At 68.5% G+C, this 56,737-nt stretch carries 46 protein-coding genes (1 of these 46 cut by a window edge); 13 read left to right on the plus strand and 33 right to left on the minus strand.

The features are described 5' to 3' along the window. Window positions 1-237 precede the first annotated feature (237 nt). The 6 genes from LGR54_RS16910 to LGR54_RS16935 all read right to left on the minus strand — a co-directional run bounded on the left by LGR54_RS16910 (window position 238) and on the right by LGR54_RS16935 (window position 9,485). The gene (locus LGR54_RS16910) at window positions 238-1,809 is read right to left on the minus strand and encodes a 2-isopropylmalate synthase (RefSeq protein WP_230363142.1); all 1,572 of its coding nucleotides are present in this window, start codon (window positions 1,807-1,809) and stop codon (window positions 238-240) included. Between the two features lie 335 nt (window positions 1,810-2,144). Then, window positions 2,145-4,703, minus strand: coding sequence for an HWE histidine kinase domain-containing protein (locus tag LGR54_RS16915; protein WP_230363143.1), 2,559 nt, complete (start codon window positions 4,701-4,703; stop codon window positions 2,145-2,147). Continuing rightward, a complete protein-coding gene (locus LGR54_RS16920) occupies window positions 4,690-5,244 on the minus strand; it encodes a biliverdin-producing heme oxygenase (protein ID WP_230363144.1) in 555 nt (184 codons plus the stop codon). The genes LGR54_RS16915 and LGR54_RS16920 overlap by 14 nt, the downstream gene beginning before the upstream one ends. Window positions 5,245-5,333: 89 nt before the next feature. Beyond that, complete coding sequence (locus LGR54_RS16925) at window positions 5,334-6,557, minus strand: cyclopropane-fatty-acyl-phospholipid synthase family protein (RefSeq protein WP_230363145.1); 1,224 nt, start codon at window positions 6,555-6,557, stop codon at window positions 5,334-5,336. Between the two features lie 101 nt (window positions 6,558-6,658). After that, window positions 6,659-8,041 carry a malonyl-CoA decarboxylase gene (locus LGR54_RS16930; protein ID WP_230363146.1) on the minus strand — a complete coding sequence of 461 codons (1,383 nt, stop codon included), beginning with the start codon at window positions 8,039-8,041 and terminating at the stop codon, window positions 6,659-6,661. A gap of 109 nt (window positions 8,042-8,150) precedes the next feature. After that, window positions 8,151-9,485, minus strand: a complete 1,335-nt coding sequence (locus tag LGR54_RS16935; RefSeq protein ID WP_230363147.1) for an Nramp family divalent metal transporter — start codon at window positions 9,483-9,485, stop codon at window positions 8,151-8,153. A 164-nt stretch (window positions 9,486-9,649) separates the two neighbouring features. Between LGR54_RS16935 and LGR54_RS16940 the strand changes: the two genes are divergently transcribed. Continuing rightward, window positions 9,650-10,396 carry a DUF3750 domain-containing protein gene (locus LGR54_RS16940; RefSeq protein ID WP_230363148.1) on the plus strand — a complete coding sequence of 249 codons (747 nt, stop codon included), beginning with the start codon at window positions 9,650-9,652 and terminating at the stop codon, window positions 10,394-10,396. Window positions 10,397-10,464: 68 nt separating this feature from the next. Here the strand turns inward: LGR54_RS16940 and LGR54_RS16945 are convergent, their stop codons facing one another. Continuing rightward, window positions 10,465-10,806, minus strand: a complete 342-nt coding sequence (locus LGR54_RS16945; RefSeq protein WP_230363149.1) for a hypothetical protein — start codon at window positions 10,804-10,806, stop codon at window positions 10,465-10,467. Window positions 10,807-10,989: 183 nt separating this feature from the next. On the opposite strand from LGR54_RS16945, the gene LGR54_RS16950 reads away from it, so the two are divergent. Next, entirely contained in the window at window positions 10,990-11,595 is a 606-nt protein-coding gene (locus tag LGR54_RS16950) for a nucleotidyltransferase domain-containing protein (protein WP_230363150.1), read from the plus strand. A gap of 182 nt (window positions 11,596-11,777) precedes the next feature. On the opposite strand, the gene glpX is transcribed toward LGR54_RS16950, so the two are convergent. The 4 genes from glpX to LGR54_RS16970 all read right to left on the minus strand — a co-directional run bounded on the left by glpX (window position 11,778) and on the right by LGR54_RS16970 (window position 15,872). Beyond that, a complete protein-coding gene (glpX, locus tag LGR54_RS16955; RefSeq protein WP_230363151.1) occupies window positions 11,778-12,776 on the minus strand; it encodes a class II fructose-bisphosphatase in 999 nt (332 codons plus the stop codon). 11 nt (window positions 12,777-12,787) lie between these two features. Further along, on the minus strand, window positions 12,788-14,107 hold the full coding sequence (locus tag LGR54_RS16960; RefSeq protein ID WP_230363152.1) for a homoserine dehydrogenase: 1,320 nt from the start codon (window positions 14,105-14,107) through the stop codon (window positions 12,788-12,790). Between the two features lie 56 nt (window positions 14,108-14,163). Continuing rightward, entirely contained in the window at window positions 14,164-15,381 is a 1,218-nt protein-coding gene (locus LGR54_RS16965; protein ID WP_230363153.1) for an LL-diaminopimelate aminotransferase, read from the minus strand. A 191-nt stretch (window positions 15,382-15,572) separates the two neighbouring features. Next, entirely contained in the window at window positions 15,573-15,872 is a 300-nt protein-coding gene (locus tag LGR54_RS16970; protein WP_230363154.1) for a hypothetical protein, read from the minus strand. Window positions 15,873-16,803: 931 nt separating this feature from the next. Here LGR54_RS16970 and phaC point away from each other — a divergent pair. Next, window positions 16,804-18,507, plus strand: coding sequence for a class I poly(R)-hydroxyalkanoic acid synthase (gene phaC, locus LGR54_RS16975; protein ID WP_230363155.1), 1,704 nt, complete (start codon window positions 16,804-16,806; stop codon window positions 18,505-18,507). Then, window positions 18,504-19,328, plus strand: coding sequence for a lysozyme inhibitor LprI family protein (locus LGR54_RS16980; protein WP_230363156.1), 825 nt, complete (start codon window positions 18,504-18,506; stop codon window positions 19,326-19,328). Before phaC ends, LGR54_RS16980 begins: the two co-directional genes overlap by 4 nt. A 7-nt stretch (window positions 19,329-19,335) precedes the next feature. Here the strand turns inward: LGR54_RS16980 and LGR54_RS16985 are convergent, their stop codons facing one another. Continuing rightward, window positions 19,336-20,046: a carbonic anhydrase gene (locus LGR54_RS16985; RefSeq protein ID WP_230363157.1), complete on the minus strand. Its 711-nt coding sequence runs from the start codon at window positions 20,044-20,046 to the stop codon at window positions 19,336-19,338. Window positions 20,047-20,152: 106 nt separating this feature from the next. Beyond that, complete coding sequence (gene argC / locus LGR54_RS16990; RefSeq protein ID WP_230363158.1) at window positions 20,153-21,208, minus strand: N-acetyl-gamma-glutamyl-phosphate reductase; 1,056 nt, start codon at window positions 21,206-21,208, stop codon at window positions 20,153-20,155. Window positions 21,209-21,431: 223 nt separating this feature from the next. On the opposite strand from argC, the gene LGR54_RS16995 reads away from it, so the two are divergent. Together LGR54_RS16995 and parE are read left to right on the plus strand one after the other, a co-directional pair. Further along, the gene (locus tag LGR54_RS16995) at window positions 21,432-21,716 is read left to right on the plus strand and encodes a hypothetical protein (RefSeq protein WP_230363159.1); all 285 of its coding nucleotides are present in this window, start codon (window positions 21,432-21,434) and stop codon (window positions 21,714-21,716) included. 115 nt (window positions 21,717-21,831) lie between these two features. Beyond that, window positions 21,832-23,871 (plus strand): DNA topoisomerase IV subunit B, encoded by a 2,040-nt coding sequence (parE, locus tag LGR54_RS17000; RefSeq protein WP_230363160.1) that lies wholly within the window; start codon window positions 21,832-21,834, stop codon window positions 23,869-23,871. A 31-nt stretch (window positions 23,872-23,902) separates the two neighbouring features. Here the strand turns inward: parE and LGR54_RS17005 are convergent, their stop codons facing one another. Together LGR54_RS17005 and greA are read right to left on the minus strand one after the other, a co-directional pair. Next, window positions 23,903-24,532, minus strand: a complete 630-nt coding sequence (locus LGR54_RS17005) for a LysE family translocator (protein WP_230363161.1) — start codon at window positions 24,530-24,532, stop codon at window positions 23,903-23,905. A gap of 8 nt (window positions 24,533-24,540) precedes the next feature. After that, entirely contained in the window at window positions 24,541-25,017 is a 477-nt protein-coding gene (gene greA, locus LGR54_RS17010) for a transcription elongation factor GreA (protein ID WP_230363162.1), read from the minus strand. Window positions 25,018-25,355: 338 nt separating this feature from the next. On the opposite strand from greA, the gene LGR54_RS17015 reads away from it, so the two are divergent. Then, window positions 25,356-26,888 (plus strand): DEAD/DEAH box helicase, encoded by a 1,533-nt coding sequence (locus tag LGR54_RS17015; RefSeq protein WP_230363163.1) that lies wholly within the window; start codon window positions 25,356-25,358, stop codon window positions 26,886-26,888. A gap of 11 nt (window positions 26,889-26,899) precedes the next feature. Here LGR54_RS17015 and LGR54_RS17020 read toward each other — a convergent pair whose 3' ends face one another. From LGR54_RS17020 to LGR54_RS17065, 10 genes are all read right to left on the minus strand, one after another. Then, the gene (locus LGR54_RS17020; protein WP_230363164.1) at window positions 26,900-27,673 is read right to left on the minus strand and encodes a mechanosensitive ion channel family protein; all 774 of its coding nucleotides are present in this window, start codon (window positions 27,671-27,673) and stop codon (window positions 26,900-26,902) included. Between the two features lie 67 nt (window positions 27,674-27,740). Then, window positions 27,741-28,097: a TfoX/Sxy family protein gene (locus tag LGR54_RS17025; protein WP_230363165.1), complete on the minus strand. Its 357-nt coding sequence runs from the start codon at window positions 28,095-28,097 to the stop codon at window positions 27,741-27,743. 8 nt (window positions 28,098-28,105) lie between these two features. After that, window positions 28,106-28,507 (minus strand): Fe-S cluster assembly scaffold SufA, encoded by a 402-nt coding sequence (gene sufA / locus LGR54_RS17030; RefSeq protein ID WP_230363166.1) that lies wholly within the window; start codon window positions 28,505-28,507, stop codon window positions 28,106-28,108. Window positions 28,508-28,641: 134 nt separating this feature from the next. Beyond that, on the minus strand, window positions 28,642-29,085 hold the full coding sequence (locus LGR54_RS17035) for a VOC family protein (protein ID WP_230363167.1): 444 nt from the start codon (window positions 29,083-29,085) through the stop codon (window positions 28,642-28,644). A 21-nt stretch (window positions 29,086-29,106) separates the two neighbouring features. Further along, window positions 29,107-29,481 carry an SUF system Fe-S cluster assembly protein gene (locus LGR54_RS17040; protein WP_230363168.1) on the minus strand — a complete coding sequence of 125 codons (375 nt, stop codon included), beginning with the start codon at window positions 29,479-29,481 and terminating at the stop codon, window positions 29,107-29,109. Then, window positions 29,478-30,734, minus strand: coding sequence for a cysteine desulfurase (locus tag LGR54_RS17045; protein WP_230363169.1), 1,257 nt, complete (start codon window positions 30,732-30,734; stop codon window positions 29,478-29,480). Before LGR54_RS17045 ends, LGR54_RS17040 begins: the two co-directional genes overlap by 4 nt. Before the next feature lie 143 nt (window positions 30,735-30,877). Then, window positions 30,878-32,191 carry a Fe-S cluster assembly protein SufD gene (gene sufD / locus LGR54_RS17050; RefSeq protein WP_230363170.1) on the minus strand — a complete coding sequence of 438 codons (1,314 nt, stop codon included), beginning with the start codon at window positions 32,189-32,191 and terminating at the stop codon, window positions 30,878-30,880. 10 nt (window positions 32,192-32,201) lie between these two features. Then, window positions 32,202-32,960, minus strand: coding sequence for a Fe-S cluster assembly ATPase SufC (gene sufC / locus LGR54_RS17055; protein ID WP_230363214.1), 759 nt, complete (start codon window positions 32,958-32,960; stop codon window positions 32,202-32,204). Between the two features lie 113 nt (window positions 32,961-33,073). Further along, window positions 33,074-34,552 (minus strand): Fe-S cluster assembly protein SufB, encoded by a 1,479-nt coding sequence (sufB, locus tag LGR54_RS17060; protein ID WP_230363171.1) that lies wholly within the window; start codon window positions 34,550-34,552, stop codon window positions 33,074-33,076. Between the two features lie 136 nt (window positions 34,553-34,688). Next, the gene (locus LGR54_RS17065; RefSeq protein WP_230363172.1) at window positions 34,689-35,858 is read right to left on the minus strand and encodes a cysteine desulfurase family protein; all 1,170 of its coding nucleotides are present in this window, start codon (window positions 35,856-35,858) and stop codon (window positions 34,689-34,691) included. 343 nt (window positions 35,859-36,201) lie between these two features. On the opposite strand from LGR54_RS17065, the gene LGR54_RS17070 reads away from it, so the two are divergent. Next, the gene (locus LGR54_RS17070; protein WP_214010501.1) at window positions 36,202-36,867 is read left to right on the plus strand and encodes an alpha/beta hydrolase; all 666 of its coding nucleotides are present in this window, start codon (window positions 36,202-36,204) and stop codon (window positions 36,865-36,867) included. 90 nt (window positions 36,868-36,957) lie between these two features. Here the strand turns inward: LGR54_RS17070 and LGR54_RS17075 are convergent, their stop codons facing one another. Further along, window positions 36,958-37,323, minus strand: coding sequence for a hypothetical protein (locus LGR54_RS17075; RefSeq protein ID WP_230363173.1), 366 nt, complete (start codon window positions 37,321-37,323; stop codon window positions 36,958-36,960). A 226-nt stretch (window positions 37,324-37,549) separates the two neighbouring features. Continuing rightward, window positions 37,550-38,692 (minus strand): anhydro-N-acetylmuramic acid kinase, encoded by a 1,143-nt coding sequence (locus LGR54_RS17080; RefSeq protein WP_230363174.1) that lies wholly within the window; start codon window positions 38,690-38,692, stop codon window positions 37,550-37,552. A 98-nt stretch (window positions 38,693-38,790) separates the two neighbouring features. Between LGR54_RS17080 and tyrS the strand changes: the two genes are divergently transcribed. Beyond that, complete coding sequence (gene tyrS, locus LGR54_RS17085; protein WP_230363175.1) at window positions 38,791-40,047, plus strand: tyrosine--tRNA ligase; 1,257 nt, start codon at window positions 38,791-38,793, stop codon at window positions 40,045-40,047. A gap of 70 nt (window positions 40,048-40,117) precedes the next feature. On the opposite strand, the gene LGR54_RS17090 is transcribed toward tyrS, so the two are convergent. After that, complete coding sequence (locus tag LGR54_RS17090) at window positions 40,118-43,543, minus strand: DUF3971 domain-containing protein (protein ID WP_230363176.1); 3,426 nt, start codon at window positions 43,541-43,543, stop codon at window positions 40,118-40,120. Between the two features lie 303 nt (window positions 43,544-43,846). Between LGR54_RS17090 and bcp the strand changes: the two genes are divergently transcribed. Beyond that, window positions 43,847-44,314: a thioredoxin-dependent thiol peroxidase gene (gene bcp, locus LGR54_RS17095; protein ID WP_370638221.1), complete on the plus strand. Its 468-nt coding sequence runs from the start codon at window positions 43,847-43,849 to the stop codon at window positions 44,312-44,314. A gap of 36 nt (window positions 44,315-44,350) precedes the next feature. Here the strand turns inward: bcp and prfB are convergent, their stop codons facing one another. Then, entirely contained in the window at window positions 44,351-45,481 is a 1,131-nt protein-coding gene (gene prfB / locus LGR54_RS17100; RefSeq protein WP_230363177.1) for a peptide chain release factor 2, read from the minus strand. Window positions 45,482-45,641: 160 nt separating this feature from the next. Continuing rightward, on the minus strand, window positions 45,642-46,163 hold the full coding sequence (locus LGR54_RS17105; protein ID WP_230363178.1) for an Lrp/AsnC family transcriptional regulator: 522 nt from the start codon (window positions 46,161-46,163) through the stop codon (window positions 45,642-45,644). Between the two features lie 151 nt (window positions 46,164-46,314). Here LGR54_RS17105 and LGR54_RS17110 point away from each other — a divergent pair, with 151 nt between their 5' ends. Then, window positions 46,315-46,929 carry a glutathione S-transferase family protein gene (locus LGR54_RS17110; RefSeq protein WP_230363179.1) on the plus strand — a complete coding sequence of 205 codons (615 nt, stop codon included), beginning with the start codon at window positions 46,315-46,317 and terminating at the stop codon, window positions 46,927-46,929. Window positions 46,930-47,024: 95 nt separating this feature from the next. Here the strand turns inward: LGR54_RS17110 and LGR54_RS17115 are convergent, their stop codons facing one another. Both LGR54_RS17115 and LGR54_RS17120 read right to left on the minus strand, forming a co-directional pair. Then, the gene (locus LGR54_RS17115) at window positions 47,025-49,463 is read right to left on the minus strand and encodes a penicillin-binding protein 1A (RefSeq protein ID WP_230363180.1); all 2,439 of its coding nucleotides are present in this window, start codon (window positions 49,461-49,463) and stop codon (window positions 47,025-47,027) included. Window positions 49,464-49,554: 91 nt separating this feature from the next. Then, window positions 49,555-50,880 (minus strand): N-acetylmuramoyl-L-alanine amidase, encoded by a 1,326-nt coding sequence (locus tag LGR54_RS17120; RefSeq protein WP_230363181.1) that lies wholly within the window; start codon window positions 50,878-50,880, stop codon window positions 49,555-49,557. A gap of 750 nt (window positions 50,881-51,630) precedes the next feature. Between LGR54_RS17120 and LGR54_RS17125 the strand changes: the two genes are divergently transcribed. Then, a complete protein-coding gene (locus tag LGR54_RS17125; protein ID WP_230363182.1) occupies window positions 51,631-54,459 on the plus strand; it encodes a ribonuclease E/G in 2,829 nt (942 codons plus the stop codon). 130 nt (window positions 54,460-54,589) lie between these two features. Here LGR54_RS17125 and LGR54_RS17130 read toward each other — a convergent pair whose 3' ends face one another. Further along, entirely contained in the window at window positions 54,590-55,798 is a 1,209-nt protein-coding gene (locus LGR54_RS17130) for a pyridoxal phosphate-dependent aminotransferase (RefSeq protein ID WP_230363183.1), read from the minus strand. A gap of 144 nt (window positions 55,799-55,942) precedes the next feature. Here LGR54_RS17130 and LGR54_RS17135 point away from each other — a divergent pair, with 144 nt between their 5' ends. Continuing rightward, a protein-coding gene (locus LGR54_RS17135; protein ID WP_230363184.1) for a M48 family metalloprotease crosses the window boundary here: on the plus strand, window positions 55,943-56,737 show its 5' portion. 693 nt of this gene lie beyond the right edge of the window; only the first 795 of its 1,488 coding nucleotides appear in the window; it begins with the start codon at window positions 55,943-55,945; the stop codon falls past the right edge of the window.

Raw genomic sequence — 56,737 nt, forward strand, 5'->3', positions numbered from 1 at the left:
GCAGCGGCGTCAGCAGGGCGACCAGCAGCGCCAGCAGCAGGACCAGCGGCGCGGACCGCCGCCGCAGCAGGGCGGCGGCAATGACGGCGGCGGGGGTGGTCGGCCGAGGCCGCTGCCGCCCCAGAAGCAGGACCAGTAGGCGGCGGCGCGCGGCGCAATCGCCCCAACGGAACCCTGCGCAAACAAAAACCCCGGCCCTCGCGGGCCGGGGTTTCGTTTATCGGTGAGGCCGGAGGCTCACTCCGCCGCCGGGCTCGCCTGCGCGTTGAGGCTCTGGCGCTTCGCCTGCAGCTTGTTGAGCGCGATGATATAGGCCTGCGCCGAGGCGACCAGCGTGTCGGGATCCGAACCGCGGCCGGTGACGGCCTTGTCGTCCTCCTCCAGCCGTACCGACACTTCGGCTTGCGCGTCGGTGCCCTCGGTCACCGCGTGGACCTGATACAACGCCAGCTTCGCCGCATGCGGCACGATGGCCTTGATGCAGTTGAACACCGCATCCACCGGGCCGTTGCCCTCTTCCTCGACGGTGAAGCGGACGCCGTCGACCTCCATCTTCATGGTGGAGCGCTGCGGGCCGTGGCTGCCGGCGATCACCGACAGCGACACCAGCTTCATGCGGTCATGCGCCACCGCGATGCCCTGATCGACCAGCGCCTCGATGTCCTCGTCGTAGACGACCTTCTTGCGGTCGGCGAGGTCCTTGAAGCGGGTGAAGGCGTCGTTCAGCGCGTTCTCGCCCAACTCGTAGCCGAGCGCCTTCAGCTTGTCGCGGAAGGCGGCGCGGCCGGAATGCTTGCCCATCACCAGCGAGGTCTTGGTCACGCCGACGCTCTCGGGCGTCATGATCTCGTAGGTAGTGTTGTTCTTCAGCATGCCGTCCTGGTGGATGCCGCTCTCATGCGCGAAGGCGTTCCGGCCGACGATCGCCTTGTTGTACTGCACCGGGAACGAGGTCACCGCCGACACCATCTTGGAAGCGCGCGTCAGCATGCCGGCCTCGATGCCGGTGGCGAAGGGCAGCACGTCCGCACGGGTGCGGATCGCCATGACGATCTCTTCCAGCGCCGCATTGCCGGCGCGCTCGCCGAGGCCGTTGATGGTGCATTCGATCTGCCGCGCGCCGCCGGCCAAAGCCGCCAGCGAATTGGCGACCGCCAGGCCGAGGTCGTCATGGCAATGGGCGGAGAACACGATCTTGTCGCCGTTCGGCACCCGGTCCATCAGATAGGCGCGCACCTGGCGGAACATCGCCTCATATTCCGACGGCGTGGCATAGCCGACGGTGTCGGGCAGGTTGATGGTGGTGGCGCCGGCCTTCACCGCCGTCTCGACGCAGCGCGACAGATAGTCGATCGGGGTGCGGGTGGCGTCCATCGCCGACCACTCGACGTCGGCGACGAGGTTGCGGGCCTGCGTCACCGTCGCGGTGATGATGTCGATCACCTGCTCCTGCGTCTTGCGCATCTGGTGTTCCAGATGGATCGGCGAGGTGGAGACGAAAGTGTGGATGCGTCCACGGCGCGCGTGCCGGACAGCCTCGCCGGCGCGGGCAATGTCGCCGGGAATGGCGCGGGCGAGACCCGCGACCACCGCACGCTCGGTGCGCCGCGCGATCTCGGCGACGCTCTCGAAATCGCCATTGGAGGCGATCGGGAAGCCGGCCTCGATGACGTCGACGCCCATCGTGTCGAGCAGCTCGGCGACGTCCAGCTTCTCCTCGAAGGTCATCGAGGCGCCGGGGCACTGCTCGCCATCGCGCAAGGTGGTGTCGAAGATCACCACGCGATCGTGGGCGATATCGTTGGACATTGGCGTTCTTCCTTCTGTCACGCAGCCGGCGCCCCGCTCGGGGTCTCTCATCGGCTCGGATCTGGGTATCTGAAGCGGTGCGGGCGTCATCCCCTGAGCGCCCAGGCACGCAGCCCGGCCGGCCCTCAGGGGCGGCTAAGAAGAAGCAGGCCGGACAGAAGGAGAGCGTTCCCCGCAAACCGCTTGGCGGTCGGGGTCGCGGAAGTGCAGCGGGCGGACGAATTCGTCACGGCTCGGCTCTCGCGAGGTTGCTCTCTGGGCTTCGTCATAATGGAAACAGGCCGGGGCTGGCAAGCCCTATGGAAAACAGGCTCGCGAAAACGCTCGCCGGCGGATCAGCCGGCCGCCGGCAGCGGGCGCACGCCATAGAGCTCGCGCAGCGCCGCGATCAGCACGTCACGGTCATAGGGCTTGGCGAGCACGCGGACATGGCCGCTATCGGCCGGGATCATCGAGCGGTCGCCATAGCCGGTGGCGAAGACGAAGGGCACGCCGCGACGGTTCAGCTCCTCCGCCACCGGTGCCGAGGTACCGGAGCCGAGATTGACGTCCAGCACCGCGATGTCCGGCGTGTAGCCGGTCAGCTTGCGCAGCGCGTCGGCCGCCGAGGCGGCGGTGGTGATGCGGGAGATGCCGGCCTCGCCCATCATGAACTCGACGTCCATGGCGATGATCATCTGGTCCTCGACCAGCAGCACCGAGGCTTCGGTAAGCGACACCGGCTCCGTCGACGCGGCACTGGGACCGCCCGCCCCGTCCTCCTCGCCGGCATCGCCGGTGGCGATGTGGCGGGCCGGCAGCCGCAGCCGGGCGGAGAACCCTTCCGGCTCGTAGCGCATCTCGCTGTCGCCGCCGAGATCGTAGGGAATGCTGCGCTCGATCAGCGCGGTGCCGAAGCCGCTGCGTCCCGGCCGGCGCACCGGCGGGCCGCCGCGCTCGCGCCAGAATATCTCGGCGTCGCCGCCGGGATCGACGCTCCAGTGCACCTCGACCTGGCCGCCCGGCCGCGACAGCGCGCCGTATTTGGCGGCGTTGGTGGCGAGCTCGTGCAGCACCAGCGCCATCACCGAGAAGGCGCGCGCGTCGAGCCACAGCGCCGGCCCGCGCAGGCTGGTGCGCGCGGTGCCGCCGCCATAGGGCGACAGCTCGGCGCGCAGGAGGTCGATCAGCGTCCCGCCGCCGGCGCCGCGCACCACCTGGTCATGGGCCAGCGCCAGCGCCTGGATGCGCCCGCGCAGCGAGGCGACGTAGTCCTCGACGGTGCGCCCATCCTGCGCGGAATGCTCGACCAGCGACTTGATCACCGCCAGGATGTTCTTCACCCGGTGGTTCAGCTCCTCGTTGAGCAGGCGCTGGCGGGTGTCGGCCTGCTCGCGCTCCTCCGCCATGATCTCATTGTGGCGCAGCACGATCTCGACCAGCGCGGAGCGCGCCGCCTCGGCGATCTCGCGGTCGGCGTCGGTCCACGGGCTGGCGCGGCGGCGCACCGTCTCCTTCCAGATCGCGAAGCTCTTGCGCGGGGTGAGCCGGTCGCCATGCGGCCCGGTCTCGTAGTGCTTTTCCGGCCGCCCGGCCCAGGCCAGCGTCTGCACGATCTCGCGGCGGAAGAACAGCAGGTAGTCGCGCGGCAACTGCGACAGCGGCAAAGCGAGCACGCCGGCGGCCGATTCCCAGAACGCCTCGGCGGCCGGCCACTTTTCGGCCAGCGAATCCACCGACCAGACCCGGCCCTGCGCCTGCGTGCCGATGAACGCCGCCAGCTCCGGTATCGCCGAGGCCGGCGGGGTGACGCCATGCGCGGTCCACTGGCCGCCGAGCCACAGGCCGACGCCGTCGCACGGCATCAGGCTGGCGAACTCCTCGATATTGCCGCGCAGCAGCTCGCCGACATCGGCGTGGTGCGAGGCGCGGCGCAGGAAGCGATCGAGGCTGGCGCGGGCGGCGGTGGCGACCTCCAGCGTGCGCTTCTGCTTCAGCGCGTGCAGGTGCAGCGAGAAGAACGCGCCGAACATCTCCACCGCCGCGCGCTGCGCCATCGGCAGCGCGCGCGGCGAATAATGGTGGCAGGCGATCAGCCCCCACAGCACCCCGTCGACCAGGACCGAGATCGACATGGAGGCGGCCACCCCCATGTTCTTCAGATATTCGAGGTGGATCGGCGAGACCGCGCGCAGATGCGCATGCGACAGGTCGAGCGGCCGGCCGGAATCGTCGAGCTCCGGCACGAGGCCGCAGCGCTCGCCGCGCGCATCGCCGATGACGCGGATGATGTTGCGGATGTAGAGCTCGCGGGCCTGCCGAGGGATGTCGCCGGCGGGAAACCATTGACCGATGAAGCTCTCCAACTCCGGGAGCTTGTCCTCGCCGACCACCTGCCCGGCGCCGTCCTGCGCGAAGCGGTAGACCATCACCCGGTCGTAGCCGAGCGCCTCGCGCACCACGCGCGGGGTTTGGGTGAGCAGCTCGTCGACCGAGATTTCCCGGGCGATGCGGGCGATCATGGTGCGGGCGATGTCGAGCGCCGGCCCGTGCTCGTCGCAGTGCGGCTCGAACTCGACGATGCCGGCCCCGCCGGAGCGGTGCACGGCGACGTCGAAGCGGGCGCCCGATTCGGCGGCGACGCCGAAGATCAGCCGCGGCGGCATGCCCTCCTGTGTGTCGGCCAGCACGGTGCCGATGCGGGCCGCCGCCTTGGCGCCGACGAGATCGGCCAGGCTGCGCCCCTGCATCGCCTCGTCGGAGGCGAGGAAGGCCGGCGCGTTGGACGACCAGCGCAAGAGCCGGCCGTCCTCGAGGGCGCTGACCAGCAGGCAGCCATGGGGCTGGGTACTGCCGGGAATGTGGATCGGCTCGCGGTCGCAATTGGTGAGGTCGACGACCTCAGCCGACGGCATCGACCGGCCTTTCGAACGCCGCTCCCGCGGCGGCGAAAGTGGCGAGCGCGGCCCCGACCGTGCGGTCCATGTCGAACGGCTCGGCGGCTTCGAGCTGGGCGAGGAAGGTCGGCCAGCTGTCGCGATCCCCCGCCTGCACGGCGAGGTGGCGGGCGCCGGTCGCTTCGTCGAAGCCGATCTCGGCGGCGCGGCGATGCAGCACGCGAGCACCGAGGCCCGAGCCCTCCAGCACATAGAGCACGCCGAGGAGGTCGGCCGGCGCGATGTCGAGGGCCTGCGGGGCGGGCGGCAGCTCGACGTCGAGATCCTCGAGATCGGCGCGCAGCAGCGCGGTCAGCGGCTTCGGCCGCCAGTCGCCGAACGCGGCCGGCCACGTCACCCGGTCGAGCCCGGCTTCCGCCGCATGGCGGAACACATATTGCCCCTTGAGGTAGCGGACATAGTCGAGCCGGCTGTCAAAGCCGCCGACACTGGCGTCGAGTTCGGCGTGAGCGTCTTTCGTCAGGGCGCGCAGGGCATGGCGCCGGGAATCGTGGTGCATCGGCAGACACAAATTGGGGCCGCCGGAACCGCCCGGCGTGGAATACCCGTGAAAACGATCTAGCCGCTGAAGCGTTCCTCGACCACCAACTAAATTTCCGATTTGGCCAGCGCGCGCTCGTCATCGGTGATGAAGTCGCGGATCACCGGCACCGCGTCGCGCTCATTGGCCAGCAGCAGCTGGTAGACCATGTTCGAGCCGTGCAGGAAGCCGAGCTCGACGGCGACGAGGTAGAACTCCCACATGCGGGCGAAGCGCTCGCCCATCATGGCGACCACCTCCGGGCGCTTCGCCTCGAAGTTCAGCCGCCAGTGGCGGATCGTCCAGTAATAGTGCAGGCGCAGCATCTCGCAGTCGCCCACCCACATGCCGGTGCGTTCCAGCGAGGCGAACACCTCCGACATCGCCGGCACATAGCCGCCGGGGAAGATGTATTTGCGGATGAACGGCGCGGTGGAGCCGGGCGGCGACATGCGGCCGATGGCGTGGATCATCGCCCAGCCGCCGGGCACCAGCAGACGCTTGATGGTGTTGAAATAGTCGTCGAAATGATTGACGCCGACATGCTCCATCATGCCGACCGACACCACGCGGTCGAAGGTGCCGGTGAGCTCGCGATAGTCGCGCTCGAAGAAGGTGATGCGGTCGAGCACGCCCGCCTCGGCGGCGCGCTTCTTCGATTCGGCGAGCTGCTCGGTGGCGACGTTGATGGCGGTGACATGGGCGCCCTGCTTCGCCAGATAGATGGCGAGCGCGCCCCAGCCGGAGCCGATCTCCGCCACCCGCATGCCGGGCTTCAACTGCAGCTTGGCGGCGATGTGGCGCAGCTTGGCCCATTGCGCCTCCTCCAGCGACGCCTCGGGCGTCGGGAAATAGGCGCAGGAATAGATCATCTGGCTGTCGAGCCAGAGCCGGTAGAAATCCGGCGGATTGTCGTAATGGCTCTGGGCGTTCTTCGCCGCCTTGCCGAGAGCATTGGCCTGGTGCCAGCGCTTCAGCGACCGCCAGGAGCGGCGCAGCGCCTGCTGTACCGGGTGCGAGGCCAGCCCCTTGCGGTTGATCGAGAACAGATAGAGGAAATCATAGACCGTCGAGCCGTTCTCGAAGGTGAGCCGGCCATCCATATAGGCCTCGGCCATCACCAGCTCGGGATTGAGGAACAGCTCGCGATCGAGCTTGCCGTCATGCAGCCGCATGGTGACGCTCGGCCCGTCCTTCCCCGAGCCGAAAGCGTGTTCCTTGCCCGCCTCGTCGATAACGACGAGCCGACCCTTGTCGACGAAACGCTTGAGGAGATGCGGAAGGAGGAACATGCGCGAGACGACCCGGACCCGATAAAACCGGCGGCATCGGGCATGGCAGGACCCGCTCTGTCAAGCGAACCGCTTCGGGTGGTCGCCGGAAACGCCCGACGCTAGCTCGCCGCGCCGACCACCAGCGCCTTCTGCTGGCTCTCGGCGCGCAGCAGCCGGCGCACCGCCGGGCTGGCCACCACCTGCGCCTTGTCGAAGAAGGCCTCGTGATTGGCCTCGATGTCCTCGGTGATGTAGCGGTAGTTCACCATCAGCCCGGCCGCCTGCTTCAGCCCCTTGGCCGAGAGGTCGCCGAACGGATCGATGCGCTCCAGCCGCGCCCCGTTGCCGAGATGGAAACGCGCCACCGGATCGAGCGGGCGCCCCTTCGGCGAGCGGGCGATCAGGAAATAATGCGTGGCGAGCGCCGTCAGCACCGGCCGCAGCACCGCCTGGCGCGCCTCGTCCTCGGCGAGGCCGGGGGCGTCGAGCGCCGCCAGCGCCGTCCGGTCCTCGGCGGTGAGCACGGCGGAATGTTCCGCCGCGCGCTCGGCCTCCAGCCAGCCGCGGAAGGTCGGCACCGGCGAGAGGGTGACGAAGGTCTTGAGATTGGGCAGCTCGCGCGAGATTTCCTCCACCACCTGCTTGATGAGGAAATTGCCGAAGCTCACCCCGCCGAGCCCGGTCTGGGTGTTGGAGATGGAGTAGAACACCGCCACGTTGGCCTTGGCGGGATCGAGATGCGCGCGCTTCTCGGCCAGCACCGGCGCGATCGCCCCCGGGATGTCCTTCATCAGCGCCACCTCGACGAAGATCAGCGGCTCGTCGACCAGCGTGGGATGGAAGAAGGCGTAGCAGCGCCGGTCCGGGCTGTCGACGCGGGCGCGCAGATCGTTCCAGTCGCGGATCTCGTGCACCGCCTCGTAGCGGATGATCTTTTCGAGGACGTTGGCGGGTGTCGACCAGTCGATCCGGCGCAGCACGAGAAACCCCCGATTGAACCAGGATGCGAAGAGATGGGTGAAGTCGCGGTCGACTTCGGCGAGATCGCGGCGGCGCGGCAGGCTGGCGAGAAGGTCGGCCCGCATGCCGACGAGGCGCGCCGTGGCGCCGGGCGCGAGGTTGAGCCGGCGGATCAGCTCCTGCCGGCGCGGCTCGCTCGCCCGGTGCAGCTCGCTCGCCGCGGCGGCGGACGGCTTGGCGGCATAGGCGGCCGCGGCCTTGTCGAGCCGGGCGAGGTCCGGCCCGAACGTGCCGAGCAGCGCCTCGAAGAAGGCGATCCGCTCCGCGCTCTTCAGCGCGCCATAGGCGAGGAGGATCTCGCTGGCCAGCGCCACGCCCGACGCCTCGCCGCGCCCCGACAGCAATTGCTCGCACAAGGCGACGAGGCTCGCGGCCTTTATCGCGCCGGCCGGGCGGCGCTCGCGCCCGAGATCGAGCAGAGCCCGCCCGCGCTCGGCAATGGTGCCAAGCAGGTCGCCGAAGAAGCTCGTCGTATCGCTCATGACCGCCCCCCGCCACCTCCCGCCCCGACCGGGGACGGGACCGGCAAATCACTGGATATGAGACGCCCTCGTCACGACGGACGCAAGACGGCCCTTTGCCGAGACGCCATCACGAGCCCGTCACGAAGTCGAAGACCAGCTTCATGTTGAGCGTGATGATCAGCGCCGCCGCCAGCGCCGCCAGCACGGTCTGCCAGCGCGGCGCCACCAGCGTGCCCATCTTGCGTTTGTCCGCCGTGAACATGATCAGCGGCACCACCGCGAAGGGCAGTTGCAGGCTGAGGATGACCTGGCTGAGGATGAGCAGCGAGCCGGCGCCCTGCTCGCCATAGGCGATGGTGACGGCCGAGGCCGGCACGATGGCGATGGCGCGGGTGATCAGCCGCCGCAGCCATGGCGCGAGGCGGAAATTGAGGAAGCCCTCCATCACCGCCTGTCCGGCGATGGTCGCCGTCACCGTCGAGTTGAGACCGCAGCACAAGAGCGCGACCGCAAACAGCGTCGGGGCGAGCGCGCTGCCGAGCAGCGGGTTGAGCAGCTCATGCGCCTTGCCGAGGTCTGCTACCTCCCCCACGCCGCCGGTGTGGAAGGCGGAAGCGGCGAGGATCAGGATCGAGGCGTTGATGGTGAGCGCGAACATCAGCGCGAAGGTGGAATCCCAGGTGGCGTATTTGATTGCCTCGCGCTTGCCCTCCAGAGTGTTGTCGTGCCGCCGGGTCTGCACGATGGCCGAGTGCAGGTAGAGATTGTGCGGCATCACCGTCGCGCCGAGGATGCCGAGCGCGAGATAGAGCATGTCTGGATTGGTGACGATCTGCGTGGTCGGCGCGAAACCGCGGATCACCTCGCCCCAGTTCGGATCGGCGAGCGCGATCTGCACGCCGAAGCAGGTGGCGATCACCGCCAGCAGGCCGATCACCATCGCCTCCACCCAGCGGAAGCCGAGGGTCTGCAGCCACAGGATCAGGAACACGTCGAGCGCGGTGAGGACGACGCCGATCTCCAGCGGCAGGCCGAACAGCAGGTTGAGGCCGATGGCGGTGCCGATCACCTCGGCGAGGTCGGTGGCGCAGATCGCCGCTTCCGCCAGCAGCCACAGGACGAAGGACACCGGGCAGGGAAAGGCGTCGCGGCAGGCCTGGGCGAGGTCACGCCCCGAGGCGACGCCGAGCCGCGAGCACAGCGCCTGCAACAGGATGGCGATCATGTTGGACAGGAGCGCGACGGTGAGCAGCGCGTAGCCGAACTTGGAGCCACCGGCGAGCGAGGTCGCCCAGTTGCCCGGGTCCATGTAGCCGGTCGCCACCAGATAGCCCGGCCCGATGAAGGCAAGGAAGCGCCGGATGCCGGTGCGCTTGGGCACGGCGATGGATCCGTGCACCTCGGAGAGAGCGGGGTCCCCACGCGTCCGCCGCCATCCGCCCGAGGAGATGCTGTCCAACATGATTTCGTCCGCGCCCTATCCGCTCTTGCAACTCAGTCGCAAGAAAGATGCGATCCATTCGCAACTATGTCAACGGGGCTGCATCATCTCGCCGTGCGAACACGATTTCGCCAGCCGGGCCGCCGGCGCTGGATTTGCGGCGGCGGGGCAGACATTCTGCGCCGATGCTGCGCGCCACCCGTCTCGTCCGCCTCGGCCTGCTCTTCTTCTTCGGCCTGCCGCTCGCCGCCCACGCGCTGGTGACCTGGCAGACCAGCGACCTCTCGATGAACTGGCGCTCGGCCGACTGGTCGAGCACCGGCACCCTGCCCGCCGCCGCGCAGGTGCCGGAAGCGATAGTGCATATCTACTGCGCCCCCGTCGGCGGCTGGCGCAGCATCTTCGCGGTGCATTGCTGGGTGGTGTACAAGGAGGCCGGCGCGAGCGCCTATGAGCGCTACGACGTGATGGGCTATTCCGGCGCGCCGATCCGCCACAACCGCTTCCCGCCCGACGGCAAATGGTATGGCAACACGCCGGAACTGGTCGCCGAGGCGACCGGGGCCGATGCAGCGGCGATGATTCCGAAGGTGAAGGCGGCGATCGCCGGCTATCCCTATGCGGAGGCGGGCGACTACGTGATCTGGCCGGGGCCGAACTCCAACACCTTCATCGCCCATGTGGTGCGGCAGGTGCCGGAACTGGAGGCCGCCCTGCCCTCGACCGCCATCGGCAAGGACTACCCGGTCGACGGGAACTGGCTGGACTGGACGCCGTCGCGCACCGGCGTGACGCTGAGCCTCGACGGCTATGCCGGGCTGACGCTGGCCTGGGTGGAGGGCGTGGAGATCAACGTGCTGGGCGCGGTGGCCGGCCTCGATCTGCGCCGGCCGGGCATCAAGCTGCCGGGCTTCGGACGCATCGGGCTGTAGCGCCGCCCCTCAACCGGGCGGGCGGCAGGAAGACGGGCGCCGACGAGGCCGGCGCCCGCAAAGCAGGATCAGGCGACCTTCTTCACCGTCTTGGCGACCTCGGCCACCTCGGCGTCATACTTGCCGGCGAGCGCGGCGAAGGCATCGGGGCCCTCCGACAGCGAGCGCTTCAGGTCTTCCGCCCAGGTGGTGTGGCGCAGAGTGAAAGTCGACGTCGCCGAGGAACCGTACTTCTTCGACAGGCGGACGTTCACCTTGAAGGGAAGCGGCTCGGAGGCGAGGTAGCGGGTGGTCGGGTGCTCCTTCACGAAGGCGGCGAATGCTTCGGCGACGTCCTGGTACTTGTCGGCGTCGATGAGAGCGGTGACCTTCGTCAGGAAGGCGGGGAGCGCGGAATGGGGGGCGGACATGGGTGTTTCCCTTTGCGAACGTCTTTGCATCCTCGTGGGATGCTGGTCTGCGGCATCTGGTATACAGCACACCGAGCCAGTTCCAAAGCGCCAGATTTCCCGATTGCCGGGACAAGGCGTATGGCGAATGAAAAACGCCGGGGCATCGCGACGATCGCTGCCGCCTCCTCGCAGGAAGACCCCATGTCCGCCTTAGCCGCCATCGACGAAGACAGCTGGTCGGCCTGGTCGCCGCAGCAACTGGCTGAGCACCTCGCGGATGTGGCGGCACCCTGGTGCGTGGCAGGCGGCTGGGCGCTCGACCTGTGGCTGGGCATGCAGACCCGCGACCACGAGGACATCGAGTTCACCGTGCTGGCGGAGGACCTGCCGGCGTTCCGGCACGCGCTCGGGGCGATGGAGCTCTACACCGCCCATGCCGGGGTGCTGTCACATCTGCCTGGTGATGCCGAGCCGCCGGCGCATGTCGCCCAGCTGTGGTGCCGCGACGTCGCGGCCGGTTGCTGGCGGGCCGATATGATGATCGAGCGCGGCACCCCGTCGCGCTGGGTCTACAAGCGCGACCCGTCCATCCATTGCCCGCGCGCCGAGGCGGTCGATACGACGCCGACGGGCATCCCCTATCTGAAGCCGGCTATCGTTCTGCTGTTCAAGGCCCGGCACCGGCGGCCGAAGGACGAGGCCGACTTCGCCCGCGCGGTGCCGCGCCTGACGGCAGAGGAGCGGCGGCGCCTGAAGGGCTGGCTGGCCTATGCGCATCCCGGCCACGACTGGGCCGGGGCGCTGTAGAGCAATTCCCGCAAAAGTGCGCAGCGGTTTTGCGAAAAGAATTGCGTAGAAACAGAGAGCTAGAGCGTTTCCGGTGAACCGGATCTCACCGGGAACGTTCTAGCGGCAAAAGCAAAGGGGCGCGTTGCCGCGCCCCTCGCTGAAACGTCCGATGCGCCGAGGGCGATCAGCCGAGATGGAACTCAACCGAGATGGAACTTGGCGAGGTTGCGGTGCTCGGCCTCGATCCAGCGCACCGTGCCGGTGGCCGAGCGCATCACCACCGTATGGGTGGTGACGATGTCGTCGCGGCGATACTTCACGCCCTTCAGCAGGTTGCCGGTGGTCACGCCGGTGGCGGCGAACAGGCAGTCGCCCTGCACCATGTCGTGGATGGTGTAGATCTTCTTCGGGTCGGAGACGCCCATCTTCTTGGCGCGTTCGCGCTTCTCCTCGGTGTCGAGGATCAGGCGGGTATACATCTCGCCGCCGATGCAGCGCAGCGCCGCCGCCGCCAGCACGCCCTCCGGCGCGCCGCCGGTGCCGATATAGATGTCGACGCCGGTTTCGTCCGGATCGGTGGTGTGGATCACGCCGGCGACGTCGCCGTCGGTGATCAGCTGCACCGAGGCGCCGGTGGAGCGCGCCGCCTCGATGATCGCCGCATGGCGCGGACGGTCGAGGATCAGCGTGGTGATCTCGTGCGGCTTCACACCCTTGGCCTTGGCCAGCGAGTGGATGTTGTCGGCCACCGAGGCGTCGATGTCGATCGTGCCCTTGGGATAGCCCGGGCCGATGGCGATCTTGTCCATGTAGACGTCGGGCGCGTAGAGCATGGTGCCGCCCTCGGCCATCGCCATCACCGCGATGGAGCCGGGCATGTTCTTGGCGCACAGAGTGGTGCCCTCGAGCGGGTCGACGGCGATGTCGACCGCCGGGCCCTTGCCGGTGCCGAGCTCCTCGCCGATGAACAGCATCGGCGCCTCGTCGCGCTCGCCCTCGCCGATGACGATGCGGCCGGCGATCGGCAGGCGATTGAGCTCGCGCCGCATGGCGTCCACCGCCGCCTTGTCAGCCGCCTTCTCGTCGCCGCGCCCACGCAGGCTCGCGGAGGCGACCGCCGCCCGCTCGGTGACCCGCACCAGTTCCAGCGTCAGGATGCGCTCCAGCAACTGATCAGGTTTGACCGTGATTTCCGCCATCGTCCCAGCCCTCAATCCTTCTCGATCCGAATAACCTGCGGCGGCGACGTGATAACGCCATCGGCTTCGATGGCGTCGATCGCGCGGCGCACCGCCTCTTCCGTCGTCGCATAGGTGATCAGCACCACCGGCGCAGGCCCCCCCGCACTGTCGGCCCGGTCGCCGCCATGCGGACGCCCCCGCCGATGCTGCATTATGGACTCGAGCGAGATGTTGCGCTCGGCCATATGGCGGGCAATCGCTGCCGCCGTTCCGGGCCGATCGACGGCGGCGAGGCGGATATAGTAGCCGCCTTCGTGACGCTGGATCGCCGGCTTGCCGGCCGGGCGCAGCCGCGCCGCCGGCCAGCCGAACGGCCGGCAATCGCGCGAAGCCGCGAGATCACACAGATCGCCGACCACCGCCGAGGCGGTCGCGTCGCCGCCGGCGCCGGGCCCGACCAGCGTCAGGGCCACCGCGTCGCCGTCCACCGCCACCGCGTTGGTGACGCCGGAGACCTGGGCGATCGGCCAATGTTTAGGCACCATGGTCGGGTGGACCCGCAATTCGACGTCCTCGCCCGCACGGGCGGCGACGCCGAGCAGCTTCACCCGGTAGCCGAGTTCGTCGGCGGCATCGAGGTCGGCCAGCGTGATCGAGCGGATGCCCTCGACATGGATGGCGCCGGGATCGGGCTGCACGCCGAAGGCCAGCGTCGCCAGCAAAGCGAGCTTATGAGCCGTGTCGAAGCCGTCGACGTCGAAGGTCGGGTCGGCTTCGGCATAGCCGAGCTGCTGGGCCTCCTCGAGACAGGTCTCGAAGGAAAGGCCCTCCTCCCGCATCTTGGTGAGGATGTAGTTGCAGGTGCCGTTGAGGATGCCGGAGACGCGGGCCATGCGGTTGCCCAGCAGCGCCTCGCGCAGCGTCTTGACGATCGGGATGCCGCCGGCGACCGCCGCCTCGAAATGGATGCCCGCGCCCTTCTCCTCCGCCAGCGCCGCCAGGGCGACGCCGTGATGGGCAAGCAGCGCCTTGTTGGCGGTGACGACCGGCTTGCCGGCCTCCAGCGCCGCGGCCACCGCCTCGCGAGCGGCACCGTCCGAGCCACCGATCAACTCGACGAACACGTCAATACCAGGATCGCGGGCCAGCGCGACCGGGCTTTCCGCCCAGCGCACCGAGGAAAGATCGCAATCGCGGTTGCGTGAGCGGTCACGCGCGCTGACCGCCACGACCTCGACCGCGCGCCCGGTGCGGGCGGCGATCTCGTCGTTGCGGCGGGCAAGCATGCGCATGACGCCCGCTCCGACCGTTCCCAGGCCGGCGATGCCAATTTTGAGCGGCGGCGCCATCAAACTATCCGAACATCAGAACAAAAGAACGGCGCCGGCCCGCAATCGACGGACACTCAACGCGCCGCAGCGAGCGGCACGACGTTGTGCAATGTTTCCGCGCCCGTTTCAAGAAAGCGCCGGACATTGCGCGCCGCCTGGCGGATGCGCTGCTCGTTCTCCACAAGCGCGATGCGGACATAATCGTCGCCGTGCTCGCCGAAGCCGACGCCCGGCGCCACCGCGACATCCGCCTTTTCGATCAGCAGCTTGGAGAACTCCAGGCTGCCGAGGTGGCGGAACTTCTCGGGGATCGGCGCCCAGGCGAACATCGAGGCCGACGGCGAGGGGATCTCCCAGCCGGCCTTGCCGAAGCTGTCGACCAGCGCGTCGCGGCGCTTCCTGTAGACCGAGCGCATGTCGGCGATGCAGTCCTGCGGCCCGTTGAGCGCGGCGGTGGCGGCGACCTGGATCGGCGTATAGGCGCCGTAGTCGAGATAGGACTTCACGCGGGCGAGCGCGGCGATGAGGCGCTCATTGCCGACCGCGAAGCCCATGCGCCAGCCGGCCATGGAGAAGGTCTTCGACATGGAGGTGAACTCCACCGTCACGTCGACGGCGCCCGGCACCTGCAGCACCGAGGGCGGCGGGTTGTCGTCGAAATACACCTCGGAATAGGCGAGGTCGGAGAGCACGATGAGATCGTGCTTCTTCGCGAAGGCCACCACGTCGCGGTAGAAATCGAGATCGGCGACCTGCGCCGTCGGGTTCGACGGGTAGCAGAGCACCAGCGCCAGCGGCGAGGGAATGGAATGGGCGACCGCGCGTTCCAGCGCGTGGAAGAATTCCGGCCCCGGCTCGCAGGGCACCGAGCGGATCGCCGCCCCCGCCATCAGGAAGCCGAAGGCGTGGATCGGGTAGGACGGGTTCGGCACCAGGATCACGTCGCCGGGGGCGGTGATCGCCTGCGCCATGTTGGCGAAGCCTTCCTTGGAGCCGAGCGTGGCGACCACCTGGGTATCGGGGTTCACCTTCACGCCGAAGCGGCGCTCATAATAGGCCGCCTGCGCGCGACGCAGGCCGGGAATGCCCTTGGAGGCGGAATAGCGGTCGGTGCGCGGACGGCCGATGGTGTCCTTCAGCTTGTCGACCACATGGGCGGGAGCGTCGAGATCCGGATTACCCATGCCGAGGTCCACGATGTCGGCGCCACCGTTGCGGGCGGTGGCCTTCACGCGGTTGACCTGCTCGAACACATAGGGCGGCAGCCGGCGGATACGGTGGAAGTCGGTCATCGGTCTCAAGCTCCAAGCCGGCCGTTTTCCTCATACGGCGCGGCGCATCGGGCGTTTCTATCATTTTCACCACGCCCACCCCAGAAGGCATGACAAGCGATGGTGGCGCAAGCGTGGTGAATCAATCGGTAACAGGCCTCCGGAACGAGGCTCTTGCACGGGACTCCTGGCGGCCCCTGTCGACGATTTCGCTACTGGCCGGACTGGAGATCGCCGCCCTGGTTGATCTGCTGCTCCATCTGGCCGGCGCGGTTGCGGGCCATGCCCTCGAGGCTGGCCTGCGTCTGCGCCTGGGCCGTGGCGTCCATCACCGGGCGGGTGCCGATCTGCGCCGGGGCGCCGAAGCTCGGGTAGGCCAATTTCTGGTCCGGCACGGCGGTCTTCGGCAGGCTGGGATTGGTGCAGCCGACAAGGCCAAGGCCGAGCGCCGCACAGGCGAACAGGCGCGCCGGCGCGGGCAAGTGGGACGAAATGGCGATACGGCGCGTCATGACCCTGTTTCCCGAACTGTCATCGACTCCGCGCTAGGCTCTCGCTCGAACCGGGCGTCGTGTCTATGATGCCCTCACCTATGAACGCACGCACCCGCGGGGACAAGCGGTGAATAATCGAAACGTCGACCGTTCCACCCGCCGGCGCCGCGCCGCCGAGCGCACGCTCACTTCAGCCGAAACCGCGACGCCCGAGGCCACGACCGCCGCCTCCCCGACCACCGGCGCGGAGACCGGCGCCCCGTCGGTGACAGAGGGCGGAGGCAAAGCCGCGCGTCGCAGTGGCAAGGCCGCCGCGGCGAAGGCGGCGGCGGCTGAAACGGCCGCGCGCACGTCCACCCCGGCCGCAGCGACGCCTGTCGAGGCGGCGCCAGCCAAGGCGGCGCGGACGGGTTCGAAGGCGCGCGGCGCGGCGGCGTCGAAGGGTGCGGCGGCCGAACGCCCCGCGCCCAAGGGCTCGGCATCCAAAAGCGTCGAAGCCAAGGGCCCCACAGCCAAGAGCCCCGCATCCAAGAATTCGGCGCCTAAGTCCGCCACACCCAAGCCCGCTGCGACCAAGTCTGCTGCGGCCAAGCCGGCCGCACCCAAATCCGCTGCACCCAAATCCACTGCGACCAAGTCGCGCGCCTCCGGCCCGGCCGCCGGCAAGACCTTGGCCGAGGCCGTCGCGCCGGTCGCGCCCGTCCCCCTCCCCCGGCCGCGCCGAGTGTCGCAGACCCGCCCATCCTTGAGCCATGCGCGCTTCGCTCGCTCCCCGGAACCCGAGAGCCTCGCCCGAGCGCCCGAGCCGCCGCAGCCCGCTCCGCCTCCGGCACCCCCGGCGGCTCCGCCACGTGCGGCGGATCGTCCGGAGCCGCCCGCGCCTGGCCCGGTCGACTTCGAGGCCTTCGCCGGCAACCTCGCCCGCCTCGTCGAGGAGGGCGGCAAGGCCATGGCGGCCTATCTGCGCCCGCGCGAGGAAGGCCGGGTGAAGGACGACATCGCCGAGGAGGTCGCCGACGTCATGAAGACGCTCGGCCATGTCGCCGAATACTGGCTGACCGACCCGAAGCGCACCGTCGACGTGCAGTCGCGGCTGATCGGCGGCTATCTGGCGCTGTGGTCCTCGACGCTCAAGCGGCTGTCCGGCGAGGAAGTCGTCCCCATCGCCCGGCCGCCGGCGCGCGACGGGCGCTTCGTCGACCCGGAATGGACCACCAACCCGTTCTTCGACGCGCTGAAGCAGACCTACCTGCTCACCGCCAACTGGGCGGAAAAGCTGGTCGAGGACGCCGAGATCGACACGCACACCAAGCACAAGGCCGAGTTCTACGTACGACAGATCGCCAGCGCGGTGTCGCCGTCGAACTTCGTCTTCACCAATCCCGAGCTGCTGCGCGCCACCTTCGCCTCCAATGGCGAGAATCTGGTGCGCGGCATGAAGATGCTGGCCGAGGACATCGAGGCCGGCGACGGCGAACTGAAGATCCGCCAGACCGACGCCTCGAAGTTCAAGGTGGGCGAGAACCTCGCCGTCACCCCCGGCAAGGTGATCTTCCAGAACGAGCTGATGCAGCTCATCCAGTACAGCCCGACCACCGAGACGGTGCTGAAGGTGCCGGTGGTGATCGTGCCGCCCTGGATCAACAAGTTCTACGTGCTGGACCTCAACCCGGAGAAATCCTTCGTTCGCTGGGCGGTGGACCAGGGGCTGACGGTGTTCATCGTCTCCTGGATCAACCCGTCGCCGGCGCTCGCCGACAAGGGGTTCGAGGACTACATGCATTCCGGCGTGCTGTCGGCGATCGAGGTCGCCAAGCAGGCGGCCGACGTCGAGGAGGTGCATGCCGTCGGCTATTGCGTCGGCGGCACCATGCTCGCCATGACGCTGGCCTGGCTCGCCGCCGCCGGCCGCGATGTCGGCGTGCGCTCCGCTACCTACTTCACCACCCAGGTGGACTTCGCCCAGGCTGGCGACCTCAAGGTGTTCATCGACGAGGAACAGGTGGCGGTGCTGGAACGGCGGATGCTGGAATCCGGCATCATGGACGGCCGGGTGATGGCCAACGCCTTCAACATGCTGCGCGCCAACGACCTGATCTGGCCCTATGTGGTGAACAACTACCTCAAGGGGCAGGCGCCCTTCCCGTTCGACATCCTGTACTGGAATTCGGATTCCACCCGGCTGCCGCGGGCGAACCACTCCTTCTATCTGCGCAATTGCTACCTCGACAACAAGTTCGCCGCCGGCCAACTGACGCTGGCCGGCCATCGGCTCGACCTCGGCAAGGTGTCGATCCCGACCTACAGCCTGGCGACGCGCGAGGACCACATCGCCCCGGCGATCTCGGTGTTCAACGGGCTGCAGCTGTTCGGCACGCCGGCGCGCTTCGTGCTGGCGGGATCGGGGCACATCGCCGGGGTGATCAACCCGCCGGCCCGCGCCAAGTACCAGTACTGGACCGGCGACGCGCCGGCCGGCAGCCTGGAGGACTGGATCGCCACCGCCGAGATGCATCCCGGCTCCTGGTGGCCGGACTGGCTCGCCTGGCTGGAGACGCAGGATGCCGAGCGGGTGCCGGCGCGTCCGCCGGGCGGCGACGTGTTCGACCCGGTCGAGGACGCGCCGGGCAGCTATGTGAAGGTGAAGTCGTGAAGCGGACCGCCCTCGGCTGCGGGTTCGGGCTGCTGGCGGGGCTCCTCATGGGCCTCCTCCTGGGGCTCGGCGCCGCGCCGGCCAGAGCGGCCAGCTTCGATTGCGGCAAGGCACAGACGCCGGACGAACGGGCCGTCTGCGCCGACCCCACCCTGTCGTCCCTCGACAGCGAGATGGGCGGCCTGTGGTTCAGCTATAGCCGCTTGCAGCTGATGATGGGCGCCAATGGCGACCGGCGCGATGCCGCCCGCGCCTTCCTCGACGCGCGAGCGAAATGCGGCGGAGCCGTCGCCTGCCTCGTCCCGCTGTACCGCGAGCGCAATGCCGTCCTGAGGCAGCAGATCGCCGCCACTCTCGCCGACCTCACCCAGCAGGCGAATGCCGCCCCGGTCGCCGACGCCCCACCGATACCCGAGCCGGTGATGAACGAAGCCAGCGCCTTTCTGGCGCAGTGCCGCGACTTCGGCGGCGTACTGCAGGGCAATGCCGCGCCGGAGACGATGAGCGCCGACCTCGACCATGACGGCCGGCCGGACTACGTGCTCAACGCGCAGAACCTGCGCTGCGACGGCGCCGCCACCGCCTATTGCGCCAATGACGGCTGCGACATCTCGGTCAGCCTGTCGAGCGCCGGTTACGCTCCGCTGAAGCTGCGCGGTGTCCGCCCGACGCTGGTGCAGGGTACGGACCTGACCACGCTCGACCTCTGGGTCGACCGCAGCCAGTGCGCCGGCGCCGCCCCAAATGCCGCCTGCTGGGCCAGTTGGCGGTGGGACGGCGCGGCCCTGGTGCCGAGCTATGCGGTGCGCCCGGCACCCTGAGCGGCGCTCAGGCGAGGAAATCGACCTTGCCGCTCGCCAGATCGTAGACGCTGCCGACCACGCGCACCTTGTTCGCGCCAATGGCCTGCGCCACCACCTCGCTGGCAGTGGTGATGTGCCGGGCCACCTCGGCGACATTGGCGCGTATCGCGTCGGCCAGCTCCATATGGCCGGCCTTACGGGCACGCAGCACGGCCGGCACGATCGGCTGCACCATGTCGCCGATGAAGCCCGGGAACTGCGCCCCGCTGGAGGCCACGTCGCCCGCCGCCTCGACCGCGCCGCACTGGCTGTGGCCCATCACCACGACCAGCGGCGCGCCGAGCACCGCCACCGCATATTCGATGGAGCCGATGGCGGTGACGTCGGCCGTGTTGCCGGCGACGCGGATGATGAACAATTCGCCCAGCCCTGTGGTGAAGACATGCTCCGGCGGGGTGCGCGAATCCGAGCAGCCGAGCACCACGGCGAAGGGCGCCTGGCCGGCGCTGAGCGTGCTGATCGGCACCGGCCCGCCGGCCGGGGTGCAGGCACCGCCGGCGACGAAGGCGGCATTGCCGGCCTTCAGCTTGGCCAGCGCCTCCTCGGCGGACAGGCTGGTCTTGGTGACGGGAGATGCCGCCCGGGCTGGCGACGATCCGAGCCCGGTCGCGGCGACGCAGCCGCAGGCCAACGTTCCGAACAACTTACGGCGAGACACGACAGACGAAATGGTCATGACGGACCCCATGGGCTGAAAGCCGCCCATGGAGCACACCATTATACCAAAGTTGCAATCGGTAGTATTCCGATCCCCCAAGAACGCCGGAAGAGTTCTTGACGGCTCAGGGGAATAGCGGCAGCTGCTCCAGCCCCAGCGTCTCGGGGAAGCCGAGCACCAGGTTCATGTTCTGCACCGCCTGGCCCGACGCGCCCTTGACGAGGTTGTCGGTGGTGGAGATCAGGATCACCCGGCCGGGCTGGCGGTCGGCGATCACGCCCATGACGATCAGGTTCGAGCCCTTGACGAAGCGCGTCTGCGGCACCTGGCCGAGCGGCAGCACATGCACGAAGGGCTCATTCGCGTAGAACTCCGACAGCACGCGGTGCACGTCGGCCGCGCCGACGCCAGCGCCGGTGGTGGCATAGATCGTCGCGTAGATGCCGCGGCTCATCGGGATGAGATGCGGGGTGAAGCTGGGCACGATCGAGCGGCCGGCGGCCTTGGAATATTCCTGGTCGAGCTCTGCCATGTGCCGGTGATGGCCGACGCCATAGGCGTGCATGCCATCGGTCACCTCGGTGAACAGCAGGTTCTCCTTGGCCGAGCGGCCGGCGCCGGTGACGCCGCTCTTGGCGTCGACGACGAGGCCTTCCGGCTCGATGGCCCCCGCCTCGATCAGCGGCACCACCGGCAGGATGGCGGTGGTGGTGTAGCAGCCGGGATTGGCGATCAGCCGCGCCTTGCGGATGTCGTCGCGATAGAGCTCGACGAGGCCGTACACCGCCTCCTGCTGCAGCTCCAGCGCCTGATGCGCGTGGCCGTACCACTGCTCATAGGCCCCGGGATCGCGCAGGCGGAAATCCGCCGACAGGTCGACCATCTTGATGTGCGGCGCGGCGTCGAACACCCGCTTGATCACCTGCTGCGTGGTGCCGTGCGGCAGGGCGCAGAAGGCGAGATCGACGTTCGACCACGCCACCTCGTCGATGGTGACCAGCTTGGGCAGAGCCAACTTACCGAATTGCGGGAAGACGTCGGCCATCGACTGCCCGGCCTTGCGGTCGGCGGTGAGGGCGACGATCTCGACGCGCGGATGGCGGGCGAGCAGGCGCACCAGTTCCGAGCCGGTGTAGCCCGAGGCCCCGAGTATGGCGATCCGCGCCTTCGTCTCCGTCATCGTCCGTCTCCCTGAAGAGGGTGCAAGCTTTTGTTAAGCGTGTATCGGCGACCATGCGCCGAGCCCGCGCACTTACACCCGTTGCGCGACGGACGGAAGACGGCGGCACCCGGCGCAGCCGCCGCGTTTGCGCAGGGCTGCCGTGCGCCATATGACGGGAACGAAGGCGCCGATCTCGGTATTGCCTTCCCGCTGCCCGTCACGGGCCAGAAGGAGCCCCGCCATGACGTACCCTTTCGCCCTCCTCTCGCTCGGCATGAACATGGCCCGGCTCGGCCTCGACGCGCAGGTCGTCGTCGCCGAACGCCTGCATCTGCTGGCGAAGGGCGATCTCACGGCCGGTGTCGAGGCGACGAGGATGGTGGCCGAGAAGATGCTGGCGATGGGCGAGGCCAATGCCCGGCTGGCCCATGCCGCCGCCTCGGGCCGGCTCGACCGGGTGGGGCCGGAAATCGTGAAGCTCTATAGCCGCAAGGTGCGCGCCAATCGGCGGCGGCTCGGCAAATAAGTCACGCCCGGCGGGTTTTCGTTCACGAAACGTTCACGGCTGTGACTCACACTCGCATAATGTGGTGTAATGGAGCGATCCAGGATTGCCCGCCAGCGAAAGCCTCACCCGTCCTATGTCCGATCCGAAGCCGTCCCTGTTCGATGCGATGCCCGAGGCGCCGCGCCCCGCCGCCGCCAAGCCGGCCCGGGCCGCCGCCCAGCCGAGCAGCGCGGAGAGCGCCTACACCGCCGCGCATATCGAGGTGTTGGAAGGGCTGGAGCCGGTACGCCGCCGGCCGGGCATGTACATCGGCGGCACCGACGAGAAAGCGCTGCACCACCTCTTCGCCGAGGTGATCGACAATTCGATGGACGAGGCGGTGGCCGGTCATGCCAGCTTCATCGATGTCGAAATGACCGCCGACGGCTTCCTGACCGTCACCGACAATGGCCGCGGCATCCCGATCGAGAATCACCCGAAATTCCCCGGCAAGTCGGCGCTGGAGGTGATCCTCACCACGCTGCACGCCGGCGGCAAGTTCGATTCGAAGGTCTACGAGACCTCCGGCGGCCTGCACGGCGTCGGCGTCTCGGTGGTGAACGCGCTCTCCGACGTGCTGGAGATCGAGGTGGCGCGCGGCCAGACGTTGTACCGCCAGACCTATTCGCGCGGCCTGCCGCAGGGCCCGCTCGCCGAGGTCGGCCGGGTGCTGAACCGCCGCGGCACGCGGGTGCGCTTCCATCCCGATCCGCAGATCTTCGGCCCCGAGGCGAAGTTCAAGCCCGCGCGCGTGTTCAAGATGGCCCGTTCCAAGGCCTATCTGTTCGGCGGCGTCGAGATCCGCTGGAACTGCGATGCCGCGCTCGTCGCCGGCACCGATGTGCCGGCCGAGGCGGTGTTCCGTTTTCCGGGCGGGCTGAAGGACTATCTCGCCGCCGACATCGCCGGCAACACGTTGGTGCATCCGGAGATCTTCTCCGGCAAGACCTCGCGGCCCGGCGGCCACGGTTCGGCGGAATGGGCGGTGGCCTGGCTGGCCGACGCCGACGGCGCGGTCTCCTCCTATTGCAACACCATTCCCACCGCCGAGGGCGGCACCCACGAGGCCGGCTTCCGCTCCGCCCTGCTGCGCGGCCTGCGCGACCACGCCGAGCGCACCGGCAGCGCCAAGCGGGCGAGTTCCATCACCTCCGACGACATCATGGCCGGCTGCGCGGCGATGCTGTCGGTGTTCGTGCGCGAGCCGGAATTCCAGGGCCAGACCAAGGAGAAGCTCGCCACCGCCGAGGCCTCGCGCATCGTCGAGCAGGCGATCCGCGACCCGTTCGACCACTGGCTCGGCGGCAACCCGGTGCAGGCGAACCGGCTGCTCGACTTCGTGATCGAGCGCGCCGAGGAACGGCTGCGCCGCCGGCAGGAAAAGGAAATCTCCCGCAAGAGCGCGGTGCGCAAATTGCGCCTGCCCGGCAAGCTCGCCGACTGCTCCAACAATTCGGCGGCGGGTTCCGAACTGTTCATCGTCGAGGGCGATTCGGCCGGCGGCTCCGCCAAGCAGGCGCGTGAGCGCCAGACCCAGGCGGTGCTGCCGCTACGTGGCAAGATCCTCAATGTCGCCAGCGCCGGCCGCGACAAGCTCGCCCAGAATCAGCAGATCGCCGACCTGATCCAGGCGCTGGGCTGCGGCACCGGCACCCAGTACCGCGAGGAAGATCTGCGCTATGAGCGCGTGGTCATCATGACCGACGCCGATGTCGACGGCGCGCATATCGCCTCGCTGCTGGTCACCTTCTTCTTCCGGCAGATGCCGAAGATGATCGAGAACGGCCACCTGTTCCTCGCCGTGCCGCCGCTCTACCGCATCACCCAGGGCGCCAAGACGCTCTATGCCCGCGACGAGGCGCACCGCAACGAACTGCTCGCCAAGGAGTTCTCCGGCCGCGGCAAGGTGGAGATCGGCCGCTTCAAGGGCCTCGGCGAGATGATGCCGGCGCAGCTGAAGGAAACCACGATGAGCCGGAAGACGCGCACGCTGCTGCGCGTCACCGTCGACGACGCCGAGCGCGCCGACACCGCCGACGCCATCGAGCGGCTGATGGGCAACAAGCCGGAAAGCCGCTTCACCTTCATTTCCGAGCGCGCCGCCTTCGCCAGCGAGGCATTGCTGGACATCTGAACGGCGCGGGGCGCGGCGGACCGAAGGAGGGTCACCGCCGCTCGAAGGCGATCCGCGCGGCGAGGCCGAGGAAGATCACGCCGGTGGCGCGCTGGAACCAGCGCGTGAAGCCGGCACGGCCCGACAGCCAGCGGCCGACAGCGCCGGCAAAGCCACCGACCAGGCCGTTCACGATCATGCCGCCGACATTGAGGATCGTCCCCAGCAGCAGGAACTGCAGGAAAGGCGAGCCGCGCGACGGATCGACGAATTGCGGCAGGAAGGCCAGCACGAAGACGACGATCTTCGGGTTGGCGAGGTTGACCAGCACCGCCTGCCGGAACGCCGCCCCGGCGCTGCCGCGCCGCGCGTTCGCCGCGCCGGTGAGCGGGCCCGCCGCGGTGAAAGCCTTGAAAGCCAGCCAGACCAGATAGGCGACGCCGGCCCAGCGTATCGCCTCGAAAGCGGCAGGATGCGCCGCCAGCAGCGCCGCCAGCCCCAGTGCAGCGGCGATGGTATGGATGAAGCCACCGACAGTGATGCCGAGACTGGCGGAGAGCCCGGCGGCCGGGCCGGATTTCATGCCTTGCCCGAGGCAGAACAGCATGTCGTTGCCCGGTGTCAGGTTCAGCATCAGCGCGGCGGGCGCGAAGACCAGCAGGGTTTCCGGCGGAATCAGCATGTCAGCCCCTAAAGAACTTCCGGCATCTTATCGACGGCGACGATGCCCATGGTGCCCGCCGGCATCTCGATCTCGTCGCCGATCCATTTGCCCATGAGTGCCCGCGCCACCGGCGAAATCCAGGCGATGCGGCCCTCCCGCGGCTCCGCCTCGTCCTCACCGACGATGCGGAAGGTCCGTCGCCGGCCGTCCTCGTCCTCCAGCGTCACCGCCATGCCGAAGGTGATCGCCTCGCCCTGTGCCGGCGGTTCGGCCGGCTCGGCATTGGCCCGCCGTGCGCTCCAATAGCGCAGCTCGCGCGAGGCCCGCGCGGCGGCATCGCGGTCACCTCCCGCCCCGGCGGCGGCGAGCGCCGCGCGATGACGGGAGATCTCGGCCTCGATCAGGGCGAGGCCGCGCCGGGTGACGAGGTTGCGATGGGGACTGATCGGACGGTCGGGCAGCGTCTCGGCGCCGCTATCCTCCTTGACGAAGGCGCGGCTCATGGCGCCCTCCGCCACGTGCCGTGCCGGCTTCCCGACACGACGGAATTCCACCCCCTCGACGTTTCGCGACGCGGCGGCATCAAGCAACTCCGTCAGCTCAAATCATGAAGGGCGACGTGATCATCTATGCGCCCCTATCACACAAATGCGCCTTCTGTCGCCTCAACTCCTTGAAGAGGCTGAAAAGCATTGACTTCCGGACCATTATGCCTATGTTGCGCTGCATCGTCTGACCCAATCCGACCGATGCGCTCCGCGCGATGACGATGCAGCCCGTCCCCGGTTACGGCTCGGGGGATGCTAGGGTGAGCGGTGCGCTGCCGCAGAATTGACCCTCGATGCCTTTCAACGAACTGGGCCTGAGCGACAAGGTGCTCTCGGCCGTCGCCGATACGGGTTACACGGAACCGACGCCGATTCAGGCGCAGGCCATTCCTCATGTGCTCGCCCGCCGCGATGTGCTGGGCCTCGCCCAGACGGGCACCGGCAAGACCGCGGCCTTCACCCTGCCGATGCTGACCATGCTGGAGCAGGGCCGGGCTCGGGCGCGCATGCCCCGCACGCTGATCCTCGAGCCGACGCGCGAACTCGCCGCGCAGGTCGAGGAGAACTTCACGCGCTACGGCAAGAACCACAAGCTGAACGTCGCGCTGCTGATCGGCGGCGTCTCCTTCGGCGACCAGGACGCCAAGCTGGTGCGCGGCGTCGACGTGCTGATCGCCACGCCGGGCCGGCTGCTCGACCATGTCGAGCGCGGGCGGCTGCTGCTGTCGGGCATCGAGATCCTCGTCATCGACGAGGCCGACCGCATGCTCGACATGGGCTTCATCCCGGACATCGAGCGCGTCTGCAAGCTGGTGCCGTTCACCCGACAGACGCTGTTCTTCTCGGCGACCATGCCGCCGGAGATCCAGCGCCTCGTCGCGCAGTTCCTCTCCAATCCCGTGCAGGTGGAAGCCTCGCGGCCGTCCTCCACCGCCTCGACCATCACCCAGATGCTGGTGGCGAGCAGCAAGGAAGACTACGAGAAGCGCGATACGCTGCGGCGTCTCATCGACAACGCCGAAAACCTGCAGAACGCCATCATCTTCTGCAACCGCAAGAGCGAAGTCGCGGTGGTGCACAAGTCGCTGCTGAAGCACGGCTACAAGGCGGTCTGCCTGCATGGCGACATGGACCAGCGCTCGCGCATGCAGGCGCTCGACCAGTTCCGCACCGGTGAGGCCAACCTCCTGGTCGCCTCCGATGTCGCCGCCCGCGGCCTCGACATCCCCGCCGTGAGCCACGTGTTCAACTACGACACGCCGCACCACGCCGAGGACTATGTGCACCGCATCGGCCGCACCGGCCGCGCCGGCCGTACCGGTGCCGCCTTCACCATCGTCACCCATGCCGATGAGAAGTCGCTCGCCGCGATCGAAAAGCTGATCGGTCGCTCGATCGATTGGCAAGGCGACAAGCTCGGCGAGGCCCCGCCGCGCGAGAAGCGTTCCGCCTCGGGACGCGGCGAACGTGGCGGCCGCGATGGAGAGCGTGGCGGCGAGCGCCGTACCGAACGTGGCGAGGAACGCGGCGGCGAGCGTCGTGGCGCCCGCCCGGCCCGGCGTCGCGACGGTGCCGCTCCGGCGCCCGAAGCCGAAACCGCCGAGGAGGCGCCCGCACCGGTCGCCGCCCGTCCGGCGCCGCAGAAGTCCGCCGATCGGTCGCCGGCCGGGCGCTCGCCCGAGCCCAAGGCCCCGGCCCGCGCGCCGGTCACCCCGACTTCGGTGCGCCGTGGCGAGGACCGCCGTCCGTCCTATCAGGACGAGCCGGCCGACACCTCGCATCTGCCGGCCTTCCTGCTGCGCCCGGTGCGCATCAAGGCAAGCTGACGCGCCTGCCCTCAGGCGGCGGAGGCTTCCGCCGCCAATCTCGCCCGCAACTGCCGGATCAGCGCGGCTTTCACCGCGCCCTCCTCGCCGGTATTGGTCCAGGCCGAGACGGTGATCTCCACCCGGTCGAGCAACAGCTTCGACACCGCCGCCGACGGGCCGGGGCTGGACAAGACCCGCGTATCCTCCTTCAGCATCTCCACCGCCGTCGCCATCGCCGCCTCGGCATCGGTGGCGCCCGGTAGTTCCAGCGTCAGCGCCAGCTGGCGCTGGGCATAGGCCGAGTTGTTGACGATGTTCGAGCCCCACACCTTGGCGTTGGGGATCAGCACCTGGACATTGGTGCCCGAGGCCAGCTCGGTGGTGAACAGCGACAATCCCTTCACCGTGCCGGCGACGCCCGCTACCTCGACGCTGTCGCCGAGCTTGAACGGGCGGAACAGCAGCAGCATCACCCCGGCGGCCAGATTGGACAGCGTGCCCTGCAGGGCAAGGCCGATGGCGAGCGAGGTCGCGCCCAGCACCGCGATGATGCTGGTGGTCTGGATGCCAAAGCGCTGCAGCACGGCGACGCCGACGAAGACCAGCACGGTATAGCGGGCGATGCTGCCGAGAAAGCCGGCCACCGTGGGATCCACCCGCCGGGTGACGCCGACCGCCCGCAACACCAGCCGTTCGACGAAGGTGGCGAGCCACCAGCCGACGACGATCAGGCCGAGCGCGTAGAGGATGTTCAGTCCGTAGAGGACGAAGAGATTGCCGAGGTTTTCGAGGTCGAGATCCATGCCGTTGTCCCTGTCAATGTCACAGGGGTAACGGGCAACGGCGCCGAGGGTTCACTACTGGCCGCTATCAATTGGTCGCAGCTGCCGGCCGCTTCGTCCGCGCTTTCCTCGCCGGCGCCCGGCGCGCCACCGCGAGGGCGGCACGCGCGATCCGCGCCAGCTCCTCGCCATCGTCGAGGGCGGCTTCCGGCGCCGACCAGTAGCCGAGCGCCACCTGCCGGCCACGCCGATCATAGGTGAAGGGCGCGGAACCCTGCTCCGCCAGGCTCTCAGCGAGAGCGTCATCCGCCTTGAAATAGAGGGTGCCGTCGATGACGATGGCGATCATCAGCCCGTCGGCGAACACGCCGAGTCCGCTGAACATGCGCTTGAGGCGCACGGGATCGAAGGACGCCAGCAGATCCTCGACGGTCTCGGCGTCCATCGACGATCTCAGGCGCCGGCGGAAGCCGATCCGGAAAGCCCCGCCTCGGACGTGGCCGGGGTGATGGCGACGGATTCGCCGCAGCCGCAGGCCGAGGTCTGGTTCGGGTTGTTGAATACGAACTGCGCCGACATCTTGTCGGTCTTGTAGTCCATCTCGGTGCCGAGCAGGTACAGGATCGCCTTCGGGTCGATGAGCACCCGCGCGCCCTTGTCCTCGATGACCTCATCGAAGCGGCCGGCCTCCTCGGCGAACTCCATCGTGTATTCCATGCCGGCGCAGCCGCCATTCTTGATGCCGACGCGCAGGCCGGCCCCCTTGCTGTCCGAACGCTCCATGAGCGAACGCACGCGGGCGGCGGCGGCCTCGGTGAGGCGCATGACGGGAGGGCGGGAACGGATGTCGGCCATAATGTCGTCTCCAACTCGACGCCGGTTCAAGGCCGGCGGATCGGCACAGTGAAGATGGGATATCGCGCCGCGACAGGCAAGCCCATCCGCCTGCACGCCCGCCATGTGCGACATGCGTGGCCCGCCGCGCACCCTCAGTAGTTCGGCCACAGGCCCGGAGTCGCCAATTCGACGAGATGGCGGTCCGGGTCGCGGAAATAGAGGCTCACGCCGCCGTTCTTCCAGTCGACGCGACCCTCGACCGGCACCCCTGCCCGCTCCAGATGCCCGATCCAGGCCTCCAGCGCCGTGCCGGGAATGGCGAGGGCGTAATGCAGCGGCCCCTGCCCGTCATGCGGCGGGATGGTGCCGCCGGGCACCTCGACCGGCGTGCGCGTATAGCCGCGCTTGAACAGCAGCAGCACGCTCGCCGGCCCAGCATTGTAGGCGCAGAAGCGTTCGTCGGCGACAATCGGCTTCAGGCCGAGCACGCCCTCGTAGAAGGCGCGCGCCCGCGCCATGTCGTCGACATAGAGGCCGGTCTCCAGCACGCCGGAGAGCGGCGGTGCGGCGCCGTCTACGACCGCCTCGGCCGGCATGGCCTCACTCCCGTGCGGCGCTCACCACAGATTGAGGGCGAGCCGCGCCTCTTCCGACATCCGGCCCTGGTCCCAGGGCGGATCGAAGGTGAGATTGACGTTGACGCCGGAGACGCCGCCGACGCTCGCCACCGCGCCTTCCACCATGCCGGGAAGCTCGGCGGCGGAGGGGCAATTCGGCGTGGTCAGCGTCATCTCTACCGCCACCTGGCGGTCGTCGGCGATATCGACCTTGTAGATCAGGCCGAGCTCGTAGATGTCGACCGGGATTTCGGGATCGTAGACCGTCTTCAGCGCCGCGACGATGTCGTCGGTCAGCCGGTCCAGCTCCTCCTGCGGGATCGTCGATTCGATGGCCGGCATGTTCGGCGCGTCGGTGGATACAGTGTCGCTCATGCGAACAGGTCCTGAGCCTTGATGAGGGCGTCGGCCAGACGGTCGACTTCCTCATGGGTGTTGTACAGCGCGAACGACGCCCGGCACGTCGCCGTCACACCATATCGCCCCAGAAGCGGCATTGCGCAATGGGTGCCGGCGCGCACGGCGACGCCGGCGCGGTCGATGATGGTGGCGATGTCGTGCGGGTGCGCGCCCTTCACGTCGAAGGCGAAGATCGCTCCCTTGCCCGGCGCGTCGCCATAGATCTGCACCGAGTTGATCGCCGAGAGCCGCTGCCGGGCATAGGCGCCGAGCGAGGCCTCGTGCGCGGCGATGCGCTCGCGGCCGAGGCTCTCCATGTAGACCAGCGCCTCGCCGAGGCCGATGGCCTGCACGATCGGCGGCGTGCCGGCCTCGAAGCGGTGCGGCGGCTCGCCATAGGTGACGCCGTCCTCGGTGACGGTGCGGATCATCTCGCCGCCGCCCTCATAGGGGGGCAGCTTGTCGAGAAGCGCCCGCTTGCCGTAGAGCACGCCGATGCCGGTCGGCCCGTAGAGCTTGTGGCCGGTGATGCCGTAAAAATCGACGCCGAGATCCTGCACGTCGACCGGCATGTGCACCGCCGCCTGCGCGCCGTCGACCACCACCACCGCGCCGGCCTCATGGGCAAGGCGGGCGATCTCCTTGATCGGCGTCACCGTGCCCAGCACGTTCGACATGTGGGTGACGGCGACGATCTTCGTCCGCTCGGTGATGAGGCCCTTGAACGCCTCGAGGTCGAAGGCGCCGTCTTCCAGCACCGGCACCCACTTGATCACCGCGCCCTTGCGCTCGCGCAGATAGTTCCACGGCACGATGTTCGAGTGGTGCTCCATAATGGAGAGCACGATCTCGTCGCCTTCCCGGATCGACTGGCCAAGCGAGGAAGCGACGAGGTTGATGGCGCCGGTGACGGAGCGGGTGAAGATCACCTCCTCCAGCGTCGGCGCGTTGAGGAAGGCGCGGCAGCGCTCGCGCGCCTGCTCATAAGCCTCGGTCATCGCATTGGCGAGATAGTGCAGGCCGCGATGGACGTTGGAATATTCGTTCTCATAGGCGTAGCGCATGCGGTCCAGCACCTGGACCGGCTTCTGCGCCGAGGCCGCGTTGTCGAGATAGACCAGCGGCTTGCCATAGACCTGCTTGGACAGGATCGGGAAATCCTGCCGCACGCGCGCGACGTCATAGCTGCCGTTGGCGACGGCGGGGTGGGATGCGACCGGCTCGGTCATGTTGCGGCCCCTCCAGAGGGCGTCATCCCGCCCGCCTGTCGCGGGATCCGGGATCGCGGGCCGATGATCGGCCCTTCACGGAAGACCGATCCCGGATCGCGGCTCACCGCGTCCGGGACGACGATGTCGGGCATGCGGCGGGATCAGGCCCGCGCCTTCAGCCACGCCTCGGCGCGCTCGACCAGCGCGTCGCGCAGCTCGTCATTGGCGACCGTCTCGATGGCCTCGCCGACGAAGGCCTGCACCAGCAGGCTCTGCGCTTCCTTCAGCGGAATGCCGCGGGCGCGCAGGTAGAACAGGAGGTCGTCGTCGATCGCGCCGCAGGTGGCACCATGGCCGCAGGCGACGTCGTCGGCGAAGATTTCCAGCTCCGGCTTGTTGTCCATCTCGGCGTCGTCGCCGAGCAGCAGCGCGCGGCTCATCATCCGGCCGTCGGTCTTCTGGGCCGGCTGCCGCACCACGATCTTGCCCTGGAACACGCCGCGCGAACTGTCGTCCAGCACGTGCTTGAACAGCTCGCGGCTCTCGCAACCCGTGGTCTGGTGATCGACGAACAGCGTCGAATCCGCGTGCTGGCGGTCCTTGAGCAGGATGGCACCATTGAACGACACCGCGCTGTCGGCCCCGTTCAGGCGGGCATAGAGCGAGGTGCGCGTCACCGCCGCGCCGGAGGTGAAGGTGAAGGCGTTCAGCTTCACCGCCTTGCCGACCTCGAACAGCAGCGTCGACAGATGGAGCGCGTTGGCACCCTCCTCCTGCACGCGCACCAGATCGAGGCTCGCCTCGTCGGCGACCACGAACTCGGTGGCGCTGTTCACCTGGTAGGCGACGCCTTCCGGGCCCTCGAAGCTCTCGGCATAGGTGAGGCTGGCGCCCGCGCCGAGCACGACGAGGTTGCGCGCGAAGCTCGCCGCCGCCTTGCCCGAGAACACATGCGCGACATGGATCGGCCGCTCGATGACGGCGCCCGGCGCGACGGAGATCGCCACGCCGTCAGCCGCCAGCGCGGTGTTGAGCGCGAGCGCCGCGTCGTAGCGGCCGGGTTCCAGCGTGCCGAGCCGGGCGATAAGGTCGCCGCCGGCCGCCAGCGCGGTGGCCAGCGGCTGGATGGTCAGCCCCGACTCCAGATCGGCGAGGTCGGACAGCTCCGGCACCACCGCGCCATTGGCGATGACGAGGCGGCGCGCGCCGGTGTCGATGAGCAGGCGCGCATGCGCTTCCACCTGCGCCGACTGCGCCGGCGAGGAGACCGGCAGCGCCTCGCGCATCAGCGTGCGCAGATCGGTGTACTTCCACTCCTCCACCCGGCGGTGGGGAAGGCCGTTGTCGTTGAAGGCCTTGGCGGCCGCCTCGCGCAGCGCGACGATGCGCGCGCCGCCGCTCGACGGCAGGTTCTTGAGCTCACCCGACAGGCCCTGCTCGGCCGGGGTGCGGATCGGACGGATTTCGGCGTTCATCTCGATCCCCTCACGCCGCGTCCTGCTGGTACTCGGCATAGCCATTGGCTTCGAGTTCCAGCGCCAGCTCCTTGCCGCCCGAGCGCACGATGCGGCCCTTGTGCATGACATGCACGAAGTCCGGCACGATGTGGTTCAGCAGGCGCTGGTAGTGGGTGATGACGATCATGCCGCGCTCCGGCGAGCGCAGCGCGTTGACGCCCTCGGAGACGATCTTCAGCGCGTCGATGTCGAGGCCGGAATCGGTCTCGTCGAGAATGGCGATCTTCGGCTCGAGGATGGCCATCTGCAGGATCTCGGCGCGCTTCTTCTCGCCGCCGGAGAAGCCGACATTGACGCCGCGCTTCAGCATATCCTGCGAGATGCCGAGGCCAGCGGCCTTCTCCCTGACGAGGCGCAGGAAGTCCGGGGTGGAGATTTCCTCCTCGCCGCGCTTCTTGCGCTGGGCGTTCAGCGCAGAGCGCAGGAAGGTCATGGTGGCGACGCCGGGCACCTCGATCGGGTACTGGAAGGCGAGGAACACGCCCTTGGCGGCGCGCTCATCGATTTCCATGTCGAGGAGGTCCTCGCCGTTGAGCGTCACCGTGCCCTCGGTGACCTCATAATCGTCCTTGCCGGCGAGGATGTAGGACAGCGTCGACTTGCCCGAGCCGTTCGGGCCCATGATGGCGTGGACCTCGCCGGGGTTCACCTTCAGCGACAGGCCCTTGAGGATTTCCTTGCCGTCCTCGCCCTCGATCTTGGCGTGGAGGTTGTCGATGTCGAGCATGGCCATTTCAATCGTTCCGTTCATTTGGGCGCGGCGTCCTGCGCCGTGCGGCCGGGCGCGCCGAGTGTGCGAATGGGGCGAAGCGTCCCGGCGGTCCGGGACGCCAGAGGGCGTCAGCCCACCGAGCCTTCAAGGCTCACCGAGATCAGCTTCTGCGCCTCGACCGCGAACTCCATCGGGAGCTGCTGCAGCACGTCCTTGACGAAGCCGTTGACGATCAGCGCGGTGGCTTCCTCGGGATCGAGGCCGCGCTGGCGGCAATAGAACAGCTGGTCCTCGGAGATCTTCGAGGTGGTCGCCTCGTGCTCGAAATGCGCCGACGCGTTCTTGCTCTCGATATAGGGCACGGTGTGCGCGCCGCACTGGTCGCCGATCAGCAGCGAGTCACAGTTCGTGAAGTTCCGCGCGTTGGTCGCCTTACGGTGCGCCGAGACGAGGCCGCGATAGGTGTTGTCCGAGCGGCCGGCGGCGATGCCCTTGGAGATGATGCGGCTCGACGTGTTCTTGCCGAGATGGATCATCTTGGTGCCGCTATCGACCTGCTGGCGACCGTTGGAGATGGCGATCGAGTAGAACTCGCCCTGGCTCTCGTCGCCGCGCAGGATGCAGCTCGGATATTTCCAGGTGATCGCCGAGCCGGTCTCCACCTGCGTCCAGGAGATCTTGGAGCGGTCGCCGCGGCAGTCGCCGCGCTTCGTCACGAAGTTGAAGATACCGCCCTTGCCCTCGCTGTCGCCCGGATACCAGTTCTGGACGGTGGAGTACTTGATCTCGGCATCGGCCAGAGCGACCAGCTCGACCACGGCGGCGTGCAGCTGGTTCTCGTCGCGCATCGGCGCGGTGCAGCCTTCGAGATAGCTCACATAGGAGCCCTCGTCGGCGATGATCAGCGTGCGCTCGAACTGGCCGGTGTTGCGCTCGTTGATGCGGAAATAGGTCGACAGCTCCATCGGGCAGCGCACGCCCTTCGGGATGTAGACGAAGGAGCCGTCGGAGAACACCGCCGAATTGAGCGTCGCGAAGAAGTTGTCGGTCACGGGAACGACCGAGCCGAGATACTTCTTCACCAGCTCGGGATGCTCGCGCACCGCCTCGGAGATCGGCATGAAGATCACGCCGGCCTTGGCGAGCTCTTCCTTGAAGGTGGTCGCCACCGACACCGAATCGAACACCGCGTCCACCGCGACTTTCGAGCCGCCGGTCGACTCGATGCCGAGCAGCGCGTCGCGCTCGCGCAGGGGAATGCCGAGCTTCTCATAGGTGGCGAGGATTTCCGGGTCGATCTCGTCGATCGACTTCGGGCCGGCCTTCTGCTTGGGCGCGGCGTAATAATAGAGCTCCTGGTAGGGGATCGGCGGATAGTCGACCCGCGCCCACTTGGGCTCCGGCATGGTCTGCCAGCGGCGGAAGGCGTCGAGACGCCACTCCAGCAGCCATTCGGGCTCGCCCTTCTTGGCCGAGATGAAGCGGACGGTGTCCTCGTCCAGTCCTTTCGGCGCCTTCTCCGACTCGATGTCGGTGAAGAACCCGTATTTGTACTGATCGACGTCGATGGAGCGGACCTGCTCCACTGTCTCCTGTACGGCCGGCATCGTCTCATCTCCTCTCCGCGCGGGGTCAAGGCCCGCGGGTTCAGGTCACCACGTCACGTCTCGCATCGGGTGGTGCCGCATGGGCGCCACCAAATCGTCCGGCCGGCGGCCCAAGGGCGCCGCGGCCGATCTCCCCTCATGCCGCCCTTGTGCGGCGCGAAAGGTTCGGGACCACCCGGCGAAACACGCCGAGTGCCCGGTCGACATCCTCTTCCCGGCTCGACCAGCCGAAGGACAGCCGGAACGCCGAACGGGCAATGCGCTCGGGCACGCCCATGGCGGCAAGCACATGCGACGGCCCGATCTTGCCCGACGAACAGGCGGCACCGGCGCTCACCGACAATCCGGCGAGATCGAGCGCGATCACCGCCGTCTCGGCCGGCACCCCCGGCAGGGCGAAGCACGAGGTGTTGGGCAGGCGATCGACATCGCCGACCAGCAGCACCAGCTCCGGGAACTCGCACCTTAGAGCGTCTTCAAGCCTTTCGCGCAAGCCGCCAATGCGACTGATTTCACCGTCGAGCGCCAGCTGCGCGCTTTTCGCCGCCACACCGAAAGCGGCGATGGCGGGGGCGTTCTCGCTGCCGGCCCGCCGGCCGCGCTCCTGTCCGCCGCCGGCGAACACCGGCGCGGGACGCAGATCCGGGTCGGCAAGTACCAGCGCACCGGAGCCGGGCGCGCCGCCGATCTTGTGGGCCGACACCGAAATCGCGTCGACGCCGAGCTCGGCGATATCGATGCGGATGCGACCGGCCGCCTGCACGGCATCGGTATGGACGAGCCCTCCATGGGCATGGACGCGCCGCGCGGCTTCCGCCACCGGCTGGATCACCCCGGTCTCGTTATTGGCCAGCATCAGGGACAGCAGCACCCGGCGCCCCGCTTCCGCATGGACGGCGAGCGCCGCGTCGAGCGCGTCGAGCCGCAATCGGCCGCGCGCGTCCACCGGCAGGTGCTCCACCTTGTCGGCGGCGAAGCGGTGGCCGCGCAGCACCGCGGCATGCTCGACCGCGCTGGTCAGCAGCACGTCGCAGGCGAGCGGCTCGCCGCCGCGCTGATAGTCCGGCGTCAGCGCCAGCGCGTCGGCCTCGGTGCCGCCGGCAGTGAACACCACGCCGCGCGTATCGCCGCCGACCAGGGCAGCGACCGCGCCGCGCGCCTCCTCGATGCGGGCGCGCGTCGCCCGTCCCTCGCCATGGATGGCCGAGGCATTGCCGGTGGCGAAAAGCGCGGCAGTCAGCGCTTCCGCCGCCTCCGGACGCACCGGAGCGGTGGCATTATGGTCGAGATAGGTACGTTCGTTCATCGCAGTCCGGTTCGGTCTGTCAGCGCCTGCCTGCTCATATAGTAAAACATTGCCGCTTTCGCTGCGGCTCCCGTTGATTTGCTTGCAAACCAAACCCATCTCATTCATAGCTTCGGCTCCGCAAACTCCGCGGGCGGCGCCAGCACGATTGCAAAGACTTCTCTTGCAACCATGCGTAGAAGTTTAGAATTATTCTAATAATTTAGGGATCACACCCTATGTCGTCAAGGCGCTCGCGGTATTATGTACACCCGCAGGAAAATTGAAACGGCGGCCATGCGCTTTGGCTGCCCGCCTGCGCTGGGCGGCCGCGGCGCCGCTCACATCTAGGATCACACGCTTCATGCCCGAGGTCATCTTCACCGGCGAGAAAGGGCGTCTCGAAGGGCGGTACCAGCCGGCCAAGCAGCGCCACGCGCCGATCGCCATCATCCTGCACCCGCACCCGCAGTTCGGGGGCACGATGAACAACCCGGTCGTCTACAATCTCTACTACCAGTTCGTGAACCGCGGCTTCTCGACCCTGCGCTTCAATTTCCGCGGCGTCGGCCGCTCGCAGGGCTCCTTCGACCACGGCCAGGGCGAGCTCGCCGATGCCGCCGCCGCGCTCGATTGGGCGCAGTCGATCAACCCGGACGCGCGCGCCTGCTGGATCGCCGGCTTCTCGTTCGGCGCCTGGATCGGCATGCAGTTGCTGATGCGCCGGCCGGAGGTGGAAGGCTTCATCTCGGTGGCTGCCCCCGCGAACCTCTACGACTTCTCCTTCCTCGCCCCCTGCCCGTCCTCCGGCCTGTTCGTGCATGGCGACAAGGATGCGGTGGTGCCTTTCTCGGCGGTGAACACGCTGGTGGAGAAGCTGAAGACGCAGAAGGGCATCGTCATCGAGCAGCAGACCGTGCCCGGTGCCAACCACTTCTTCGACAACCGCACCGAGGAACTGACCGAGCTGATCGGCGGCTATCTCGACCGCCGCCTGCCGGACACTCGCAAGAGCGAGACCGCCGCCTGATCGGAAACGGTAAGGCCCTGACAAGCAAAAAGCCCGGCGCATCGCCGGGCTTTTCGTTTTAGGGAGACGCGAGGACCCGGAAGAGACGGCTCAGTTGAGCACGAGGCGGTCCGGGTTGGTCACCGTCAGGCTATCGCCGCGACGGGCGATCTCGACGAGGCCACCAGCCGCGCCCTCGGGGCCGGGCACGGAGAAGCTCACCGCCTGCTCGGGCTGCAGCGTTGCAGCGACACGGATCGGCGCAGCGCCGCCGACGCTCAGCGTGGCGACGACGTGATAGCCGTCCTGCTGCGGGGTGTAATAGGCGATGCCGCGCACATAGCCGATATTGATGGTCTGCGCCGTCGCGGGGCGAACGCCACCCTTTTCGGCGGCGAAGCCGGGGGCGATGAAGGCGACGGCAAGGAGCCCACCCGCCAAGGCGAGGGGCAGAATGTCACGGGAGAAGCTGCGCATCTCGATTGCTCCAAGTTCTGTCCAGGCGTGTTGATCAGAAGCTGCCTGCCTGGCGAGCCGGACTTCCGGGAGCCCGTAAGATACGCATTTTATTGTGCGGCGCATCGTCAGTTTGCGCATCGCACCATTGCGTTTAAGGAATACTTCGCGCTAACTCTGGTATATTAAGTAATTTTGAATGACCGCTTCAGCTTTGCTACAGCCCGCCGCACCGGCGAGGCCAACCTCAGCGCAGCGTCACCGAGATACCGCCAGCCATCGGCGCCGGCACCCCGGTGGTGGTGGGGAAGCTCAACGGCAGCCCCTTTAGCGAGCGCACCGCCAGGAAGCCGAAGGCCTGCGCCTCCATCGCGTCGGCGGACAGGCCGAGCGCATCGGCCGGCGTCACCTCCACCCCGAGCCGCTCGGCGAGCATGGCGAGCAGCGTCGGGTTGTGGGCGCCGCCGCCGCCGGCCACCACCGCCCGCGGGCGGTGCGGCAGCAGCGGCAGCGCCGCCGCCACCGTCGCGGCGCTGAGCGCGGTCAGCGTCGCCGCGCCGTCCTCGGTGCTGCGCCCTGCCAGCCCGGCATGCTCCGCCGCGAAGGTCTTGAAATCATTGCGATCGAGCGATTTCGGCGGCTTCTGCGCGAAGAAGGGATGCGCCAGCAGCCGCGCCAGCGCCGCCGCATCGACCTTTCCTGCCGCCGCGCAGGCGCCGTCGGCATCCACCGGCACGCCGGTGCGCTCCTTCATGAAGTCGTCGACCAGCGCGTTAGCCGGGCCGGTGTCGAAGGCGATCGGGTCGTTCTCCCCGTCGACATAGGTGATGTTGGCCACCCCGCCGAGATTGAGGAACAGCATCGGCAGCGCCAGGCCGAGCCTCTTCGCCAAGGCGGCGTGATAGACCGGCACCAGCGGCGCCCCCTGCCCGCCCGCCGCGACATCGGCGGCGCGCAGATCGTAGACCAGCTCGGCGCCCGGCCGCAGCCCCGCCGCCCGCAAGGCCTTCGCCAACCCCACGCCGTCGCCGAGCTGCACGGTGAGCGCGATCTCCGGCCGGTGCAGCACCGTCTGGCCGTGGAAACCGACCACCCGCGCCTCTGCCGCGCGGGGATGCGCCGCGACGAAGCGCGCCACCGCCTCGCCATGGCGGGCGGTCAGCATCAGTTCCGCCTCGGCGAGCACGCCCGGCCGCGCCGTGCGATCCGCCAGCGGTTTCGCGTCCTCGATGGCCCGCACCAGCAGCGCCCGGTCCTCCGGCGCATAGGGATAGGTGGCGGCAGGCCCGAAGCCGGCGACGCTCTCGCCATCGGTCTCGATCAGCGCCACGTCGACGCCGTCGAGCGAGGTGCCGCTCATCAGCCCGATTGCCGTCACCGGTTCCGCCATCTCGCCCTCCCGGCGTGCATGTACCGCCCGAAGCTGCTACATGACGCGCCCGATCCTTTACCCCTCCTTACCATGGCATTGATGCCGGCAGGCCCGACATGACGACGTTCCGTTCCGACTTTCTGCGCACCCTCACCGAGCGCGGCTTCGTCCACCAGATCTCGGACCCCGAGGGTCTCGACAAGCTGTTCGCCACGGAAACCGTCACCGCCTATATCGGCTTCGACCCCACGGCGCCGAGCCTGCATGCCGGCGGCCTGATCCAGATCATGATGCTGCACTGGCTGCAGGCGACCGGCCACCGCCCGGTCTCGCTGATGGGCGGCGGCACCGGCATGGTGGGCGACCCCTCCTTCAAGGAGGAGGCGCGCAAGCTGATGACGGTGGAGACCATCGAGGACAACATCGCCTCGATCAAGAAGGTGTTCGCCAACTACCTCACCTATGGCGACGCGCCCACCGGCGCGCTGATGGCCAACAACGCCGAGTGGCTGACCTCGCTCAACTACCTCGAATTCCTGCGCGACGTCGGCCGGCATTTCTCGGTCAACCGCATGCTGTCCTTCGACAGCGTGAAGATGCGGCTCGACCGCGAGCAGTCGCTCTCCTTCCTCGAATTCAACTACATGATCCTGCAGGCCTACGACTTCGTCGAGCTGTCGCAGCGTTACGGCGTGCGCCTGCAGATGGGCGGCTCCGACCAGTGGGGCAACATCGTCAACGGCATCGACCTCGGCCACCGCATGGGTACGCCGCAGCTCTACGCCCTGACCTCGCCGCTGCTGACCACCGCCTCCGGCGCCAAGATGGGCAAGTCGCTCTCCGGCGCGGTGTGGCTGAACGCCGACCTGCTCGGCCCCTACGAGTTCTGGCAGTACTGGCGCAACACCGAGGACGCCGACGTCTCGCGCTTCCTCAAGCTCTACACCACCCTGCCGATGGACGAGATCGCCCGGCTGTCCGCGCTGGGCGGCGCGGAGATCAACGAGGTGAAGAAGATCCTCGCCACCGAGGTCACCGCCATGCTGCACGGCCGCGCGGCGGCCGAAGCCGCGGCCGAGACCGCGCGCAAGACCTTCGAGGAAGGTGGGCTTTCCGCAGACCTGCCGACCGTCGAGGTGCCGGCGGGCGAGCTCGAGGCCGGCATCGGCGTGCTCAGCGTGTTCGCCGAGAAGACCGGCCTCGTCGCCTCCAATGGCGAGGCGCGCCGGCAGATCAAGAGCGGCGGCCTGAAGGTGAACGACGCCACCGTCACCGACGACAAGGCGGTGATCAGCGCCCGCGACCTTACCGCCGAGGGCGTGGTGAAGCTCTCCTTCGGCAAGAAGAAGCACGTGCTGCTGAAGCCGGTGTGAGCCGATCGCCGATACGGAATTGAAAAGGCCGGGCATCGCCCGGCCTTTTTCGTTCCACCCTGCCGTCGTGCTAGCGGGTCGGTATCACCGCCGGCGGCGTCGGGTCCGGCGCCTGCCGGTACTCGAAGATCTTGCGCAGGAAGCCCGGCGCCACGGCGGAGATCGGGTTCACCCGCAGCGTCGGCCCGCTCAGCGGCCCCACCACCTCGTAGGTGACGCCGACCAGCCCCTCATTCGGCCCGCCGCCGAGGAAGAAGCCGAGCACCGGCAGGCGCGAGAACAGGTTGTTCAGCCCATAGGCCGGCACATAGGTGCCCTGGATCGAGATGCGGTCGCGAGCGGAATCGAGCGTGCCGTCGAAGGTCGAGCCGACCGCCGGACCCCACACCACGCCGTCGCGAAGGGTGAGCAGTTCGGCCGAGCGGGTGAAGCTCACCTGCAGCTTCTTAAAGGTGATCGCCGCACCGGGCTGCGGACGCCCATTGGCGGCGGTGGCCGGCGCGGCGGCGATCAGCCGGTCCAGCCCCGCCTCGCCGCGCACCACGAAGTCGCGCATGTTGATGACGCCGTTCTGCGGCGAGCCGTCGCCGGCCGGCGGGTCGACGTCGAGCCACAGGTCGCCGCCATAGATGCGCGAATAGAAATTGATGAAGCGCAGCAGCGCGCCGGCGTCGGTCGTCGCCACCCGCATCACCCGCGAGCCGCCGGCGCCGTTCATGATCTGCCCGGTCACGCCGCCGTCGCGGCCGACCAGCGCACCGAGCGAGAAGCTGCGCAGCGCCCCGTCGCGCCGCGACAGCTTCAGCACCGCCTCGCGCATGGTCTCGCCATTATTGCCGACCACCACGTTGAGATTGACGTCGATATCGACATCCGCCGGCTTGCTCTGGTCGGCATTGCCGGCAATCGGCGCCTCCAGGAGGTTCTTGAGGAAGGCCCGAGCCTCGATCACCTCGCCGCGCACGGTGATCCGCGTCACCGAGCCGGCCTGCTCCACCTTCACGCTCGCCTTGTCGCCGTCCGAGAGCTGGAAGGTCGGCAGGTCGGCGGCGACCGGCGCGCCCTTGGCGTCGAGCGTCACCACGCCGCGTATGTTCACCCCGGATCCCGAAACCACCAGATTGTCGAGCTTGGAACCGTCCTCGGTCTTGGTGAGCTTTGCGGTCAGCCGCGCCGGCTTGCCGGCCGGCTTCGACCAGCCCGGCACCAGTTCGGCGAGGCGCGCCTTGGTCAGGTCGACATCGACATCCGCGCTCACCTTGCCATTCGCCGAGGTGGTGCCGTTCAGCTTCACCGCCACCGAGCCGCCGAGGCCGGCAAGGTCGAGATCGAGCTTGTCGCGCGCCGCCTGGTCGAGCGTCGCCGCCAGGGTGAACGAGGCGTCGCCCTTGGTGGGCAGCGTGTAGTCGAAGCTGATCGGCGCGCCGGCGAGCTTGCCATCGCCGCGGAAGACGCTGGCCTGCGGCGTCACGAAAACACGGACATCGGCGTCGTCGATGTCGTGGCCGAGCACCATCTTGTCGGCCGAGAAATCGTTCAGCGTGGCCTCGAAGGCGAAGTCGACATCGGTCGGCTTGATGTCGTTCGACAGGCGGATATTGATCTGTGCCACGCCCTGGAAATCGCCCGACACCGTCGCCGGGTCGAGCGGCGAAGCCGCCGCATGGCTGCGCAGCGAAGGCAGGTTGGCCACCTCCGCCATCCCGGCGACGGGACCGTTGAGCGCCATGCGGATCTTGGCGTTGGGCGTCTTCGGCGCGGTATCGGGAATGTCGAACACGCCTTCCGACAGCACCAGCTTGCGCCCAGCCGGCGTCTGCAGGCCGGCCTTGGCGACGTCGACATGGGCGGTGCGGCCGGTCACGTGCACGCGGACATCGGCACCGGTGACCGGCGCCAGATCCGGGAGCACCCGGAAGGAGCCCTGGCCGGCGACGATGTCGATGCGCAGGGCGTCGTCGGCCAGCGGAATGTCGGAATTGCCGATGGAGGACAGCGGCGCGTTCAGCGCGATCTCGGCGCGGCTGACCTCGCCGGACACCACATTGTCGTGCACCCAGTTCCGCACTTCCGGTGCCGCCAGCACCGGCCAGATCCGCTTCAAGGTGGTGGCGGATGTCGGCGTGGTCGAGACGTTCAGATTGAGCGCCGGCGCCGGGCCGGCGAGCTCCAGTCCGCCGCCGATGGTGATCTCGCCCTGCGTGCTCGTGACCTTGGCGGAATCGATGCCGAGGCTCTTCGCCTTGGGATCGAAATGCAGGTCGAGGGCGATGTTGTCGGCGACGAAAGGCGGCTCCTTCTCGGAGAACGGGCCGCCGCCCCCGAGGCTGCCCTTGCCCCGGGTGGCGTGCAGCGTCCAGACGCCGTCGGCGGTCTGCGGCAGGTTGATATCGGCGGCGATGTCGAGGTCGAGCGGTCCGGCATGGATGGCCAGCGGCTTGATGGCGATCCGGCGGGCGTGCGGGTCGAAGGCGAAATCCAGCGCCACCTCGTCGATCATCATGCGGCCGAGCTTGTCCTTGCCGAGTTGCAACTCGCCGGCGCCGACCAGCATCCGGCCGCTCGATCCGACGAGGTCGCCATGCTCGTCGATCTGCGCGTGAATCTCGCCGGACAGCGGCGAGGTGGCGACGAGGTCGGCATCCGCCATGCCGGCGGCGATCATCAGGTCGCGCGGCGCGAGGTCGCGGACGGCGACATCGATGTCGCGACGCCCGTTCGCCATCGGCGCGATGGTCGCCTGCGCCGACCACGGGCCGTCCGCGCCGCCGGCGCGCAGGTCGAAGGTCATGCCGCCGGCCGCCGGACGGGTGAGGCTGATGTCGATGTCGTTGAACACCCAACTGCGCCCGCTCACCTCGCTGCGCAGCGTCAGCGTGCCGCCCTTCAGGCCGATATCGGACAATTCGCCGCCGTCGAGCCCGCCACGATCCAGCCCGTCGGCCAGCGCCGCGAGGCTGGCGAGGCGGATGGGTCCGATCGGCGGTGCCTCGCTGGCCGGCGCCGCCGTGGGGCCGGCGGGCGACGCCGGGGCGGAGGAAACGGTCGCGGAAGTCGCACCTGCGGAGGCGGGAGGCGGCGTCGCCACACCATGGTCGGGAGCCGTCGCGTGGATCGGCTTGGCGTTCTCGCCAGTGGAAACCGTCAGCTCGCCATTGGCGGTGACCCAGACCTGCAGCTTGACGCCGATCAGGTCGATGCTCTTCGGCCCGGCCATCCACGGCATCAGGCGATCCTGCATCGCGATCTCGGCCTGCGGCGCCGAGGCGATGACGTCGCCCTTGTCGTCGCGCACCTCAATGTCGTTGACGCGCAGCGTCATGCCGCCGGGCGCCTCGCCATTGGAGACGATCTCGCCGATCGACACCGTGCGGCCGGCGCCGAGACGCTCGGACAGCGCCCGCTCGACATAGGGACGGGCGATGTTCACCGTCACCAGTCCGGTGGAGAACAGCACATAGACGGTAAGGAAGGCGGCAATGAAAAGACCGGCCATGCAGCCGAGCGACCAGCCGCAGACGCGCACCCACCTCCGGCCGCGCCGCGGTGCCTCGCAGGCGCGCGCGATCCGCCGCAGACGCGGGCGCTTTACCGGACCGGCGCGCCCGCCGGCTCTGGGCGTGGTCCTATCGATCATCTACAGCCCGAATCTCCGCATGTGGATGATAGCGCCAGAGCGGGGTCTATCGCGATATCCTGTCTGTTTCTTGTCCGCCGGCAAATCTATGACGGTGGCTGAAGTAGGGCTGCTGCGCCGCCATGCGCGGCATCGCCGCAAAAGCCGACGAAAGGAAGGCAAATGAGCACCATCGCCGCCGGAAAACCGGCTCCCGACTTCGCATTGCCCGGTGACGACGGCGGCATCGTCCGCCTGGCCGATTTCCACGGCCGCAAGCTGGTGCTGTACTTCTATCCGAAGGCCAGCACGCCCGGCTGCACCATCGAGGCGCATGATTTCAACCGGCTGCTGCCGGACTTCGCCAAGGCCAACACCTCGGTGCTCGGCGTCTCCGCCGATCCCGCCAAGGCACTGGTGAAGTTCCGCGACAAGGAGTGCCTCGCCTTTCCGCTCGCCACCGACGAAACCCACGAGATGCTGACCGCCTATGGCGTCTGGGGCGAGAAGAGCATGTATGGCAAAACCTTCATGGGCATCGAGCGCACCACGCTGCTGATCGATACGGAAGGCCGCGTCGCGCAGCTCTGGCCGAAGGTGAAGGTCGCCGGCCATGCCGAGGAGGTGCTGGCCGCGGCACAGGCGCTCTGAGAAACAGAACCCGCCGGAACATCCGGCGGGTTCGCCTCACTCGACGTCGTCGACGCTCGCCGGGCCGCCGCCATAGGCGCGCTGGGCGAGCGCGGCCTCCATGAACGGGTCGAGGTCGCCGTCCAGCACTTCCTGCGGCGTGCCGGAGGTGACGCCGGTGCGCAAATCCTTCACCAGCTGGTAGGGCTGCAGCACATAGGAGCGGATCTGGTGGCCCCAGCCGATATCGGTCTTGGCGGCCTGATCGGCGGCGGCCTGCGCCTCGCGCTTCTTCAGCTCCAGCTCATAGAGCTTGGCGCGCAGCATCTCCCACGCGGTGGCGCGGTTCTTGTGCTGCGAGCGGTCACCCTGCGCCACCACCGCGATGCCGGTGGGAATATGGGTGAAGCGCACCGCCGATTCGGTCTTGTTGACGTGCTGGCCGCCGGCGCCGCCCGAGCGCATGGTGTCGACGCGCAGGTCGCTCTCCTTGATGTCGACGACGATGCGGTCGTCGATCACCGGGTAGACGTCGACGCTGGAGAACGAGGTCTGGCGCCGCGCATTGGAATCGAAGGGCGAGATGCGCACCAGCCGGTGCACGCCGCCCTCGGTCTTCAGCCAGCCATAGGCATTGTGGCCCTTCACCAGGATGGTGGCGGACTTGATGCCGGCGGTCTCGCCGCCGGTCTCGTCCACCAGTTCCACCTTGAAGCCGCGCCGCTCGGCCCAGCGCGTGTACATGCGCAGCAGCATCAGCGCCCAGTCCTGGCTGTCGGTACCGCCGGCGCCGGCATGGACTTCGAGATAGCTGTCATTGGCGTCGGCCTCGCCGGAGAGCAGCGCCTCCAGCTGACGACGCGCCACTTCCGCCTTCAGCCGCTTCAGCGCCTCGGCGGCTTCGTCGACGATGGAAGTGTCGCCCTCCATCTCGCCGAGCTCGATCAGCTCGACATTGTCGTCGAGCTCGCGGTTGATGCGCTCGATGGCGCTGAGACCGTCCTCAAGCGTGCCGCGCTCCTGCATCAGCTTCTGCGCGCGCTCGGGGTCGTTCCAGAGATTGGGATCCTCCGCCATGGCATTGAGCTCGGCGAGGCGGGCTTTGGAACGGTCGAAATCGATGTGCTGCCGGAGCAGCCCGGCGGCTTCGCGGATTTCGTCGACGCTCGCGGCGAGGTCGGCGCGCATGATGGACACTCTCGAACGCAGGGAGAAAGGCGGCGGAAAATAGAGAGGAAGGGCGGCACTGTAAACGCCCCTCCTCTCCTGGCGTCGCCGCTCATCCACCGGGCGGTCGGGACAACCGGTGGAGACACCCCTTCCGCTGCCAGCCAATGGCGGCCGGACGTCAGTCCCGGCCGCGCGCGGCGAGCATCAGGTCGCGCGAGATCGGCTTTTCCGGCTCGGAGCGCAGCACCAGCGACGTCGTCACCTCGCCGAAGCGGCCGATGGAATCGACGATGACAGCCAGATGCTCCGGCGCCGGCACGATGGCCTTCAGCACGAAGCAATCATTGCCGGTGACGCGATGCACCTCGACCACATAGGGGAGCTGCTCGAAGGCCCTGAGGCAGGCGGCGATATGTTCGTGCGCCGTCTTGAGACGGATGATGGCGGTCATCCGCAGCCCGACGGCGGCAAGGTCGATGCGCGCGCCATAGCCGGCGATGACGCCGCGCTCCTCCAGCCGTTTCACCCGCTCGGACACCGCCGGCTGGGAGAGGCCGATACGGCGGCCGAGCTCGGAGAGAGGCAGGCGCCCATCCTGCTGCAGGGCCTCGAGGATATCAAGATCGCGCTCGTCGAGCCCCGCCACCGCCGGGCGGAAGCCGGGAAGGCGGACGCCGGGGAAGTCGCGCCTTGAATCCATAAGCAGAACTCCGTTTTGGCCGATGGATCAGCATGGCACCAACGAGCCGGCTTTGCCATGTTGCGGGGCTGGCCGGTGCCCGCCAGCTCCGTGCGGAGCCCCTACACGGTCACGCATCCTGTTGCACATATCCTGTTGGACGGAGCCCACCATGCGCCTCATCGGCATGCTCGATTCGCCCTATGTCCGGCGCGTCGCGATCTCCCTGAAGCTGCTGCGCCTGCCCTTCGGGCACGAGCCGGTATCGGTGTTCCGGCATTTCGATGCCTTCGCCGCGATCAACCCGGTGGTGAAGGCGCCGACCCTCGTCACCGATTCGGGTGTGGTGCTGATGGAGTCGACGCTGATCCTGCAGCATGCCGAGCGCCTCGCCGACCCGGCGCTGACGCTGGAGCCTGCCGACCTCGCCACCCATGCCCGCGCCCAGCGGCTCATCGGGCTAGCATTGGCCGCCTGCGAGAAGACAGTGCAGATCGTCTACGAGCACGAATTGCGGCCGCAGGAAAAGCGCCACGAACCCTGGCTCGCCCGTGTGCGTGGACAATTGCGCGCGGCTTATCGGTTGCTGGAAGCGGAGATCGGCCCCGGCGAGGGCTGGCTGCTCGGCCAGCGGCCGATGCAGGCGGACGTCACCGCCGCGGTGACCCTCGGTTTCACCCATCTCCTGCTACCGGGCGAGATCGCCGATGCCGACGTTCCGCGCCTCGCCGCGCTCGCCGCCCGGGCCGAGGCGCTGCCGGAATTCGCCGGCACGCCGATGACGTGATCACGTTATTGCGTGATCACTTGATCGAAGACGATCGCGCTGCGCGGGAGCGGGAGGCAAGCGTGGCACGTGGCGGCGACCGCCGCCCCGGCCTCTCAGTAGAGCCCGCCGGTGCCGCTATTGCCGATGGCGCGGTCGGCGTCCGGCGACACGGTGGTCGGCCGGCCCGACGCATCGGTGGCACCGACGACCGAGTAATAGTCGCCCGGCGGCGCGGTGCCCGGCTTGAAGGCCTCGAGGATCGACTTCTCGCCCGGCCCGGCGCGCTGGCCGCTCTTCGGGTTGATGCGGATCAGCTTCATGCCCGGCGGCACGCGGAACGGCACGGCCGGACGGTCGGCCAGCGCCACCTGCATGAAGTCCCGCACCACTGGCGCGGAGATCAGGCCGCCGGTCGAGCCCTTGCCCATCGGCTTGGGAGTGTCGAAGCCGAGATAAACAGCCACCACCATGTCCGGGGTGAAGCCGACGAACCAGGCGTCCTTCTCCTCGTTGGTGGTGCCGCTCTTGCCCGCCACCGGCTTGCCGAGCGCCTTCAGCGCCGTGCCGGTGCCACGCTGGACGACGCCTTCCATCATCGAGACCATCTGATAGGCGGTCATCGGGTCGAGCACCTGCTCGCGCCGGTCGACCAGCGTCGGCTCGGGCTGGTCCTGCCACTGGGCGGCATCGCAGCCGCGGCATTCGCGCTCGTCATGCTTGTAGATGGTCTTGCCGTAGCGGTCCTGGACGCGGTCGATCAGCGTCGGCTTGATGCGCCGGCCGCCATTGGCGAACATCGAATAGCCGCCGGCCATCCGCATCACCGTGGTCTCGCCGGCGCCGAGCGCCATCGACAGCACCGGCAACAGGTTGTCGTAGATGCCGAAGCGCTTGGCATAGTCGGAGATCACCGGCATGCCGAGATCGTTGGCGAGCCGCACCGTCATCACGTTGCGCGACTGCTCGAGGCCGAAGCGCAGCGTCTGCGGGCCGTAGAACTTGCCGGAATAATTCTCCGGCCGCCACGTCGCCTGCCCGGCCTGGTTCAGCTCGAACGGCGCGTCGAGCACGATGCTGGACGGGGTGTAGCCATTGTCGATCGCCGAGGCATAGACGAAGGGCTTGAACGAGGAGCCCGGCTGGCGCTGCGCCTGCGTCGCGCGGTTGAACTGGCTTTCGTCGAAGGAGAAGCCGCCGGCCATCGCCAGCACGCGCCCGGTCCACGGGTCCATGGCCACCAGCGCGCCCTCGATTCGCGGCTGCTGGCGCAGGCGCCACTGGTCGGCCTTGCCGTCCACCGGCTCGACATAGACGACGTCGCCGGCCTTGAGCACGGTGTTGACGCCCTTGCGGCCGCGCAGCGCCCACTTCACCCCGTCGGCGGTGATGACGCCGACCTCGCGCTGGTCCGGCAGCTGGCCGGAACGGTCGCGCTGCGGCTGCAGGCCGATGCGCGCCATGTCTGCATTGGCTTCCAGCACCACGGCGAGGCGCCAGGGAATGTCGCTGAAGGCGCGCACATCGGCGAGCCGGGCGCCCCAGTCGCCGGACACCTCGATGCCGGTGATGGCGCCGCGATAGCCGCGCTGCTCGTCATAGCGGGTCAGGCCGTCGAGCAGCGCCTTCTTGGCGATCTGCTGCAACTTGGGATTGAGCGTGGTGCGCACCGACAGGCCGCCGCCATACAGCTTGTCCTCGCCATAGCGCTCGAAGATCTCGCGGCGCACTTCCTCGGCGAAATATTCGGCGGAGAAGATGTGCGCGCCGGTCGGGCGCACGGTGACGGCGAGGTCGGTGGCCTTGGCCTTGTCGGCCTGTTCCTGGGTGATGTAGCCGTTCTCGGCCATGCGATCGATCACCCAGTTGCGGCGCTCGACGGCGGCGTCGTGGCGGCGGAACGGGTGGTAGTTGTTCGGTCCCTTCGGCAGGGCGGCGAGATAGGCCGCCTCGGCGATGGTGAGCTCGTTCACCGACTTGTCGAAATACAGCAGCGAGGCGGCGGCGACACCATAGGAGCCGATGCCGAGATAGATCTCGTTCAGATACAGCTCGAGGATCTTGTCCTTGGAATAGGCGCGCTCCATGCGCAGGGCGAGCAGCGCCTCCTTGACCTTACGGTCGAGCGAGACCTCGTTGGTGAGCAGGAAGTTCTTCGCCACCTGCTGGGTGATGGTCGAAGCGCCCTGCGGCCGCCGGCCCGAGCCGTAATTCTGCAGGAAGGCATAGGCGGCGCGGCCGATGCCGGTCACGTCGATACCGCCATGCGAATAGAAATTCTTGTCCTCGGCAGAGATGAAGGCGTCCTTCACCAGGTCCGGGATGTTCTGGATCGGCAGATAGAGCCGGCGCTCCTTGGCATATTCGGCCAGCAGCGAGCCGTCGGCCGCGTGGATGCGGGTCATCACCGGCGGCTCGTAGTTCTGCAGCTGGGTGTAGTCCGGCAGGTCCTGCGAGTATTTCCAGACGAAATAGGCCGCCACGGCTCCGCCCACCACGAACACGATGGTGCCGAGAGCGAACAGGAAACCCAAAAACCGCAACAACAGCCGCATTCGGCCATGACCCCGCAAACTTGCACACCCGCCGCGACGCACGGCGGGCGCATCGAACCGATGTCGCCTTCACGCACCCTGTGCGCAGCAACTATGGCCTTATCGCGGCCGGTGACGCATGGGCGCCCGCAACCGCCTCGTCCAGATCGCCCGGCAGGGCGGCCGACGCACCGTCCTTGGGCTTCTGGGCGACGAAATAGGCCTCGATGGCCGTCGTCATCGCATCGGTCACATTAGATTGCCAGCCTTCCGATGTCATGAGTTCGAGATCCTTGCGGCTGGAAAGATAGCCGAGCTCGAACAGCACGGAAGGCACGTCCGGCGCCTTCAGCACCCGGAACCCCGCCGATTTGAGCGGCGATTTGTGCATGCGGGCGGTGGATTCGACATGGTTCGCCAGGGTGCGGGCGAAGGCGGCGGAGAAATTGCGCGTCTCGCGCTGGGCGAGATCGAACAGGATGCCGGCGACGTCGGCCGGTTCCTCGGACAGATCGAGGCCGGCGATCTTGTCGGACTTGTTTTCCGAATCGGCGAGGCGCTGGGCCTCGGAATCGGAGGCGCGGTCGGAAAGGGTGTAGATGGTGGCGCCGCGCACGTCGCCGTCACGGGCGGAGAGGGAATCGGCGTGCAGCGAGATGAACAGCCGCGCCCCAGCCTCGCGTGCGATCTTCACGCGTTCGCCGAGCGCGACATAGGTGTCGTCCTCACGGGTCATCACCGGCCGGTAGCGGCCGGTCTTCTCCAGCTTGTCGCGCAGCATCAGGCCGATCTTGAGTGTGAGCTCCTTCTCCACGGCGCCGAAGGCGGCATTGGCGGCGCCGGGGTCGATGCCGCCATGGCCGGGATCGATCACCACCACCGGGCGCACATCGCCGGGCGCGGCCGGAGCCGGACGGGCCACCGCGGTGTCCGGCAGGCTGCGCACCGGCGCGGCCACCGTCTTCAGGAAGGTGGCGCGGTCGACCTTCACCAGATCGACGACGAGGCGGGCCGGCTGCCCGTCCATCGGGTCGAGCACGAAGGCCTTGTCGATGGCCACCGGCGCGGAGAGGTCCATGACGATGCGCCCCTTGCGCGGGGCGAACAGGCCGAAGCGGTAGGCAGTGACGAGGCCCCGCCCCTCCTGGCCGGAGGTCGCCGGCAGCGAGAACACCACATCCGGCACGTCGATGACCACGCGGTAGGGATCGGCCAGGGTGAAGGCCCCCAGCGCCACCGAGCGCGACAGGTCGATGACGAGGCGCGTGCGCTCGCCGTCGCCGGCGAGCCGCGCCTCGGTCGCCACGGCGGGGTCCGGCGCAGGCACGGCAGGCGCGTCGTCGGCCAATGCCGGCACGAACCAGGCAGCCAGCCCGATCGCCAGCAGCAGCGTCCGGAACAGCGTCGCCCCGAGGAACACGCCTCCGGCAACCGCCATACCGAAACCTTTTGCCTGCCTGCGCGTCGTCAGCGTCGTCTCTCCGAAACGTGCGGCCCCCGCCCGTTATGTAACGGAATAGGAACTTCGGGTTAACCGGTCGTTGACCTTGGAAGTTCCCGTCCCGTCGCACCGTGGCCGCTGCGCAACGCTCAAGCAGGCGTGGCTTGCCAAATCGGCACCCGTAACGCTATTAAGATCATGCATATGGTTCGCCTGCAGGGACGTCGGATTACCCGGCTTTCGCGATCCGATGGCGCCGGGCGGTCCAGTGATGGGCGAGCCCAGCATCCGCCCACGATCAGGCCCGTCCGGGCCAGCTCCATTCAAGAGCGCGTGAGGATGCGACTGAGCGGTCCTCGCGGACCGCGCGCCACGGTGACGCTTGAGCCGACGACGTATCGGGGCCACGGAACGCCGCTTGCCGGCGCCGGCTCTCTTCTGAGCTGATCGTGGCTTTTCCGCGCCATATGCCGTCGGCCGGGTCGTTCGCGACCGCGGCTACCTGTTCGGTCGAGGAATGGACGACACCAGAGTGATGACACGTCAGCCGGCATGGGCGGATCGGGCACCGAGCGGGACTTCCCGCCCGGCGCGTGATCGCCGGATGTCGGTGCCGCGTCGCTCGCGCCCCGCATGCGAGGCCGCTCGTCCCCCTGGCCCGGTATCGCCCCCCGCTTACAGGCACGCTTTTCGCCGTCCGGCTGCGCTTGCGCCGCCGACGCCGCCGTGCCCCCACATGAGAGTTCAATGGCCAACAAGATGCTCATCGACGCCACCCACCCGGAAGAGACCCGGGTCGTGGTGGTGCGCGGCAGCCGAGTCGAGGAATTCGACTTCGAGGCCGCCAACCGCAAGCCGCTGCGCGGCAACATCTATCTCGCCAAGGTCACGCGGGTAGAGCCGTCCCTTCAGGCCGCCTTCATCGAGTATGGTGGCAACCGGCACGGCTTCCTCGCCTTCAGCGAGATCCATCCCGACTACTACCAGATCCCGGTCGCCGATCGGCAGGCCCTGCTGGCCGAGGAAGAGCGCCAGCAGCGCAAGGAAGCCGAAGAGGAAAGCGAGGAGCGCCCGCGCGGCCGCAGCCGTCGTGGCCGTGACGACAAGTCGAGCGCCAAGCGCGCCGCCGGCGACGAGACGGTGAGCGAGGACGCTCCCGCCGAGGGCGCCGAGGCCGATGCCGACGAGGCCGCCAAGGAAGCCTCCTCCCGTCCGTCCCGCCGCCCGCGCCGCCCTTCCGCCGATGACGAGCCCACCGGCGAGGTCGAGGAAATCGCCGGCGAGGAAGAAATCGTCGACGAGGTCGGCTCCGACGACGCGCTCGAGGAAGTGCCGGAGCGCGCGCCGCAGCGCCGTGCCCGCACCTACAAGATCCAGGAAGTGATCAAGCGCCGGCAGGTGATGCTGGTGCAGGTCGTCAAGGAAGAGCGCGGCAACAAGGGCGCGGCGCTGACCACCTACCTGTCGCTCGCCGGCCGCTATTCGGTGCTGATGCCGAACACCGCCCGTGGCGGCGGCATCTCCCGCAAGATCACCTCGGCCGAAGACCGCAAGCGCCTGAAGGAGGTCGCCTCCGACCTCGACGTGCCGGAGGGGATGGGCATCATCCTGCGCACGGCGGGCGCCAGCCGTACCAAGACCGAGATCAAGCGCGACTTCGAGTACCTGCTGCGCCTGTGGGAGAACGTGCGCGAGCTCACCCTCGCCTCCACCGCCCCGGCGCTGGTCTATGAGGAGGGATCGCTGATCAAGCGCTCGATCCGCGACCTCTACAACAAGGACATCGACGAAGTTCTCGTCTCCGGCGACGACGGCTACCGCGAGGCCAAGGACTTCATGCGCATGCTCATGCCGAGCCATGCGAAGAACGTGAAGCCCTATCGCGAGCAGCAGCCGGTCTTCGCCCGCTTCGGGGTGGAGAGCCAGCTCGACGCGATGTTCCTGCCGGTGGTGCAGCTCAAGTCCGGCGGCTATCTCGTCATCAACCCGACCGAGGCGCTGGTCTCGATCGACGTGAACTCGGGCCGCTCGACCCGCGAGCACAATATCGAGGACACGGCGCTTAAGACGAACCTCGAAGCGGCGGAGGAAGTCGCCCGCCAGCTGCGTCTGCGCGACCTCGCCGGGCTGATCGTCATCGATTTCATCGACATGGACGAGAAGCGCAACAACCGGGCGGTCGAGCGCAAGCTCAAGGATTGCCTGAAGAACGACCGCGCCCGCATCCAGCTCGGCCGCATCTCGCATTTCGGCCTGATGGAGATGAGCCGCCAGCGCATCCGCACCGGCGTGCTGGAATCTTCGACCGAGGTCTGCCCGCATTGCGGCGGCACCGGCCATGTGCGCGCCTCCTCCTCCGTGGCGCTGCAGCTGCTGCGCGCCGCCGAGGATCTGCTGCTCAAGTCGAACACGCATAACCTCATCGTGCGCACCCGCGCCGAGAACGCGCTCTATGTGCTCAACCACAAGCGCGCGCATCTGCATGAGCTCGAAGAGCGCTTCGGGGTGATGATCACCATCTCCGCCGATCCGACGCTCACCGGCCTCATCCCCTTCGCCATCGACAAGGGCGACGCGGTGCTCAATCCCATCCCCCTGCCCCGCCCCGCCGAGCCGGTGGTGGAGATCGAGGAAGAGGAAGAGGTCGTCGCCGTCGAGGACGAGGAAGAAGTTGCCGCCGAGACCGAGAGCACCGAGGCCGCCCCGGCGGCTCCCGCTGCCTCGGGCGAGCAGGCGCCGCAGGGTGATGGCAATCGCCGGCGCCGCCGGCGCCGTCGTCGTCGTCGTGGCGGAGCCGGCGGTGGCGAGAATGCCGACGCGGGCAGCGATGCCGAGCTGAGCGGCGTCGAGTTCGAGGGCGAGGGCGAGGATGAAGGCGACGAGGAACAGGGCGGCGAGGACTGGTCGACCGGCGGCAACGCCGAGTCGGTGATCGCCGTCGCGCCGGTCGAGGGCGAGGCGGCGGCGGAAGCCCTCGCTTCGGCCGAGGAAGCCGGCGTCGCTGAGACCGTCGCAGAGGCTCCGCTCGCGGAAACGCCGGCCGTCGAGGCGCCCACCGACGCGGTTCCCGCCGAGGAAGCTACGGCCGGAGAGGCCAAGGCTGACGAGGCCAAGACCGACGAGGCCCCGACCGACGAGGCCAAGCCGCGCACCCGCGCCCGCCGCGCCAGCACCCGCCGCCCGCGTGGCGCCAAGGCTGCCGAAGCCGCTGCTGCCGAGGTCGCCGCTGCGGAAGCCGCTCCCGCCGAAGCGGCGCCCGCCGTCGAGGTCCCGGCTGCCGAGGCTCCGGCCAGCGGCGAAGCTGAGACGCCGAAGCCGCGTCGCCGCCGCTCGACAGTGCGCGAGCGTGCCCCGGCCGTGTCGGACGCTGTTGTCGAGACGGTGGCCGAGGCTGCGCCTGTCCCGGCCGAACCGACCCCCGCCGAGCCGGCCCCCGCTGCGGCGGAAGCTGCCCCGGCGCCTGAGGCTGGTAAGGTGGAAGCGGAAACGACCGTCGCCGAGGCTACGCCCGATGCGCCCGCCGATGATCGCCCCCGCCGCACCGGCTGGTGGCAGCGCAAGATCCTCGGTAGCTGAATCCTCGGCAACTGAGCGTTCTCCGCTCCCAAGACACGAAACCCCGGTCCGCTAGCGCGGGCCGGGGTTTTTCTTTGGCCGTCCAATAGTCAGCAGGCTCGCGCGGCGGACGCTTCCCGTCCGTCAGCAGCTATCCCCGGCGCAGGAAGTCACCGATCCGCTCCACCGCCAGCGCCATCTCGTCGAGCGCGCCGGCATAGGAGAAGCGCAGATAATGGTGGCCGCGATGCGGGTCGAAATCGACGCCCGGCGTCGCCGCCACCCCCGCTTCGTCGAGCAGCCGCCGCGCGAAGGCCGCCGAATCGTCGGTGAAGCGCGAGACGTCGGCGTAGAGGTAGAACGCCCCGTCCACCGGCAGGAATTCCGGCAGCCCGACCTTGGGCAACTCGCGGGTCAGCAGCAGCCGGTTCGCCTCGTAGCCGTGCTTGACCGCCTCCATCTCGGCGGCACCGTCGAAGGCGGCTTCGGCGGCGACCTGCGACAGGGTCGGCACCGAGATCATCAGATTCTGCTGCAGCCGCTCCACCGCCCGCACCAGCGGCGCCGGCATCACCATCCAGCCGACCCGCCAGCCGGTCATGCAGAAATATTTCGAAAAGGAGTGGATCACCGTCGCATGCGGCGACATCGCCGCCGCCGTGGCGGCGGGAAAGGCGTAGTCGAGCCCGTGATAGATCTCGTCGGAGAGGAAGCGGATGCCCTCGGCCTCGGCAGTGGCGATCAGCTCGGCCAGCGCCTCCGGGCGCATCATGGTGCCGGTGGGGTTGGCCGGGCTCGCCACCAGCACCGCCTTCAGCGGCGCGCGGCGATGCGCGTCGATCAGCGCTTCCGGCGTGATCGCCCAGCGCGAGGCGGCGTCGGTCTCGATCAGCACCGGCTCGCAGCCGAGCGCGGTAAGGATGTGCCGGTAGGGCGGGTAGCCGGGATTGGCGATCGCCACCCGGTCGCCCGGCTCCAGCAGCGCCAGGAAGGCCAGCAGGAAGCCGGCGGAGGAGCCGGTCGTCACCACCACCCGCGACGGGTCGAGATCGACGCCATAGGCCTCGCCATAATGGCGAGCGATGCGCGCCCGCAGGCCTGGCAGGCCGAGCGCCGTCGTATAGCCGATCCGCCCCTCGTCGAGCGCCCGGCGCGCCGCCGCGCGGGCGGCGAGCGGCGCGGGGGCTGCCGGCTGGCCGACTTCCATATGCACGACATGGCCGCCCGCCGCCTCGATCTGCGCCGCCCGCTCCATCACGTCCATGACGATGAACGGGGCGATCTCGCTGCGCCGCGAGGGCGTGGCGAGCAGCGCGGCGGCGATATCGAGGGTGGTCGAGGACGTAAAAGAGGCGGTCATGAAGGGGCTCTCGCCATGCCGCCGCATCGGTGCCGCAATCTGCGGTTCGTGTGCGACGTTGCGTTCAAACGAAGATGATGCATACCGGTCTTGACCCCGGCCCGCGGAGCGGGTCAGGTCGCGGCACTCGCATGCAGTCGATGGATGATGCTTCTGACCCGCCTTGACAACCCCCCGCTTCGGCGGAGCCTAGCCGGATACGGGCTCGCCGGCACTGGCCGTCGCCTCGCCCGGGCGGTCGTCTGCCTTGCGCTCGGCCTGTCCGTCGCGACCCCGTCCGCGCTTGTCCCGCTCGGCTTTCCGGCGGTGGCGCAGGCGCAGGATAGCGGGCGGCGCAACCCGACCGTCATCCGCGACACCGAGATCGAGAACCTGCTGCGCGACTATATGCGGCCGATCTGGAAGGCCGCCGGGCTGACGCAGCAGAATCTCCGGGTCGTCATCATCTCCGATCCGTCGTTCAACGCCTTCGTGATGGACGGCAAGCGCATCTTCGTGAACACCGGCGCGCTGGCCACCAGCGAGACGCCGAACGAGATCATCGGCGTGCTGGCGCACGAGACCGGCCACATCGCCGGCGGCCACCTCGCCCGCATGCGCCAGGAGCTGGAAAGCGCCCAGACCATGGCGATCATCGGCACGCTGCTCGCGGCCGGCGGCGTCGCGGCCGGGGCGGCGTCGGGCAGCAATATGGGCGGCGCCGCCGCCGCGCTGGCCGGGCCGGGAGAAATCGCCCGCCGCTCGGTGCTCGCCTATGCCCGCGCCCAGGAACAGGCGGCGGACCGCTCGGCGGTCACCTATCTCGATGCGACCAAGCAGTCGCCGGTCGGCATGGTGAAGACCTTCGAGCGCATGCAGAACGACCAGATGTTCATCAGCCAGCGCGTCGATCCCTATGTGCTGAGCCATCCGATGGCGCGCGAACGCATCGCCGCGCTG

Source organism: Ancylobacter sp. Lp-2 (assembly GCF_020523795.1).
GTDB lineage: Bacteria > Pseudomonadota > Alphaproteobacteria > Rhizobiales > Xanthobacteraceae > Ancylobacter.

Excerpts from the sequence above, each read along its gene's own strand:
- bcp (WP_370638221.1), top strand. The coding sequence starts at position 43,847 with ATGAGCACCATCGCCGCCGGAAAACCGGCTCCCGACTTCGCATTGCCC.
- LGR54_RS16910 (WP_230363142.1), bottom strand. The coding sequence starts at position 1,809 with ATGTCCAACGATATCGCCCACGATCGCGTGGTGATCTTCGACACCACC.
- tyrS (WP_230363175.1), top strand. The coding sequence starts at position 38,791 with ATGACGACGTTCCGTTCCGACTTTCTGCGCACCCTCACCGAGCGCGGC.
- glpX (WP_230363151.1), bottom strand. The coding sequence starts at position 12,776 with ATGGCGGAAATCACGGTCAAACCTGATCAGTTGCTGGAGCGCATCCTG.
- LGR54_RS16960 (WP_230363152.1), bottom strand. The coding sequence starts at position 14,107 with ATGGCGCCGCCGCTCAAAATTGGCATCGCCGGCCTGGGAACGGTCGGA.
- LGR54_RS16950 (WP_230363150.1), top strand. The coding sequence starts at position 10,990 with ATGTCCGCCTTAGCCGCCATCGACGAAGACAGCTGGTCGGCCTGGTCG.
- LGR54_RS16945 (WP_230363149.1), bottom strand. The coding sequence starts at position 10,806 with ATGTCCGCCCCCCATTCCGCGCTCCCCGCCTTCCTGACGAAGGTCACC.
- LGR54_RS17080 (WP_230363174.1), bottom strand. The coding sequence starts at position 38,692 with ATGGCGGAACCGGTGACGGCAATCGGGCTGATGAGCGGCACCTCGCTC.
- LGR54_RS17040 (WP_230363168.1), bottom strand. The coding sequence starts at position 29,481 with ATGAGCGACACTGTATCCACCGACGCGCCGAACATGCCGGCCATCGAA.
- sufA (WP_230363166.1), bottom strand. The coding sequence starts at position 28,507 with ATGGCCGACATCCGTTCCCGCCCTCCCGTCATGCGCCTCACCGAGGCC.
- LGR54_RS17120 (WP_230363181.1), bottom strand. The coding sequence starts at position 50,880 with ATGGCGGTTGCCGGAGGCGTGTTCCTCGGGGCGACGCTGTTCCGGACG.
- argC (WP_230363158.1), bottom strand. The coding sequence starts at position 21,208 with ATGACGGAGACGAAGGCGCGGATCGCCATACTCGGGGCCTCGGGCTAC.
- LGR54_RS17070 (WP_214010501.1), top strand. The coding sequence starts at position 36,202 with ATGCCCGAGGTCATCTTCACCGGCGAGAAAGGGCGTCTCGAAGGGCGG.
- LGR54_RS17045 (WP_230363169.1), bottom strand. The coding sequence starts at position 30,734 with ATGACCGAGCCGGTCGCATCCCACCCCGCCGTCGCCAACGGCAGCTAT.
- LGR54_RS16925 (WP_230363145.1), bottom strand. The coding sequence starts at position 6,557 with ATGTTCCTCCTTCCGCATCTCCTCAAGCGTTTCGTCGACAAGGGTCGG.
- LGR54_RS17090 (WP_230363176.1), bottom strand. The coding sequence starts at position 43,543 with ATGGCCGGTCTTTTCATTGCCGCCTTCCTTACCGTCTATGTGCTGTTC.
- LGR54_RS16940 (WP_230363148.1), top strand. The coding sequence starts at position 9,650 with ATGCTGCGCGCCACCCGTCTCGTCCGCCTCGGCCTGCTCTTCTTCTTC.
- sufB (WP_230363171.1), bottom strand. The coding sequence starts at position 34,552 with ATGCCGGCCGTACAGGAGACAGTGGAGCAGGTCCGCTCCATCGACGTC.
- LGR54_RS17105 (WP_230363178.1), bottom strand. The coding sequence starts at position 46,163 with ATGGATTCAAGGCGCGACTTCCCCGGCGTCCGCCTTCCCGGCTTCCGC.
- LGR54_RS16935 (WP_230363147.1), bottom strand. The coding sequence starts at position 9,485 with ATGTTGGACAGCATCTCCTCGGGCGGATGGCGGCGGACGCGTGGGGAC.
- sufC (WP_230363214.1), bottom strand. The coding sequence starts at position 32,960 with ATGCTCGACATCGACAACCTCCACGCCAAGATCGAGGGCGAGGACGGC.
- LGR54_RS16970 (WP_230363154.1), bottom strand. The coding sequence starts at position 15,872 with ATGACGCGCCGTATCGCCATTTCGTCCCACTTGCCCGCGCCGGCGCGC.
- LGR54_RS17130 (WP_230363183.1), bottom strand. The coding sequence starts at position 55,798 with ATGACCGCCTCTTTTACGTCCTCGACCACCCTCGATATCGCCGCCGCG.
- LGR54_RS16995 (WP_230363159.1), top strand. The coding sequence starts at position 21,432 with ATGACGTACCCTTTCGCCCTCCTCTCGCTCGGCATGAACATGGCCCGG.
- phaC (WP_230363155.1), top strand. The coding sequence starts at position 16,804 with ATGGCGGCCTATCTGCGCCCGCGCGAGGAAGGCCGGGTGAAGGACGAC.
- LGR54_RS17075 (WP_230363173.1), bottom strand. The coding sequence starts at position 37,323 with ATGCGCAGCTTCTCCCGTGACATTCTGCCCCTCGCCTTGGCGGGTGGG.
- LGR54_RS17125 (WP_230363182.1), top strand. The coding sequence starts at position 51,631 with ATGGCCAACAAGATGCTCATCGACGCCACCCACCCGGAAGAGACCCGG.
- greA (WP_230363162.1), bottom strand. The coding sequence starts at position 25,017 with ATGAGCCGCGCCTTCGTCAAGGAGGATAGCGGCGCCGAGACGCTGCCC.
- LGR54_RS17020 (WP_230363164.1), bottom strand. The coding sequence starts at position 27,673 with ATGGATCTCGACCTCGAAAACCTCGGCAATCTCTTCGTCCTCTACGGA.
- LGR54_RS17005 (WP_230363161.1), bottom strand. The coding sequence starts at position 24,532 with ATGCTGATTCCGCCGGAAACCCTGCTGGTCTTCGCGCCCGCCGCGCTG.
- LGR54_RS16930 (WP_230363146.1), bottom strand. The coding sequence starts at position 8,041 with ATGAGCGATACGACGAGCTTCTTCGGCGACCTGCTTGGCACCATTGCC.
- LGR54_RS17115 (WP_230363180.1), bottom strand. The coding sequence starts at position 49,463 with ATGCGGCTGTTGTTGCGGTTTTTGGGTTTCCTGTTCGCTCTCGGCACC.
- LGR54_RS16985 (WP_230363157.1), bottom strand. The coding sequence starts at position 20,046 with ATGACCATTTCGTCTGTCGTGTCTCGCCGTAAGTTGTTCGGAACGTTG.
- prfB (WP_230363177.1), bottom strand. The coding sequence starts at position 45,481 with ATGCGCGCCGACCTCGCCGCGAGCGTCGACGAAATCCGCGAAGCCGCC.
- parE (WP_230363160.1), top strand. The coding sequence starts at position 21,832 with ATGTCCGATCCGAAGCCGTCCCTGTTCGATGCGATGCCCGAGGCGCCG.
- LGR54_RS17025 (WP_230363165.1), bottom strand. The coding sequence starts at position 28,097 with ATGGACGCCGAGACCGTCGAGGATCTGCTGGCGTCCTTCGATCCCGTG.
- LGR54_RS16920 (WP_230363144.1), bottom strand. The coding sequence starts at position 5,244 with ATGCACCACGATTCCCGGCGCCATGCCCTGCGCGCCCTGACGAAAGAC.
- LGR54_RS17065 (WP_230363172.1), bottom strand. The coding sequence starts at position 35,858 with ATGAACGAACGTACCTATCTCGACCATAATGCCACCGCTCCGGTGCGT.
- LGR54_RS16965 (WP_230363153.1), bottom strand. The coding sequence starts at position 15,381 with ATGACCGACTTCCACCGTATCCGCCGGCTGCCGCCCTATGTGTTCGAG.
- LGR54_RS17035 (WP_230363167.1), bottom strand. The coding sequence starts at position 29,085 with ATGCCGGCCGAGGCGGTCGTAGACGGCGCCGCACCGCCGCTCTCCGGC.
- LGR54_RS16915 (WP_230363143.1), bottom strand. The coding sequence starts at position 4,703 with ATGCCGTCGGCTGAGGTCGTCGACCTCACCAATTGCGACCGCGAGCCG.
- LGR54_RS17015 (WP_230363163.1), top strand. The coding sequence starts at position 25,356 with ATGCCTTTCAACGAACTGGGCCTGAGCGACAAGGTGCTCTCGGCCGTC.
- LGR54_RS17110 (WP_230363179.1), top strand. The coding sequence starts at position 46,315 with ATGCGCCTCATCGGCATGCTCGATTCGCCCTATGTCCGGCGCGTCGCG.
- sufD (WP_230363170.1), bottom strand. The coding sequence starts at position 32,191 with ATGAACGCCGAAATCCGTCCGATCCGCACCCCGGCCGAGCAGGGCCTG.